The 56,653-nt window shown below is 71.7% G+C and carries 51 protein-coding genes and 3 tRNA genes (2 of these 54 cut by a window edge); 43 read left to right on the top strand and 11 right to left on the bottom strand.

Going from position 1 to position 56,653, the window contains the following annotated elements; translation table 11 throughout:
* The 3 genes from IEZ03_RS09715 to IEZ03_RS09705 form a co-directional block, all read left to right on the top strand.
* Positions 1-489, top strand: the 3' portion of a protein-coding gene (locus IEZ03_RS09715; protein WP_184887188.1) for a protein kinase family protein. It extends 777 nt beyond the left edge of the window; 489 of the gene's 1,266 nt are visible here — the last part of the coding sequence; its start codon lies beyond the left edge, outside the window; the stop codon is at positions 487-489.
* Positions 490-765: 276 nt separating this feature from the next.
* Positions 766-1,545 carry an electron transfer flavoprotein subunit beta/FixA family protein gene (locus tag IEZ03_RS09710; RefSeq protein WP_131988845.1) on the top strand — a complete coding sequence of 260 codons (780 nt, stop codon included), beginning with the start codon at positions 766-768 and terminating at the stop codon, positions 1,543-1,545.
* A 23-nt stretch (positions 1,546-1,568) separates the two neighbouring features.
* Positions 1,569-2,519 (top strand): electron transfer flavoprotein subunit alpha/FixB family protein, encoded by a 951-nt coding sequence (locus IEZ03_RS09705; protein WP_184887187.1) that lies wholly within the window; start codon positions 1,569-1,571, stop codon positions 2,517-2,519.
* A gap of 66 nt (positions 2,520-2,585) precedes the next feature.
* Here IEZ03_RS09705 and IEZ03_RS09700 read toward each other — a convergent pair whose 3' ends face one another.
* Both IEZ03_RS09700 and IEZ03_RS09695 read right to left on the bottom strand, forming a co-directional pair.
* A complete protein-coding gene (locus tag IEZ03_RS09700; protein WP_184887185.1) occupies positions 2,586-3,815 on the bottom strand; it encodes an MFS transporter in 1,230 nt (409 codons plus the stop codon).
* A 140-nt stretch (positions 3,816-3,955) separates the two neighbouring features.
* The gene (locus tag IEZ03_RS09695; RefSeq protein ID WP_184887184.1) at positions 3,956-4,489 is read right to left on the bottom strand and encodes a TetR/AcrR family transcriptional regulator; all 534 of its coding nucleotides are present in this window, start codon (positions 4,487-4,489) and stop codon (positions 3,956-3,958) included.
* A 151-nt stretch (positions 4,490-4,640) separates the two neighbouring features.
* Here IEZ03_RS09695 and IEZ03_RS09690 point away from each other — a divergent pair, with 151 nt between their 5' ends.
* Positions 4,641-5,816: a cysteine desulfurase family protein gene (locus tag IEZ03_RS09690; RefSeq protein WP_184890819.1), complete on the top strand. Its 1,176-nt coding sequence runs from the start codon at positions 4,641-4,643 to the stop codon at positions 5,814-5,816.
* A 62-nt stretch (positions 5,817-5,878) separates the two neighbouring features.
* A complete protein-coding gene (locus tag IEZ03_RS09685) occupies positions 5,879-6,724 on the top strand; it encodes a DUF1206 domain-containing protein (RefSeq protein WP_184887182.1) in 846 nt (281 codons plus the stop codon).
* A gap of 34 nt (positions 6,725-6,758) precedes the next feature.
* Here the strand turns inward: IEZ03_RS09685 and IEZ03_RS09680 are convergent, their stop codons facing one another.
* Positions 6,759-7,799, bottom strand: a complete 1,041-nt coding sequence (locus IEZ03_RS09680) for a DUF695 domain-containing protein (protein ID WP_229808166.1) — start codon at positions 7,797-7,799, stop codon at positions 6,759-6,761.
* A gap of 103 nt (positions 7,800-7,902) precedes the next feature.
* On the opposite strand from IEZ03_RS09680, the gene mnmA reads away from it, so the two are divergent.
* The 5 genes from mnmA to IEZ03_RS09655 all read left to right on the top strand — a co-directional run bounded on the left by mnmA (position 7,903) and on the right by IEZ03_RS09655 (position 15,502).
* On the top strand, positions 7,903-8,991 hold the full coding sequence (mnmA, locus tag IEZ03_RS09675) for a tRNA 2-thiouridine(34) synthase MnmA (protein WP_184887178.1): 1,089 nt from the start codon (positions 7,903-7,905) through the stop codon (positions 8,989-8,991).
* Between the two features lie 70 nt (positions 8,992-9,061).
* Positions 9,062-9,880: an LLM class F420-dependent oxidoreductase gene (locus IEZ03_RS09670; protein WP_184887176.1), complete on the top strand. Its 819-nt coding sequence runs from the start codon at positions 9,062-9,064 to the stop codon at positions 9,878-9,880.
* A gap of 25 nt (positions 9,881-9,905) precedes the next feature.
* Entirely contained in the window at positions 9,906-10,922 is a 1,017-nt protein-coding gene (locus IEZ03_RS09665; protein ID WP_184887174.1) for a methionine synthase, read from the top strand.
* A 51-nt stretch (positions 10,923-10,973) separates the two neighbouring features.
* On the top strand, positions 10,974-13,142 hold the full coding sequence (gene ligA, locus IEZ03_RS09660; RefSeq protein ID WP_184887172.1) for an NAD-dependent DNA ligase LigA: 2,169 nt from the start codon (positions 10,974-10,976) through the stop codon (positions 13,140-13,142).
* 254 nt (positions 13,143-13,396) lie between these two features.
* The gene (locus IEZ03_RS09655; RefSeq protein ID WP_184887171.1) at positions 13,397-15,502 is read left to right on the top strand and encodes a putative bifunctional diguanylate cyclase/phosphodiesterase; all 2,106 of its coding nucleotides are present in this window, start codon (positions 13,397-13,399) and stop codon (positions 15,500-15,502) included.
* Positions 15,503-15,614: 112 nt separating this feature from the next.
* Here the strand turns inward: IEZ03_RS09655 and IEZ03_RS09650 are convergent, their stop codons facing one another.
* Positions 15,615-15,860: a DUF6458 family protein gene (locus tag IEZ03_RS09650; RefSeq protein ID WP_184887169.1), complete on the bottom strand. Its 246-nt coding sequence runs from the start codon at positions 15,858-15,860 to the stop codon at positions 15,615-15,617.
* Positions 15,861-16,006: 146 nt separating this feature from the next.
* On the opposite strand from IEZ03_RS09650, the gene IEZ03_RS09645 reads away from it, so the two are divergent.
* The 4 genes from IEZ03_RS09645 (at position 16,007) to gatB (ending at position 19,713) form a co-directional block, all read left to right on the top strand.
* Positions 16,007-16,327, top strand: coding sequence for a hypothetical protein (locus IEZ03_RS09645; RefSeq protein WP_184887167.1), 321 nt, complete (start codon positions 16,007-16,009; stop codon positions 16,325-16,327).
* A 91-nt stretch (positions 16,328-16,418) separates the two neighbouring features.
* Positions 16,419-16,718, top strand: coding sequence for an Asp-tRNA(Asn)/Glu-tRNA(Gln) amidotransferase subunit GatC (gene gatC, locus IEZ03_RS09640; RefSeq protein WP_184887164.1), 300 nt, complete (start codon positions 16,419-16,421; stop codon positions 16,716-16,718).
* Complete coding sequence (gatA, locus tag IEZ03_RS09635; protein WP_184887162.1) at positions 16,718-18,214, top strand: Asp-tRNA(Asn)/Glu-tRNA(Gln) amidotransferase subunit GatA; 1,497 nt, start codon at positions 16,718-16,720, stop codon at positions 18,212-18,214. Before gatC ends, gatA begins: the two co-directional genes overlap by 1 nt.
* 14 nt (positions 18,215-18,228) lie before the next feature.
* Positions 18,229-19,713, top strand: coding sequence for an Asp-tRNA(Asn)/Glu-tRNA(Gln) amidotransferase subunit GatB (gene gatB, locus IEZ03_RS09630; protein ID WP_184890818.1), 1,485 nt, complete (start codon positions 18,229-18,231; stop codon positions 19,711-19,713).
* A gap of 42 nt (positions 19,714-19,755) precedes the next feature.
* Here gatB and IEZ03_RS09625 read toward each other — a convergent pair whose 3' ends face one another.
* Positions 19,756-20,895, bottom strand: a complete 1,140-nt coding sequence (locus tag IEZ03_RS09625; RefSeq protein WP_229808165.1) for a PQQ-dependent sugar dehydrogenase — start codon at positions 20,893-20,895, stop codon at positions 19,756-19,758.
* Positions 20,896-21,362: 467 nt separating this feature from the next.
* Between IEZ03_RS09625 and IEZ03_RS09620 the strand changes: the two genes are divergently transcribed.
* The 4 genes from IEZ03_RS09620 (at position 21,363) to ilvC (ending at position 27,786) form a co-directional block, all read left to right on the top strand.
* Complete coding sequence (locus tag IEZ03_RS09620) at positions 21,363-24,206, top strand: putative bifunctional diguanylate cyclase/phosphodiesterase (protein ID WP_184887160.1); 2,844 nt, start codon at positions 21,363-21,365, stop codon at positions 24,204-24,206.
* Between the two features lie 114 nt (positions 24,207-24,320).
* Entirely contained in the window at positions 24,321-26,192 is a 1,872-nt protein-coding gene (locus tag IEZ03_RS09615; RefSeq protein ID WP_268248527.1) for an acetolactate synthase large subunit, read from the top strand.
* 5 nt (positions 26,193-26,197) lie between these two features.
* Entirely contained in the window at positions 26,198-26,722 is a 525-nt protein-coding gene (ilvN, locus tag IEZ03_RS09610) for an acetolactate synthase small subunit (RefSeq protein WP_184887156.1), read from the top strand.
* A gap of 80 nt (positions 26,723-26,802) precedes the next feature.
* Positions 26,803-27,786: a ketol-acid reductoisomerase gene (gene ilvC, locus IEZ03_RS09605; protein ID WP_184887153.1), complete on the top strand. Its 984-nt coding sequence runs from the start codon at positions 26,803-26,805 to the stop codon at positions 27,784-27,786.
* 92 nt (positions 27,787-27,878) lie between these two features.
* Here ilvC and IEZ03_RS09600 read toward each other — a convergent pair whose 3' ends face one another.
* On the bottom strand, positions 27,879-28,667 hold the full coding sequence (locus tag IEZ03_RS09600; RefSeq protein WP_184887151.1) for a hypothetical protein: 789 nt from the start codon (positions 28,665-28,667) through the stop codon (positions 27,879-27,881).
* 574 nt (positions 28,668-29,241) lie between these two features.
* Here IEZ03_RS09600 and IEZ03_RS09595 point away from each other — a divergent pair.
* The 7 genes from IEZ03_RS09595 (at position 29,242) to IEZ03_RS09565 (ending at position 37,496) form a co-directional block, all read left to right on the top strand.
* A complete protein-coding gene (locus IEZ03_RS09595; RefSeq protein WP_229808164.1) occupies positions 29,242-29,880 on the top strand; it encodes a thymidylate synthase family protein in 639 nt (212 codons plus the stop codon).
* Between the two features lie 161 nt (positions 29,881-30,041).
* Positions 30,042-31,631 (top strand): phosphoglycerate dehydrogenase, encoded by a 1,590-nt coding sequence (serA, locus tag IEZ03_RS09590; RefSeq protein ID WP_184887149.1) that lies wholly within the window; start codon positions 30,042-30,044, stop codon positions 31,629-31,631.
* Positions 31,632-32,315: 684 nt separating this feature from the next.
* Positions 32,316-32,987 (top strand): (2Fe-2S)-binding protein, encoded by a 672-nt coding sequence (locus tag IEZ03_RS09585; protein WP_184887147.1) that lies wholly within the window; start codon positions 32,316-32,318, stop codon positions 32,985-32,987.
* Positions 32,988-33,025: 38 nt separating this feature from the next.
* A complete protein-coding gene (locus IEZ03_RS09580) occupies positions 33,026-34,081 on the top strand; it encodes a 3-isopropylmalate dehydrogenase (protein ID WP_184887145.1) in 1,056 nt (351 codons plus the stop codon).
* 171 nt (positions 34,082-34,252) lie between these two features.
* Positions 34,253-35,356 carry a branched-chain amino acid aminotransferase gene (locus IEZ03_RS09575; protein ID WP_184887143.1) on the top strand — a complete coding sequence of 368 codons (1,104 nt, stop codon included), beginning with the start codon at positions 34,253-34,255 and terminating at the stop codon, positions 35,354-35,356.
* A 244-nt stretch (positions 35,357-35,600) separates the two neighbouring features.
* A complete protein-coding gene (gene cimA / locus IEZ03_RS09570) occupies positions 35,601-37,178 on the top strand; it encodes a citramalate synthase (RefSeq protein WP_132052941.1) in 1,578 nt (525 codons plus the stop codon).
* 36 nt (positions 37,179-37,214) lie between these two features.
* Complete coding sequence (locus IEZ03_RS09565) at positions 37,215-37,496, top strand: GNAT family N-acetyltransferase (RefSeq protein ID WP_184887141.1); 282 nt, start codon at positions 37,215-37,217, stop codon at positions 37,494-37,496.
* A 6-nt stretch (positions 37,497-37,502) separates the two neighbouring features.
* Here IEZ03_RS09565 and IEZ03_RS09560 read toward each other — a convergent pair whose 3' ends face one another.
* The gene (locus IEZ03_RS09560; RefSeq protein WP_184887140.1) at positions 37,503-38,834 is read right to left on the bottom strand and encodes a cyclic nucleotide-binding domain-containing protein; all 1,332 of its coding nucleotides are present in this window, start codon (positions 38,832-38,834) and stop codon (positions 37,503-37,505) included.
* A gap of 380 nt (positions 38,835-39,214) precedes the next feature.
* Between IEZ03_RS09560 and IEZ03_RS09555 the strand changes: the two genes are divergently transcribed.
* Complete coding sequence (locus IEZ03_RS09555) at positions 39,215-39,460, top strand: hypothetical protein (protein ID WP_184887137.1); 246 nt, start codon at positions 39,215-39,217, stop codon at positions 39,458-39,460.
* Here the strand turns inward: IEZ03_RS09555 and IEZ03_RS09550 are convergent.
* The gene (locus IEZ03_RS09550; RefSeq protein ID WP_184887135.1) at positions 39,438-40,103 is read right to left on the bottom strand and encodes a GNAT family N-acetyltransferase; all 666 of its coding nucleotides are present in this window, start codon (positions 40,101-40,103) and stop codon (positions 39,438-39,440) included. The two genes, IEZ03_RS09555 and IEZ03_RS09550, sit on opposite strands and share 23 nt — an antisense overlap.
* Positions 40,104-40,240: 137 nt before the next feature.
* A complete protein-coding gene (locus IEZ03_RS09545; protein ID WP_184887133.1) occupies positions 40,241-41,128 on the bottom strand; it encodes a GntR family transcriptional regulator in 888 nt (295 codons plus the stop codon).
* A gap of 247 nt (positions 41,129-41,375) precedes the next feature.
* Here IEZ03_RS09545 and IEZ03_RS09540 point away from each other — a divergent pair, with 247 nt between their 5' ends.
* The 10 genes from IEZ03_RS09540 (at position 41,376) to IEZ03_RS09495 (ending at position 46,639) form a co-directional block, all read left to right on the top strand.
* A complete protein-coding gene (locus tag IEZ03_RS09540) occupies positions 41,376-41,579 on the top strand; it encodes a hypothetical protein (RefSeq protein WP_184887132.1) in 204 nt (67 codons plus the stop codon).
* A gap of 46 nt (positions 41,580-41,625) precedes the next feature.
* On the top strand, positions 41,626-41,961 hold the full coding sequence (locus tag IEZ03_RS09535) for a hypothetical protein (RefSeq protein ID WP_184887130.1): 336 nt from the start codon (positions 41,626-41,628) through the stop codon (positions 41,959-41,961).
* Between the two features lie 198 nt (positions 41,962-42,159).
* Positions 42,160-42,585 carry a DUF6292 family protein gene (locus IEZ03_RS09530; protein WP_184887129.1) on the top strand — a complete coding sequence of 142 codons (426 nt, stop codon included), beginning with the start codon at positions 42,160-42,162 and terminating at the stop codon, positions 42,583-42,585.
* 164 nt (positions 42,586-42,749) lie between these two features.
* Positions 42,750-43,127, top strand: coding sequence for an SEL1-like repeat protein (locus tag IEZ03_RS09525; protein ID WP_184887127.1), 378 nt, complete (start codon positions 42,750-42,752; stop codon positions 43,125-43,127).
* Positions 43,128-43,205: 78 nt separating this feature from the next.
* Positions 43,206-44,552, top strand: coding sequence for a cellulose binding domain-containing protein (locus IEZ03_RS09520; RefSeq protein ID WP_184887125.1), 1,347 nt, complete (start codon positions 43,206-43,208; stop codon positions 44,550-44,552).
* Positions 44,553-44,574: 22 nt separating this feature from the next.
* Complete coding sequence (locus IEZ03_RS09515; protein WP_184887123.1) at positions 44,575-45,339, top strand: fumarylacetoacetate hydrolase family protein; 765 nt, start codon at positions 44,575-44,577, stop codon at positions 45,337-45,339.
* A gap of 9 nt (positions 45,340-45,348) precedes the next feature.
* Complete coding sequence (locus IEZ03_RS09510) at positions 45,349-45,984, top strand: DUF2461 domain-containing protein (RefSeq protein ID WP_184887121.1); 636 nt, start codon at positions 45,349-45,351, stop codon at positions 45,982-45,984.
* 123 nt (positions 45,985-46,107) lie between these two features.
* Positions 46,108-46,179 (top strand) — tRNA-Gln (locus tag IEZ03_RS09505).
* A gap of 24 nt (positions 46,180-46,203) precedes the next feature.
* Positions 46,204-46,276, top strand: a tRNA-Glu gene (locus IEZ03_RS09500).
* 290 nt (positions 46,277-46,566) lie between these two features.
* Positions 46,567-46,639, top strand: a tRNA-Glu gene (locus tag IEZ03_RS09495).
* A gap of 47 nt (positions 46,640-46,686) precedes the next feature.
* Here IEZ03_RS09495 and IEZ03_RS09490 read toward each other — a convergent pair.
* Entirely contained in the window at positions 46,687-47,490 is an 804-nt protein-coding gene (locus IEZ03_RS09490; RefSeq protein ID WP_221480846.1) for an SAM-dependent methyltransferase, read from the bottom strand.
* 186 nt (positions 47,491-47,676) lie between these two features.
* Here IEZ03_RS09490 and IEZ03_RS09485 point away from each other — a divergent pair, with 186 nt between their 5' ends.
* The 7 genes from IEZ03_RS09485 to IEZ03_RS09455 all read left to right on the top strand — a co-directional run bounded on the left by IEZ03_RS09485 (position 47,677) and on the right by IEZ03_RS09455 (position 55,546).
* Positions 47,677-48,708, top strand: a complete 1,032-nt coding sequence (locus tag IEZ03_RS09485) for an NAD(P)-dependent alcohol dehydrogenase (RefSeq protein ID WP_229808163.1) — start codon at positions 47,677-47,679, stop codon at positions 48,706-48,708.
* Between the two features lie 225 nt (positions 48,709-48,933).
* Positions 48,934-49,989 carry a LacI family DNA-binding transcriptional regulator gene (locus IEZ03_RS09480; RefSeq protein ID WP_221480845.1) on the top strand — a complete coding sequence of 352 codons (1,056 nt, stop codon included), beginning with the start codon at positions 48,934-48,936 and terminating at the stop codon, positions 49,987-49,989.
* Positions 49,990-50,083: 94 nt separating this feature from the next.
* Positions 50,084-51,058 carry an ABC transporter substrate-binding protein gene (locus IEZ03_RS09475; RefSeq protein WP_184887119.1) on the top strand — a complete coding sequence of 325 codons (975 nt, stop codon included), beginning with the start codon at positions 50,084-50,086 and terminating at the stop codon, positions 51,056-51,058.
* Between the two features lie 96 nt (positions 51,059-51,154).
* Positions 51,155-52,660: a sugar ABC transporter ATP-binding protein gene (locus tag IEZ03_RS09470; RefSeq protein ID WP_229808162.1), complete on the top strand. Its 1,506-nt coding sequence runs from the start codon at positions 51,155-51,157 to the stop codon at positions 52,658-52,660.
* Entirely contained in the window at positions 52,657-53,733 is a 1,077-nt protein-coding gene (locus IEZ03_RS09465) for an ABC transporter permease (RefSeq protein WP_184887117.1), read from the top strand. Before IEZ03_RS09470 ends, IEZ03_RS09465 begins: the two co-directional genes overlap by 4 nt.
* Positions 53,730-54,764 carry a galactofuranose ABC transporter, permease protein YjfF gene (gene yjfF, locus IEZ03_RS09460; protein ID WP_184887115.1) on the top strand — a complete coding sequence of 345 codons (1,035 nt, stop codon included), beginning with the start codon at positions 53,730-53,732 and terminating at the stop codon, positions 54,762-54,764. The genes IEZ03_RS09465 and yjfF overlap by 4 nt, the downstream gene beginning before the upstream one ends.
* Before the next feature lie 302 nt (positions 54,765-55,066).
* Complete coding sequence (locus tag IEZ03_RS09455; protein ID WP_184887113.1) at positions 55,067-55,546, top strand: YcxB family protein; 480 nt, start codon at positions 55,067-55,069, stop codon at positions 55,544-55,546.
* A 15-nt stretch (positions 55,547-55,561) separates the two neighbouring features.
* Here IEZ03_RS09455 and IEZ03_RS09450 read toward each other — a convergent pair whose 3' ends face one another.
* A protein-coding gene (locus tag IEZ03_RS09450; protein WP_184887111.1) for a hypothetical protein crosses the window boundary here: on the bottom strand, positions 55,562-56,653 show its 3' portion. Its footprint extends 135 nt past the window's final position; the window shows 1,092 of its 1,227 coding nt (coding positions 136-1,227); its start codon lies off the right edge, out of view; it ends in the stop codon at positions 55,562-55,564.

The raw sequence follows: 56,653 nt of genomic DNA, 5'->3' as shown, positions 1-56,653 counted from the left end.
GTGGTGATCGCGGTCGCGCTGGCCGTCATCGCGCCGATCGCGGGCCTCCTGCTGACGCTCGGAGCCGTGACCCTGCTGAGGGCGGCGTGGGAGCCGAGCCTGCCGCGGGCGCTCGGGCGGACGCTGCTGACCGTCCCGTACGCGGCGGCGGCCACGGTCGCCGTCCCGCTGGGGCTGGTCGCGGTGTCGGCGTTCGGCGGCGAGATCGACTCGCTCAGCGCCGCCGCGTTCGGGGCCGGGGCCGGTGCCGCGGTGCTGTGGACGGGGCCGGGCGTCAGCGCTCCCCGGCGGCAGCTGGAGCGGATGTTCCTGCCGGTCGTGCGGCGGCCCCGGCGCCTCGCGGCGGCGGTCGCCGTCCTCGGCGGGCTCGCCCTGCTCGCGGGGGTCGGCGCGCTGGCGCTGACGCCGAGCTTCTCCCCGCTGTACGGGCTGCAGGGCTCGGTGGAGGGCGCCATGGACCGGCTGCAGACCGCCGTCAACAGGTTCTGAGGCGTGAAGTGCGTCACGCCGGATCCGGAACGCCGCCGACCCGGCAAACCCGGCGGCCAGGTGGGTAAGGTCTCACAAGCTGGAATTTGCCAGTGTGCTACTGGCAAGTAACATAGTCCGTGCACGGCCGTATCAGGGACCCGGCTCCGAAGCACGTTCGGGTGTTTGGCAGGCTGTGACTTCGAAAACGCACGTCCGCGTCGACCCGCCCAGGGGCGGCGCCCCTCTGCCGCTCACCAAGCGGCCAACTGAGTGCAGGGAGGTCGGCCACCGGCCATGAACATCGTCGTCCTGGTGAAGCAGGTTCCCGATACGGAGAGCCCGCGCAAGCTGAAGTCCGATGACAGCACGCTCGACCGCGCCGCGGCTGACGGCGTCATCAACGAGCTCGATGAGTACGCGATCGAAGAGGCGCTGCGCATCAAGGAGGCCCAGGGCGGCGAGGTGACCGTTCTGACCATGGGCCCCGACAAGGCGACCGACTCGATCCGCAAGTCCCTGGCCATGGGCGCCGACAAGGCCGTGCACCTCGTCGACGACGGCCTCGCCGGCTCCGACGCGCTGCAGACGTCCTACGCCATCCAGCAGGCCCTCGGCCGCACCGGCTTCGACCTGGTGATCCTCGGCTCGGAGTCCACCGACGCGCGCACCGGCGTCCTCGCCGCGATGCTCGCCGAGCGGCTCGGCGTCCCGCAGGTCTCGCTCGCCAACAAGGTCGAGATCGAGGGCACGTCCATCAAGGCGCAGCGGCAGACCGACTACGGCTTCGACCGCGTCGAGGCGAGCCTGCCCGCGGTCGTCAGCGTCGTCGAGAAGATCAACGAGCCGCGCTACCCCTCGTTCAAGGGGATCATGGCGGCCAAGAAGAAGCCGGTCGAGACGCTCGGCCTGGGCGACGCCGGCATCGACGCCTCGCAGGTGGGCCTGGCGAACGCCGCCACCGAGGTGGTCGACTTCGCCGAGGCGCCCCCGCGCGCCAAGGGCGAGATCGTCACCGACGAGGGCGACGGCGGCGCGCGGATCGCCGAGTTCCTCGCGTCGAAGAAGTTCGTCTGACCGGGGAAGGGGATTAACGAACAATGGCGGAGATTCTCGTCCTCGTCGACCATGTCGACGGTGAGGTCAAGAAGGTCACGCTCGAACTGCTGACGCTGGCGAACCGGCTCGGCGAGGCCGCCGCGGTATGGGTCGGCCCGGGCTATGAGAACGCGAAGGACCGGCTCGCCGAGTACGGCGCCGGGAAGGTCTACGTGGCCGCCGACGAGGAGCTCACCTCCTACGTCGTCGCCCCGAAGGCCGCGCTGCTCGCGCAGCTCGTCGCGGACAAGTCCCCCGCCGCGGTGCTCGTCGCCGCGACCGGGGAGGGCAAGGAGGTCGCCGGCCGGCTCGCGGTCAAGACCGGCTCCGGTGTGCTCACCGACGTCGTGGACGTCACCGACGGCTTCGTCGCCGAGCACTCCATCTTCGGTGGCGCGATCATCGCGCACGCCAAGGTGCGCACCGGCACGCCGGTCATCGCGGTGCGGCCGAACTCGGTGGCCCCGGAGGCGTCCGCCGCCAGCCCGGTGGAGGAGCAGGTCTCGGTCGCCCTGTCGGACGCCGACAAGGGCGCCCGGATCGTGGAGAAGGTCGTCCAGGAGAAGGGCGAGCGCCCGGACCTGACCGAGGCCGCGATCGTGGTCTCCGGCGGCCGCGGCGTCGGCGGCGCCGACAACTTCTCGATCATCGAGGGGCTGGCCGACTCGCTCGGCGCGGCGGTCGGCGCGTCCCGCGCCGCGACCGACGCCGGGTGGTACCCGCACTCGTTCCAGGTCGGGCAGACCGGCAAGACGGTGTCGCCGCAGCTGTACATCGCGGTCGGCATCTCCGGCGCCATCCAGCACCGGGCCGGCATGCAGACCTCGAAGACCATCGTCGCCGTCAACAAGGACCCCGAGGCGCCGATCTTCGAGCTCGTCGACTACGGCGTCGTGGGCGACCTGTTCCAGGTCGCGCCGCAGCTCACCGAGGAGATCAACAAGCGCAAGTGATTCTCGCGTGAACGCGTGAGCCCCGGCGACCGGTGTCGCCGGGGCTCACGCGCGTCCGGAGGCGGATCAGGCCGGGACGGGCTCAGGCTGGGTGTCGTTCGGGTCCGCCGCCGCGGGGGCCTCGGCGGGCGTGGCCGGGGCGGTGGCGTCCGCGCCCGCGCCCAGCCGGACGAAGTGGGCCCCGGCGGCGATGACCAGCGCCAGGACGATGACCGACCCCACGCCGACCCGCAGCGACGTGGCCTCCGCCAGGAAGCCGACCACGACCGGGCCGAGCAGGAGCCCGCCGTAGCCCATCGCGCCGACCTGCGCGACGGCCGCGGCGGGACGGTCCGGGGCGGCGGTGCCGGCCAGCGAGATCGCCGTCGGGACGACCGTGCAGACCACCAGCCCGGTCAGGAAGAACCCGGCGATCGCGACGGCCGGGCCCGGGGACAGCACGACGACGGTCATGCCGATCGCGGTGCCGAGCCCCGCGCCGGTCAGCAGCCGCCGGGTGCCGACGCGCGTGCGGACCCGGTCGCCGACGAGCCGGCCGAGCAGCATCGCCAGCTCGAACACCGGGTACCCGGCCGCCGCGACCGCCTCGCCGGCGCCCATCTCCTCGTGCAGGAACAGGCCGCTCCAGTCGGCGATCGACCCCTCGGTCATGAACGCGAGGAAGCCGAGCACGCCGATCAGGTACACGGCGGCGGGCATGCGGCGCCCGCCGCGTCCCGTCCCGGCGGCCGCGGCGGCCGGGCGCGGCGGGTCGGGCAGGTAGGTGCGGCCGAGCGCGAGGCCGGCGGGCAGCGCCAGCAGCGCGGCGGCCAGCACGGTCGCGGTGAACCCGAGCCCGGCCGCCGCCGTGCCGACGCCGAACACGCCGCCGCTCATCGCGCCGACGCACCAGCCGGCGTGCATGCCGCTCATCACGGGCCGGCGGTAGGCCCGCTCGACGACGCTGCCCTGCGCGTTCATCGCGATGTCGGTGACGCCGAACGCCATCCCGAACAGCACGACGGCGCCGAGCAGCAGGCCGTAGCCGGGCGCGAGCGCCACGGCCGCGAACGACAGCGAGGTCAGCGGCAGCGCGGCCCACAGGACGGCGCGGCTGCCGGCGCGGGACATCAGCCCGCGCAGCGCCTGCATGGCCACGACCGCGCCGAGCCCCCAGGCGAGGACGACGATGCCGACCTCGCCCTCGCCGGCCCCGAACTTCGCGGCCAGCGCGGGCAGGCGCGCCACCCACACTCCGATCAGCAGGCCCGCCAGCGCGAAGGTCAGGAACGTCCCCGTACGGGCGCGGGACAGCATGGTTCACCTCTTTCTCGGCTCGGCGTCTCGGTTCGCGGGGCGCACCCCGCGCGGGACGATGTGACGAAGATCATGGAACGTTCCAGGCCCATCCGGCCCGGACATCCGGGTGGTTCTCCCGGCGCGGTGCGCGCCGGGCCTCATCGCTCCAGCAGGCCCAGCAGCCGCTGCCTCAGGGCTTCGAGCTGGTCCGCGTCGTACAGCGCGGGATCATGGCTGAGCACTTCCCAGAGCCCCTCGGCCGCCAGCCGGACCACCGCCGCGGTGCCCGGGTCGGGATCCTCCGCGGGATCGCGGCCGTGCCAGCGCCGCATCGCCTCGCTCAGCGGCTCGGCCTGCTCCGGGTCGGCCGCGGCGGCCGTGATGGCCGACCAGCGCCGGTAGGAGCGGGCCTCACCGGTCAGGATCTCGAACGTGGCCTCGACGTAGGCCCGGGTGTAGGCGCCCGGTACGCCGTCGCCGTAGGAGGCGAGGTAGGACGCGATCAGGTCGTCGAACTCCTCGATGACCCGCGCCACCATCGCCCGGACGAGCGCGTCCTTGGTGGGGAAGTGGTAGAGCAGCCCTCCCTTGCTGACGCCGGCGCGGTCGGCGACCGCGTTGAGCGTCAGCGCCTGCGTCCCCTGCTCGGAGAGGACGGCCTCGGCGGCGTCCAGGAGGGCGTTCTTCATCATGATCCTCGTACTGTACCGTCTGGACGGTATACAGCCCAACGCCGGCCCCGCCGCCGCCATTCCCCGGGCCGCGCGCCGGTCCGCGGAAACGCCCGCAACCCCCCGGGCAGCGGCGGGGAACACGAGTGCCGCGGATACTGTTGACCCCGTGGTGACCTACCTCGACCATGCGGCGACGACCCCGATGCTGCCCGAGGCGATCGAGTCGATGACCGCCCGGTTGCGCGAGCTCGGGAACCCGTCCTCGCTGCACGCGGTCGGCCGGCACGCCCGCCGGGTCGTCGAGGAGTCCCGCGAGATCATCGCCGAGGCGTTCGGCGCCCGCCCGAGCGAGGTCGTGTTCACCTCCGGCGGCACCGAGGCCGACAACCTCGCCGTCAAGGGCATCTTCTGGGCCCGGCGCGCCGCCGACCCCGCCCGGAACCGCGTGCTGGCCAGCGAGGTCGAGCACCATGCCGTGATGGACGCCGTGCACTGGCTCGAAGACCACGAGGGCGCGCGGGTCGACTGGATCCCGGTGGACGAGCGGGGGCGCGTCCGTCCCGAGGCGCTGCTGGAGGCGATGGGCTCCGGCGACGACGTGGCGCTCGCGACCGTGATGTGGGCCAACAACGAGGTCGGCACCGTCCAGCCCGTCGCCGAACTGGCCGCCGCGGCGCGCGAGCGGGGCGTTCCGCTGCACATCGACGCCGTCCAGGCGGCCGGGACGCTGCCCGTCCGGTTCGCCGCGAGCGGCGCGCAGGCGCTCACCCTCACCGGGCACAAGCTGGGCGGCCCGCTCGGCGTCGGCGCGCTGCTGCTGGCCAAGCCGAAAGAGCCCGTCTTCCTCGATCCGGTCCCGCTGCTGCACGGCGGCGGCCAGGAGCGCGACGTCCGGTCCGGGACGCTCGACGCGCCCGCGATCGCCGGGTTCGCCGCCGCCGTCCAGGCCACGGTCGCGCAGCGGGAGGCCGAGGCGCAGCGCCTCACCGAGCTGCGCGACCGCCTGATCGAGGCCGTCCGCGCCGCCGTGCCCGACGCGATCCTGAACGGCGACCCGGTCGACCGGCTGCCCGGCAACGCCCACTTCTCCTTCCCCGGCTGCGAGGGCGACGCCCTGCTCATGCTGCTGGACGCCCGCGGCATCGCCTGCTCCACGGGCTCGGCCTGCTCCGCGGGCGTCTCCCAGCCCAGCCACGTGCTCATGGCGATGGGCACCGGGGCGGACCGCGCCCGCGGCTCCCTCCGCTTCACCCTCGGCCACACCTCCACCGAGGCCGACGTCAAGGCCCTCGCCGACGCGATCGGCCCGGTCGTGGAGCGCGCCCGCCGCGCCGGCCTCGGCTGACCGGCGTTTGACCGATCCTTTAACGGGGACAGCCTTGCCGTCCGTGAGGGAAAGGGAGCGCGATGGCGACGGAAGGCGAAGTGAAGCAGGCGGGCCGCAGGGCGGCCGGACACCCGTGGTTCCACCACCTGTCCCGGGTCGGGCTCGTCGCCCGCGGGCTCCTCTACCTGCTCATCGGCTGGCTGGCGCTCCGGATCGGGTTCGGTGCCGGCGGCGGCAAGGAGGCCGAGCGCAAGGGCGCCCTCCAGATGGTCGCGGACGGGCCCGGCGGGATGGTCGTCCTGTGGCTCATGGCCGCCGGGTTCGCCGCGCTCGCCGCATGGCAGCTCGCCGAGGTCCTGTACGGGCGTCCCGTGCCGGACGGCCACAGGTTCCACGAGCGGCTGGGTTCGGCGGCCCGCAGCGCCGTCTACGCGGGCGGTGCCGCGGTGACGCTCGGCTTCCTGTTCGGATACCAGGGGACGTCGAGCGACAAGCAGTCCCAGACGTTCACCGCGCGGGCGATGGGCGAGCCGGGCGGCCGGTGGCTCGTCCTGGCCGTCGCGGCGGGGTTCCTGGTGTGGGGCGGCGTCGTGATCGTCAACGCCGTCCGCCGCGGGTTCCTGGAGGAGCTGGACACCGGCCGGATGAGCCGGGCCGCGCGCCGCTTCGTGCAGCCGTTCGGGATCGCGGGCAACACCGCGCGCGGCCTCATCGGGGCGGGTGTCGGCGTGTTCCTCGGCTACGCCGCCATCACGTTCCAGCCGGACAAGGCCAAGGGCCTGGACGGCACGCTCCGCGAGTTCGCCGGCAGCCCCGCCGGGACCTGGGGCCTGCTCGCCGTGGCCGCCGGCCTGCTCGTCTTCGGCCTCTACTCGTTCTGCGAGGCGCGCTGGCGCAAGGTCGACGCCTCAGGTCCGAGCTGGTAGAGCCGCCCGTCCGGGCCGGCGGGGCCCGGCGGGCTCAGGGCTGGTAGGGAGCCAGGGCGCGCCAGCCGGGGTCGCTGGTGGAGGCGACCTTGGCCTTGCCCTCCGGCCATGCGGCGGCGAGCTGGTCCAGCTCGGAGATGACCCCCGAGTCGGGATCGGCGTAGAGGTGGAAGACGCGGAGCCCGTCGCCGGTCTCGTGGACGGCGAGGACGGCGCGGTCGCCGAGCTTGGCGAGCTTCTTCTCGAAGGCGCGCAGCGCGCCCGACGACGGCTCGACGGGCAGCCGGTCGGGGTTGCTGTTCGCGTACGGGACGCTGATCGCCACGTGCAGGTCGCAGAGCGGGTAGTCCTGGCGGTGCAGCGGGAACCGGGCGCCGAGCCGGGCGGGGTGCCCGCGCGGCGTGCGGCCCTCGCCGGTGAGCCAGGCGGGCTCGGCGAACGGCTCGGCGACCTGCTCGACGACCGCGGCCAGCATCGACGGCGGCAGCGCGTCGATCGGCGCCTCCGTGGCGATGGTCACCTCGCCGATCCAGCGGGCGACGTCGTCCTCGCCGAGGGCCCAGTGCAGGACGTTCAGCGCGACCTGGAGCTGCTGCTCCTCCGACACGAACAGGAAGTCGGGATGGTAGGCGGTGATGTGCACGCGGGCCCGGTCGGTGTCGGCGCGCATGCCGAGCCGGACGTACTCCAGGTCGAACTCGTGGTCGCCGAGGGCGAGGTCCTGGGCGAGCATCTCCGGGTCGGGCTGGCGCGCCGGGTGGAAGCTCCATCCGCCGGCCGCCGCGCCGGACGGCGCGGACCGCGCCCAGCGCTCGGTCAGCCCGCGCAGCTCGGGGGCGCCGCCGCCGGTCACGGTGAGCGAGGGCGCGCGGTCCTCGGCGCCGCCGATCTCCCACTGCAGCGCGGAGTGGATCCGGTGGACGCGGCGGGACAGCTCCTCGATCGCCTCCGCGGACAGGCCCTCGCCGGGCGTCTCCGGCTCGGGCTGGTCCGGCCCGGCGGCCAGCGACGCCTCGATCGTCGGGCGCGCCTGTGCCCACCACTCCCAGAACTCGCTGATCGCGGGCGGTGTCACCGGTGACGCCTCGCGCGGACGACGGAAGATTCCCATAGCGGCCCCAATCGTACGCGTAAATGCAGTCAGGGGATCGGGCCACGCCGCGTACGCTCGAAGGACTATGACTTTGCGCGTACTCGCCGCCATGTCCGGCGGCGTCGACTCCGCCGTGGCCGCCGCCCGCGCCGCCGAGGCCGGGCACGACGTCACCGGCGTCCACATGGCCCTGTCCAGCAACCCCCAGTCCTACCGTACGGGGGCGCGCGGCTGCTGCACCCTGGAGGACTCCAGAGACGCGCGCCGCGCCGCCGACGTGATCGGCATCCCGTTCTACGTGTGGGATCTCGCCGAGCGCTTCCACCGGGACGTGGTGGAGGACTTCGTCAGCGAGTACGCGGCGGGCCGCACCCCGAACCCGTGCCTTCGCTGCAACGAGAAGATCAAGTTCGCGGCGCTGCTGGACCGCGCGATGGCGCTCGGCTTCGACGCGGTCTGCACGGGCCACTACGCGCGGCTGGACGCCGCGGGCCCGGCCCCCGTCCTGCGGCGCGGCGTCGACGCCGGCAAGGACCAGTCGTACGTGCTGGCCGTGTGCACCCCCGAGCAGCTCGCCCACGCCCTGTTCCCGCTCGGCGACACGTCCAAGGCCGACATCCGGCGCGAGGCGGAGCGGCGCGGCCTGCAGGTGGCCGACAAGCCCGACAGCCACGACATCTGCTTCATCGCCGACGGCGACACCCGGGGCTTCCTGGCCGAGCGGCTCGGCGCGGCGCCCGGCCCGATCGTCGACACCGACGGCAACGAGGTCGGCGAGCACGAGGGCGCCTACGCCTACACGATCGGCCAGCGCAAGGGCCTCCGCATCGGCACCCCGGCACCCGACGGGCGGCCCCGCTACGTCCTGGACATCTCCCCGGTCACCAACACCGTGACCGTCGGGCCGCGCGAGTCGCTGGACGTCACCGAGATCGTCGGCGAGCGCCCGGTGTGGCTGAGCGACGTCCGCGGCGGCCCGTTCGACTGCGAGGTGCAGCTCCGCGCGCACGGCGAGGTGTACCCCTGCACGGCCGAGGCGGACGGCGACCGCCTGCGCGTCCGGCTGGCCGCCCCGGCGCGCGGCGTGGCGCCGGGCCAGGCCGCCGTCCTGTACGACGGCGACCGCGTCCTGGCCTCCGCGACGATCACCGACACGGCCCGCGTGCCCGCTTAGCCGAGGGCCCGGGAATCAGGCCGGGCGCGCGGGGCTTATGGTCGCGTAGGCGATACATGGGAGGCGTGCCGTGGAGTTCGGTGTTTCGACGTTCGTGACCGATGACGGGATCGCGCCCGCCGCACTGGGGCGGGCACTGGAGGAGCGCGGGTTCGCGTCGCTGTATCTGGCCGAGCACACGCACATCCCCGTGAAGCGGGAGACGCCGTGGCCGGGCGGGGCGGAGCTGCCCCGGCACTACTACCGGACGCTCGACCCGCTCGTCGCGCTCACCGCCGCCGCGGCCGTGACGGAGCGGCTGCGCGTCGGCACCGGCATCGCGCTGGTGATCCAGCGCGACCCGATCGTGCTGGCGAAGGAGGTCGCCTCGCTCGACCTGGTCTCCGGCGGGCGGGCCGTGTTCGGGGTCGGCGCCGGCTGGAACCGCGAGGAGATGCGCAACCACGGCACCGAGCCGGCGACCCGGATGCGGCTGCTCCGCGAACGCGTGCTGGCGATCAAGGAGCTGTGGACGAAGGACGAGGCCGAGTTCCACGGCGAGTTCGTCGACTTCGACCCGGTGTTCTCCTACCCCAAGCCCGTCCAGGACCCGCACCCGCCCGTCATGATCGGCGGCTCGGGGCCGACGACGTTCGACCGGGTCGTGGAGTTCGGCGACGGCTGGATGCCGATCTACGGCCGCAACACCGACGCGCTGGCGGCGCAGATCACCGAGCTGCGGGAGCGGGCCGGCCGCCGCGTCCCGGTGACGCTCTTCGGCGTGCCGCGCGACCCCGGCACGGTCGAGGAGCTGCGGGGCGCCGGTGTGGACGAGGTCCTGTTCAACCTGAAGACCCTGCCCGAGGACGACACGCTCCGCTACCTGGACCGGCTCGCCGAACTGCTGTGATCGCCGCGCCGGTAGGGTTCGACGTGTGACGACGAGCTATCCGTGGCAGGCCGGGACGGCGACCGGGATCGGGTCGTATCCCGGTGACGATCCGGCGGAGGCACTGCGGACCGTCCTCGGCGAGCTGCCGGAGCTGCCGCACCTGCCGGAACTGCCCGCGCGGGGCCCTGGCGCCGACATGACGGGCCGGACGGCCGGGCTGCTGGTCGAGATGCCGGTGCACCTGGAGCCGTCCGGGTGGCGGTTCGCCGACCGCCCGGGGCGCGACACGCTCCGCTCCCGCGACCACCTCGCCCGGGATCTGGACGTCCTAGAGGAGCTCGCCGCGGCGCACGACGGGCCGTTCAAGATCCAGGTCTGCGGGCCGTGGACGCTGGCCGCCACGATCGAGCTGCGGCACGGCGACCGGGCGCTCAAGGACCCCGGCGCCGTCCGCGACCTCGCCGCCTCCCTCGCGGAGGGCGTGGCCGCGCACGTCGCCGACGTCCGGCGCCGGCTGCCCGCCGCGGAGATCGTCCTCCAGCTGGACGAGCCGGCGCTGCCCGCGGTCCTCGCCGGGACGGTCCCGACCGCCAGCGGCTTCTCCCGGCTGCGGGCGATCGAGGAGCCGGTCGCGGAGCACACGCTCCGGACGGTGATCGACACGGTCTGCGCGGACGGCGCCGCGTACCCGGTCGTGCACTGCTGCGCGCGGAACGTCCCGTTCGCCCTGCTGCGGGGCGCGGGCGCGCGGGCGATCTCGGTCGACCTGGCCCGCGTGGCGCGGCGCGACGACGACGCGGTGGGCGAGACGATCGACACCGGCACGGGCCTCCTGCTCGGCGCGGTCCCCGCCGCCGACACCGCTCTGCCGTCCCTCCGGGCGACCGCGGAACCGGTGCGGGAGCTGTGGCGGCGGCTCGGCTTCCCGCCCGCGCGGCTGGCCGAGCAGGTCGTGGTCACGCCCGCGTGCGGGATGGCCGGTGCGTCGCCGCGGTACGTCCGCGCGGCCCTCGCACGCTGCCGCGACGCCGCGAGAATGCTCTTCGAAGCGGCCGCCTAGGCGGGTGTGGCGGGCCTCGTATTGTCGGACGCGTTGACGACAATAGGGGTCATGACCATGAGCGACGGCGTTCCCACCGAGGCCCGGCAGCGGCATCTCGAGCTGAGCCAGGAGATCGACGAGGCCAACTACCGCTACTACGTCCTCGACCAGCCGTCGCTCACCGACGCCGAGTACGACCGGATGATGCGGGAGCTCCAGGAGCTGGAGGAGCGGCATCCGGAGCTGGTCACCCCCGACTCGCCGACGCAGCGGGTGGGCGCGCCGATCGTCACCGACTTCGCGACCGTCGAGCACCTGGAGCGGATGCAGAGCCTCGACAACGCGATGAGCGCCGACGAGCTGGTGGCGTGGGACGAGCGCGTCGTCAAGGAGGTCGGCAAGGTCGCCGGGTACCTGTGCGAGCTGAAGATCGACGGGCTGGCCATCGCGCTCACCTACGAGAACGGCCGGCTCGTGCGCGGGGTGACCCGCGGCGACGGGCGCACCGGCGAGGACGTCACCAACAACGTCCGCACGATCGCCGACATCCCGCACCGGCTGGCGGGGGAGGGCTGGCCGGACGTCCTGGAGGTCCGCGGCGAGGTCTTCCTCCCCGTCGAGGGGTTCGACCAGGTCAACGCCGCGCAGGTGGAGGCCGGCAAGGACCCGTTCGCCAACCCGCGCAACGCGGCCGCGGGGTCGCTCCGGCAGAAGGACCCGCGCGTCACCGCGCACCGGCCGCTCGGCATGCTCGTGCACGGCTTCGGCGCCTGGCGCGGCGGGACGCAGCCCGACAGCCAGTCAGAGGCCTACGAGCTGATGCGCGGCTGGGGGCTGCCGGTCAGCGACCGGTACCGGGTCCTCGACGGGATGGACGCCGTCCGCGCGTACGTCGCCGAGTACGGCGAGAACCGGCACGCCACCCCCTACGAGATCGACGGCGTGGTCGTCAAGGTCGACCAGTTCTCACTGCAGCGGCGGCTGGGCTCCACGAGCCGGGCGCCGCGGTGGGCGATCGCGTGGAAGTACCCGCCGGAGGAGGTCAACACCAAGCTCCTCGACATCAAGGTCGGCGTCGGCCGGACCGGGCGCGTCACCCCCTACGGCGTGATGGAGCCGGTCAAGGTCGCCGGGTCGACCGTCGAGCGCGCCACGCTGCACAACGAGGGCGAGGTGAAGCGCAAGGGCGTGCTGATCGGCGACACCGTCGTGCTGCGCAAGGCCGGCGACGTGATCCCCGAGATCGTCGCGCCGGTGACCGCGCTGCGGGACGGGTCCGAGCGCGAGTTCCAGATGCCGACGCACTGCCCCGAGTGCGGCACCGAGCTGGCCTACGAGAAGGAGGGCGCCGCCGACATCCGGTGCCCGAACGCCCGGTACTGCCCGGGGCAGCTGCGCGAGCGGGTGTTCTTCGTGGCCAGCCGCAACGCGCTGGACATCGAGGCGCTCGGCTACGTGGGGGCGACCGCGCTCACGCAGCCGCTCGAACCGGCCGAGCCGCCGGTCAAGAACGAGGGCGACCTGTTCCACCTGACCGTCGAGCAGCTCCTGCCGATCCGCAGCCTCGTGCTCGACCCGCGTACGGGCACGTCCAAGACCGACCCGAAGACCGGCGAGCCCAAGGTGGTGTCGTTCTTCGCCAACAAGGAGGGCGAGCCGAAGAAGACCGTCGAGATCCTCTTCGACGAGTTGGAGAAGGCGAAGAGGCAGCCGCTGTGGCGGGTGCTGGTGGCGCTGTCGATCCGGCACGTCGGGCCCTCGGCGGCGCGCGACCTGGCGCGGGAGATGCGCTCGATGGACGCGATCGCCAATGCCTCGGAGGAGGAGCTGGCGGCGGTCGACGGGGTCGGGCCGACGATCGCCGCGTCGATCAAGGCGTGGTTCGAGGTCGACTGGCACCGCGAGATCGTCGAGAAGTGGCGGGCCGCGGGCGTCCGGATGCAGGACGAGGGGGCGGCGGGCCCGCGCCCGCTGGAGGGCGTCACGGTGGTGATCACCGGATCCCTGGAGGGGTACAGCCGCGACTCGGCGACCGAGGCGGTGCAGCGGCTCGGCGGCAAGGTGTCGGGCTCGGTGTCGAAGAAGACGGGCTTCCTGGTCGCGGGCGACAGTCCCGGGTCCAAATACGACAAGGCCGTCAAACTGGGCGTTCCGGTCTTGGCGGAGGAGGGCTTCCGCGTCCTGCTCGCCGAGGGGCCGGATGCGGCCAGAAATGTGACGGTGCGCGTCGACGGATGACGCGGTGTGTTCGGGGTACTTCCACCAGGTTTGCGTTACTCAGGGGTACACTTCAACTACCCAACGGTGAGGGGTGGGTGCGATATGGGCATAACGCAACGTACGCAATCGGTTTCGCGAAGTTGAGCGAAGGCCGTACTCTCCCTCTCATCACGACCTACACCTGAATCTCCGGACGTAACGCCCGGGAAGCGTCCCCCGAGACCGGGGACGCCCGGAGCCGGGGGCCGGCCCCCGAACCCCCCGAGGATGTGATGAAGGACCCGAACAACACACGGAACACGGCCCCGCGCCGCGGCTCCCCGTTGTGGATCTACTTCGTCGTCGTCATCCTGCTCGGCGTGGCCGCGTGCGCCACCGCGTTCTCCGGGCTGAGCGGCGCCGACCTGGACGCGCTCGCCGGCGCGCCGGTCTTCTGGATCCTCGGCTGCTTCATCGTCTACGGCGAGCTGCGCCCCATCATCACCCCGGGCTCCAGGGAGAACAACGGCGCGACCACCTCCACCACCTTCTCGTTCGCCGCGCTGCTGTACGCGGGCCTGCCGATCGCCGCCGCCCTCCAGGTCGTCGCCGTCATCACCTGCGGGATCCTGCGCGGCCGCAGCGCGCACCGCATCGCCTTCAACGCCGCCCAGTACACCCTCAGCCTCGCCGCCGCCCAGCTCGTCCTCGCGGTCTTCGGCGATCTCGCCACGCCGACGGCCCTGTGGGTGCCCGACGGAGGCGACCTGCCCGCGATAGCGCTCGCCGGGGCGGTCTACTTCGCCTGCAACCACACGCTCGTCGGCTCCGCCGTCGCCCTGCACGAGCGGATCTCGCTGGCCAAGGCGCTCCGCGTCGACCTCGGCTACCAGGTCCTCGTGCACCTCGCGCTGCTCGGGCTGGCCCCGCTGATGGTCGTGGCGATGGATCGCTCCGCCCTGTTCGTGCCCCTCATCGTCCTGCCGTTCATCGCCGTGTACCTGAACGCCTCCGTCTCGGTCCGGCGCGAGCACCAGGCCCTGCACGACGGGCTCACCGGCCTCCCGAACCGCAAGCTCCTCATCGTCCGGACCGAGGAGGCCCTCGCCGAAGCGCGCGGCGCCGGGAAGCGCGCCCCGCGCTCCGCGGTCGGCAGGCCGCGCCGCCGCAGGAGCGAGCCGCAGCACGACCGCGCCGGCCTGTTCCTGCTCGACCTCGACCGCTTCAAGGAGGTCAACGACACCCTCGGGCACCCCACCGGCGACCGCCTCCTCCAGCTCGTCGCGCACCGCCTCACCCACAGCGTCCGGCCCGGCGACCTCGTCGCGCGGCTCGGCGGCGACGAGTTCGCGGTGCTGCTGCCGTCCGTCCGCGACGAGGCCGCCGCCCGCGAGGTCGCCGCCCGGCTACGGGCCGCGCTCAGCGAACCCGTCCGGCTCGACGGCATGTCGTTCGAACTGGAGGGCAGCGTGGGCATCGCGCTGTTCCCCGACCACGCGCCCGACTTCGAGCTGCTCCTGCAGCGCGCCGACGTCGCCATGTACAACGCCAAGGAGGCCCGCACGGGCGTCGAGATCTACTCGCCCGCCAAGGACCGCAACTCCCCGGCCCGGCTGAGCATGCTCGGCGACCTGCGCCGCGCCATCGACCGCTCCGAGCTGGAGCTGTTCTACCAGCCGAAGGTCTCCCTCCGGGACGGCCAGCTCGTCGGCATGGAGGCCCTCCTGCGCTGGCGGCACCCCGACAAGGGCGTCCTCGAACCGGAGGCGTTCCTGTCCGTCGCCGAGCAGACCTACCTGATGCGCTCGATCACCCACCACGTCGTGCAGGCCGCCCTCGCCCAGGCCGCCGCGTGGTGGCGCGAGGACCTCACCGTCCAGGTCGCGGTCAACGCCTCCGGACGCGACCTCCTCGACACCGGCCTCACCGAGACCATCGAGGAGGGCCTGCTCGCCCGCGGCCTCCCCGCCGCGGCCCTCCAGCTGGAGATCACCGAGCGGATCCTGATGAACGAGCCCGCCTACGCCTCCGACACCGTCAGCGCCCTCGCCGACCTCGGCATCCCGCTCAGCCTCGACGACTTCGGCACCGGCTACTCCTCGCTCGTCCGGCTCAAGCGCCTCCCCGTCGAGGAGATCAAGATCGACGCCTCGTTCGTGGGACGCCTCACCGAGTCCACCGACGACGCCGTCATCGTCCGCTCCATCGTCGACCTCGTCCGCACGCTGGGCCTGCGTTCGGTCGCCGAAGGCGTCGAAGACCCCGCCACCGCCCAGATGCTCCGCGATATGGGCTGCGACGCCGCCCAGGGCTGGCACTTCGGCCGCCCCATGGACGCCGAGACCGCCACCGACTGGCTCCGCCGCCACATGCAGCGAGCCCCAGAACCCGCGGCGTAGCTTTTTGCATTGCCCTTGGCGGTCGGGCCTGACCTGCCGTCAACGGACATCGCGACCAAGCACAGCATTGGGCGCACGCATGGCCGTTGGGACGGCATGCTTCACACCGGGGTCAGTAGCCTCGGCGGTACTCGTCCTCGTAGTAGTGCTCTTCGCGGACGACGGGCGGGGGCGGGCGGCGGTCGACGGCGCGGCGGGCGGAGGCGATCCGCACGATGCCGACGACCAGGCCGACCAGGCCGCCGACCATCAGGATCACGCCGACCAGGCGGATGTCGATGCCGCTGATGTCGTAGTTGACCGCGTAGGCCAGGATCGCTCCGATGATGAGGAGCGCGATGCTGCCGCCGATGGTCACGGCGGTCTCCTCTCGCTCGTCCTGAGGGACGACCAGAGGGTTCCCGCACAGGGCGAACTAAACAATGTGGGTAGATTTCCGGAAAAGCATCGCAAGATCGTTGGACTCCGGTCCAACAGTCGGCGGGCGTCGCTACTGTTCCGCGCATGGGTAACAGTTCACGGGTGGCCGTCGCGCTCATGGCCATGGGCGGCGCGATCGCCTGCTTCATCTTCTCCATGATCGCGGTCACCGCCGACAGCAACCAGAAGTACGCGGTCCAGGTGGCCATCCTCGGCGGGTTCGGCGTCCTCGCGCTCGCCACCTTCGCCGGGAGCATCCTCTCGGGCGCCTCCGCGGTCGCGCAGCCGCAGTACCGGCCGCAGCCCGTGCCGCCCGGTGCCGCGGGCTACCCGCCGCCGTACCCCGGCCAGCCGCAGCCCGGGTACCAGGCTCATCCGGGCCAGGCGCCTCCCGGGCAGCAATAGCGGCGTGCCGGGTGGTGATCGGGTCGGGTAGGAGGGGTGCGGGCCATAGGATGGGCGGCGAATCCCATCGATCCGCAGGAACGGTTTTCTCATGTCCGCCATCACCCGTGAAGAGGTCTCGCACCTCGCCCGGCTGTCCCGGCTGGCGCTCGGCGACGATGAGCTCGACCATCTCGCCGCCCAGCTCGACCAGATCATCTCCGCGGTCGCGCGGGTGCAGGAGGTCGCCGCGGAGGACATCCCGCCGACCTCGCACGCGCTGCCGCTGACCAACGTCTACCGGGCCGACGAGGTGCGCGAGTCCCTCGCGCCCGAGCAGGCCCTCGCGGGCGCGCCCGCGGCCGAGGAGCAGCGCTTCCGCGTCCCGCGGATCCTGGACGAGGAGGCCTGATGGAGCTGGTCGGGAAGGGGGCGGCGGAGCTCGGCGAGCTGCTCGCCGCCGGTGAGGTCTCCGCGGTCGAGGTCGCCGAGGCGCACCTGGACCGCATCGCGGCCGTGGACGGCAAGGTGAAGGCGTTCCTCCACGTCGACCGCGAGGCGACGCTGGCGCAGGCCCGCAGGGTGGACGAGCGGCGCGCGGCGGGGGAGGAGCTCGGCCCGCTGGCCGGCGTCCCCATCGCGCACAAGGACGTGTTCACCACGACCGACATGCCGACCACGGCGGGATCCAAGATCCTCGAGGGGTGGCGGCCGCCGTACGACGCGACGATCACGGCCCGCCTCCGCCAGGCCGGGCTGGTGATCCTCGGCAAGACGAACATGGACGAGTTCGCGATGGGCTCGTCCACGGAGAACAGCGCCTACGGCACCTCGCGCAACCCCTGGGACCTGGACCGGATCCCGGGCGGGTCGTCGGGCGGCTCGTCCGCGGCGGTGGCCGCGTTCGAGGCGCCGCTGTCCACCGGCACCGACACGGGCGGCTCGATCCGGCAGCCCGCGGCGGTCACCGGCATCGTCGGCATGAAGCCCACCTACGGGGGGTCGTCCCGGTACGGCGTGATCGCGTTCGCGTCGTCGCTGGACACGCCCGGCCCCTTCGCCCGCAACGTGCTGGACGCGGCGCTGCTGCACGAGGCGTTCAGCGGCCACGACCCGATGGACGCGACGTCGGTGCCCGAGCCCGTCCCGCCGGTCGTGGAGGCCGCGCGCCGCGCCGACGTCGACGGGCTCCGCGTCGGCGTCGTCAAGGAGTTCGCGGGGGAGGGCTACGAACCGGGCGTGTCGGCGCGCTTCAACGAGGCGGTCGAGCTGCTGGAGTCGCTCGGCGCGAAGGTCGTCGAGGTGTCCTGCCCGAACTTCACCTACGCGCTGCCCGCGTACTACCTGATCGCCCCGTCGGAGTGCTCGTCCAACCTCGCCCGCTTCGACGCGATGCGGTACGGCCTGCGCGTCGGGGACGACGGCACCCGCAGCGCCGAGGAGGTCATGGCGCTGACCCGCGCCGAGGGCTTCGGGCCCGAGGTCAAGCGGCGCATCATGCTCGGCACCTACGCCCTGTCGTCGGGCTACTACGACGCCTACTACGGCAAGGCGCAGCAGGTCCGCACGCTGATCAAGCGCGACTTCGAGGCCGCGTTCGAGCAGGTCGACGTGCTGGTGTCGCCGACCACCCCGACGACCGCGTTCCCGATCGGCGAGCGCGCCGACGACCCGATCGCGATGTACCTGGCCGACCTGTGCACGATCCCGGCCAACCTCACCGGCAACGCCGCGATCTCCGTGCCGTGCGGCCTCGCCGACGGCCTGCCGGCCGGCCTGCAGATCATGGCGCCCGTCCTCGGCGACGACCGCGTGTACCGCGTCGGCGCCGCCGTCGAGCGGGCCCTCGAAGACCGCTGGGGCGGCCCGCTGCTGGCGCAGGCCCCCGCACTGGTGGAGGCGAAGTGACCACTCCGACGCTGATGGACTACGACGAGGCGCTCGCGAAGTACGAGCCGGTGCTCGGGATCGAGACGCACATCGAGCTCGGCACCGCCTCGAAGATGTTCTGCGGCTGCGCGACCGGGTTCGGCGCGGAGCCGAACACGCAGGTGTGCCCGGTGTGCCTGGGGCTGCCGGGGTCGCTGCCGGTCACCAACCGCGCCGCGATCGAGGGCATCATCAAGATCGGCCTGGCGCTGAACTGCGACATCGTCGAATGGTGCAGGTTCGCCCGGAAGAACTACTTCTATCCGGACATGCCGAAGAACTATCAGATCTCGCAGTACGACGAGCCGCTCTGCGTCGACGGGCACCTGGAGGTCGAGGTCGAGGGCGAGACGTACCGGATCGAGATCGAGCGCGTCCACATGGAGGAGGACACCGGCAAGTCGCTGCACGTCGGCGGCTCGACCGGCCGCATCCACGGCGCCGAGTTCTCGCTGGTCGACTACAACCGGGCCGGGATCCCGCTGGTCGAGATCGTCACGAAGCCGATCGTCGCGACCGGTGAGAAGGCGCCGCTCGTCGCCCGCGCCTACGCGACCGAACTGCGCGAGCTGGTCCGCTCCCTCGGCGTCTCGGACGTGCGCATGGAGCAGGGCTCGATGCGCTGCGACGTCAACGTCTCGCTCATGCCGCGGGGCGCGGCCGAGTGGGGCACCCGGAGCGAGACCAAGAACGTCAACTCGCTCCGCTCGGTGGAGCGGGCCGTCCGGTCGGAGATCGAGCGGCAGGCCGGCGTGCTCTCCGACGGCGGCCGCGTGATCCAGGAGACCCGCCACTTCCACGAGGACACGGGCCGCACCACCAGCGGCCGGAGCAAGGAGGAGGCGCAGGACTACCGCTACTTCCCCGAGCCCGACCTGGTGCCGATGGCGCCGTCCCGGGAGTGGGTCGCGGAGATCCGTGCGTCGCTGCCCGAGCTCCCGGCCGCGCGGCGGCGCCGCATCCAGCAGGAGTGGAACCTCTCCGACCTGGAGCTGCGGGACGTCGTCAACGCCGGCGCCGTCGACCTCATCGAGGCGACGATCGCGCACGGCTCGGACGCCGCGGCCGCCCGCAAGTGGTGGATGAACGAGCTGTCCCGCCGCGCCACCGAGCAGGGCGTGGAGCTCGCCGACCTGCCGATCACGCCCGAGCAGGTCGCCCGCGTCCAGGCGATGATCGCCGCCGGCGAGCTGAACGACAAGCTGGCCCGCAAGGTGTTCGAGGGCGTCCTCGCGGGCGAGGGCGGCCCGGACGAGGTCGTCGCCGCCCGCGGGCTCAAGGTCGTCAGCGACGACGGCGAGCTGTCCGCAGTGATCGACCAGGTCATCGCCGACAACGCCGACGTGGCCGACAAGATCCGCGCCGGGAAGGTCGCCGCCGCCGGCGCCCTCGTCGGCGCCGTCATGAAGGCCACCCGGGGGCAGGCCGACGCCGGCCGCGCCCGCGAGCTCATCCTGGAGAAGCTCGGCGCCTCCTGACGCAGCGCCGTTCCCCTCGGCCGGCCCCGGTGGGCAGGACGGCTAGCCGAGGGGAACGTTCATGATGCGGTCGTCGTCGGGTCCCGGGTCGCCGCGGCCGTCCTTGTTGCTGGTGGCGAACCAGAGGGAGCCGCCCGGCGCCTCCGCGACGGCGCGGATCCGGCCGAAGCCGGAGTCGAAGCGCGCGACCGGGCGGCCCGCCTTGCCGTCGTCGACGGGCACCTGCCAGAGGCGTTCGCCGCGCAGGGCGGCGGCCCAGAGGGAGCCGTCGGCGTAGGCGAGACCGGACGGGGACGCCTCGTCGGTCGTCCAGGTCAGGAGGGGGTTCGTGAACCCCTCGCGGTCGCCCTCGCCCTCGACCTCGGGCCAGCCGTAGTTGTTGCCGCGCTCGATGAGGTTGATCTCGTCGAAGCGGTTCTGGCCGAACTCGGTGGCGTACATGCGGTCCTCGTCGTCCCAGGCGAGTCCCTGCACGTTGCGGTGGCCGTACGTCCAGGTGCGGTTGCCGAAGGGGTTGTCCGGGGCGGGCTTCCCGTCCGGGGTCACGCGGAGGATCTTGCCGCCGAGGGAGTCCCTGTCCTGGGACAGGTCGCTGTCGCCGGCGTCCCCGGTGGCGATGTAGAGCATCTTGTCCGGGCCGAACGCGATGCGGCCGCCGTTGTGGTTGCCGGCCTTCGGAATGCCGGTGACGACGGGCTCGGGCGAGCCGAGTTCGCCGCCGTCGTAGGAGGCGCGGACGACGCGGTTGTCCGACGCCGCCGTGAAGTACAGGTAGACGAGCTTGTCATCGGAGTACCCGGGGGAGACGGCCACGCCCATCAGGCCGCCCTCGCCGCCGGGTTCCACGCCGGGCACCTCCCCGACGGCCTTCTTCTCCCCGGACCGGGTGACGCGCATCAGGCGGGCGCTGTCGCGTTCGGTCACCAGGGCGTCGCCGCCCGGCAGGAACGCCACCGCCCACGGGACCTCCAGGCCGGTGGCGACGGCGCGCGGCTCGCCGGGCTCGGCGGTGCCGCCCGTGCCGCCCGTGCCGCCGCCCGTCCCGGCCGTGCCGCTCGCGGTCGCCGGCGGCGGCGTGCGGACCCCGCCGTCCTCATCCGAGGACGGCGACCCGCAGGCCGCGAGCACCAGCACGGCCGAGACCACGACGGCCGGGACCGGGACGATCATGTGCCTTCGCATGAGCACCTCCCGTAGTTAGTACGGATCCGCACGGCCGGCCGTTCCAATCCGGGCGAGGTCATTTCCCTGCACGGCGCGATATTCGTACCCGGACACGGCCCCCGAATAATGCTCACTCTGCGTGACGCAGGGCAGGACACCGCATCCGTGACGATCGGCTTTCGGGTGTCCCAAATCGGTTTTCGACGAGGTCGTTTGTCTCCGGGAGGACGCTCAGCCTCAATCGCTCCGTGACCTATGGAACGTACATTGAGCGCGACGGTGATCCCGTAGGGCAGCGACGTCGCTGATCTCCGGCAGGCGAGGCCGACCCGCTCGCCACCGGCTCGCGCCGACCCCCGCGCGGGCACGATCCATGATCTTCCGTCCGTTATATGGCGAAGGTCGGGACCCGAAATCTCCCCCTGGCGCGGTGCGGCGTCTGCAGGGACCGAACGCTCCACCGGGGCAGGAAGGGACACGGCGAGATGAGCGGCGATTACGCCAGGCGGGTGCCGCCGCGTGCGCTGCCGGTCGCCATGGCCGCCGTCGTCGGCGTCCTGTACGCCACCGGTTCGCTTCTCGGCTGGGGCGGCAACACTTTCATCACCTGGGCCGAGGCGGGTGCCGCGGGCGCCGCCGCGGTCTCCCTGCTGCTGTCGGCCCGGCGGCCGAGCGGCGGACAGCCGGACACCGCGCCCGGCGGCGTCTGGACCACCTCCTGGCGCTGGTACGGGATCGCCTCCGCGTCGTGGTTCGCGGGCGCCGTGGGCGCCGCCCTGATCGACGGATACCGCCGCAGCGCCCTGTCCCTGTCGGTGCCCGACCTCTTCTACCTGCTCGCCCTGGTGGCGCTCGTCATCGGCCTCGTCGCGCCGATCAGGCTGCCCCGGGACGCCGGGACGTGGCTGCGCTACGCCGCCGACACCTACGTCTGCGCCTGCGCCCTCTTCGTGCTCGGCTGGGTCGCCCTGTTCGGCGCGCTCTACCACCGGACGGGGGAGTCGCCGCCGGAGTTCCTGCTGGAGCTGCTGTACCCGCTGATCGGCATCGTGTTCGTCTGCGGCGCGCTGCCCTTCGTGCTGGGAGCCGCGCGCGGGCACCGGCGGCTCGCCTGGATGGGGTACGGCGCGCTGGCCGCCATCGCGGCCGCCGACATCGTGACGACGTTCGTCCGGCTGGACGGCGGCGGACCGGCGGACGACCCGTCCGACATCCTGCGCCTGGCCGGGCTGCTGCTCCTGCTGCTGGTGCCGTGGACGGGCCCGGCCGCCGAGCCCGCGCCGCCGGTCGACGACATCCCCGACGACGTGGCCGAGCCGGACGCGGTCGCCCGCACCGGCGGGAAGCAGGGCCGCATGATCGGGCCGGGCATCGCCCCCGCGGCGATCGCCGCCGCGGCCGCCATGTTCATCGCCGGCCACTCGCTCACCGGGCACAACGGCCTCGAACCGGGCATCTCGATCGTGGCGGGCACCGCGGCGCTGGTGCTGATCGCGCGGCTGGCGGGCCTGCTCCGCGAGAACGACGCGCTCCGCCGCGCCGTGGAGACCGGCGAGGAGCACTTCCGGGCGCTGTCGGAGAGCATCAACGACGCCGTGCTCATCTGCGACGTGGACGCCACCGTCCAGTACGCCAGCGCCGGCGCCCTGCGGACGTACCACTACGAGCCCGACGAGCTGCTCGGGCGCCCGCTGCACGAGATCGTCCACCCGGAGGACCTGCCGCGCGTCGAGGACGTGTTCCGCGAGGTCCTGGACGAGGAGTCCGTCGACGAGGCGCTGCGCGTGTCGTGCCGGGTGCGCGCGGCGGACGGGACGTGGCTGCCGACCGAGTCCACGATCTCCCGCTACAGCGGGTCCGACGGCGCGCCCACGCGGCTGCTCGTCACCACCCGGGACCTCAGCGAGCAGGCGGCGCTGCAGCGCCAGGTGGCGCACCTGACGTTCCACGACGGCCTGACGGGCCTGCCCAACCGGTCCTACTTCGAGGAGCGCACCCGGGAGGTGCTGTCGCGGCACGAGCCGTCCGGCGGCGAGGTCGCGGTCGTGTTCGTCGACCTGGACGGCTTCACGGCGGTGAACGACTCCGACGGGCACGCGGCCGGCGACCAGGTGCTGGCGCAGGCCGCCCGGAGGCTGCGCGCGACCGTCCACGCCGACGACACGGTGGCCCGCTGGGGCGGTGACGAGTTCGCCGTCCTCGTCCAGCTGCCGCCGGACGACGGTGAGACGCGCGCCACTGTCGAGCTCGCGGGACGGCTCCTGCGCGCACTTTCGGTCGACCCTTATCAGGTGGGCAACAAGCACATCGTGCTGACGGCGAGTGTCGGCATCGCCTTCGCCGGGGACGAGGAGCAGCCCGCTGGCGCGGCCGCCGGGAACGCCGCCGAGGCGGGCCGCCGGCTCCGCCGCACCGCGGCCGATCTGCTCCGCAACGGCGACCTGGCGATGGCCCGTGCGAAAGAGGCCGGCGGCGGGCGCGTCGAGGTGTACGCGCCGCACATGCACGCGGACGTCGTCCGGCGCCTGGAGCTCGGCAGCGACCTCCAGCAGGCGCTGGCCGAGGAGGAGTTCGCGATCGAGTTCCAGCCGATGGTGGACCTCGCGACGTCCCGGGTGACCGGTGTGGAGGCGCTGCTGCGCTGGTGGCGGGGCAGCGAGGCCGTCCCGCCGGAGGAGTTCATCGGCCCGGCGGAGGAGTCCGGCCTGATGGTCCCGCTCGGCGACTGGGTGCTGCGGGAGGCGTGCCGCGAGGTCGCGCGGTGGCGCGGGGACGCGTGGGACGTCGGCCTGTCGGTCAACTTCACCGCCCGGCAGATCGCCGCGCCCCGGTTCGTGGAGTCGGTCGCGGCGGCGCTGGAGGAGACCGGGCTGCCGCCGCAGGCCCTCACGCTGGAGGTGCGCGAGGAGGTCCTCGTCGAGGACGCGGGCCAGAACGTGGAGCGCCTGTCCGAGCTGCGGAACCTCGGGGTGCGCCTCGCGATCGACGACTTCGGCACCGGCTACGCCTCGCTCGCCTACCTCGGGCAGCTCCCCGTCGACGTCATCAAGATCGACCCGTCTTTCGTGGCGGGCCTCGGGTCGGACGAGACCCGCACCCTGCTCACCCGGACGATCGTGCGGCTCGGCAGCGACCTCGGGCTGACCGTGGTCGCGGAGGGCATCGAGCGGCCCGAGCAGCTGGAGGCGCTGCGCGAGATGGGCTGCCCGCGCGGCCAGGGCTTCCTGGTGGCGCGCCCGATGGCGGCCGGGCGGGTCGAGTCGCTGGTGCGCACCAACCTGGAAGGGCACGCCCCGTCCGGCGACGTCGCGCTGCCGCTGCCGGGCTGAGCGGCGGCGGAAAATCGTCTCGGCATCTGAGACAAAGCGTCCACGGATTTGACCGGGGGCCGGACATCGGCGAAAGTGGGCACGTGCAGAGCACCATCACCATCCTCGTAGTACTTGGTCGGCGCGCAGGCTGACCAAGCTCCTCGTCCTGCGCGCCTCCCCTCGACCGCCTCACGGCGGCGGGGGTTTTTTGTTGCCCGGCGAGCCTCCAACCACTCCCCAAGGAAAACGCAGATCATGACGACCGAACAGATGACGGGAGCCCAGGCGCTGGTCCGCGCCCTGGAGAACGTCGGCGTCGACACGGTGTTCGGCATCCCGGGCGGCGCGATCCTCCCGGCCTACGACCCGCTCTTCGACTCCGCGAAGCTGCGCCACATCCTCGTCCGGCACGAGCAGGGCGCCGGCCACGCGGCCCAGGGCTACGCGATGGTGACCGGCCGGGTGGGCGTGTGCATGGCCACCAGCGGGCCGGGCGCGACGAACCTCGTCACCGCGATCTCCGACGCCTACATGGACTCGGTCCCCATGGTGGCCATCACCGGGCAGGTGGCGTCGTCCCTCATCGGGACGGACGGCTTCCAGGAGGCCGACATCGCCGGCATCACGATGCCGATCACCAAGCACAACTTCCTGGTCACCAAGGCCGCCGACATCGGCCGCACGATCGCCGAGGCGTTCCACATCGCCTCCACCGGCCGGCCCGGCCCCGTCCTCGTCGACATCGCCAAGGACGCACTGCAGGCCACGGTCGACTTCGAGTGGCCCGTCCCGCTGCAGCTCCCCGGGTACCGGCCCGTCACCCGGCCGCACAGCAAGCAGGTCCGCGAGGCGGCGCGGCTGATCGTCTCGTCCGAGCGCCCGGTGCTGTACGTCGGCGGCGGCGTCCTGAAGGCCGGCGCGTCCGCCGAGCTGAAGGTGCTCGCCGAGCTGACCGGCGCGCCGGTCGTCACCACGCTGATGGCCAAGGGGACGCTGCCCGACAGCCACCCGCTGCACATGGGCATGCCGGGCATGCACGGCGCCGTCGGCGCGGTCGGCGCGCTGCAGCGGGCCGACCTGCTGGTCACCCTCGGCGCCCGGTTCGACGACCGCGTCACCGGCAAGCTCGACGGGTTCGCGCCCGGAGCCAAGGTCGTGCACGCCGACATCGACCCCGCGGAGATCTCCAAGAACCGGCACGCCGACGTCCCGATCGTCGGGGACGCCCGGGAGGTCATCGCCGACCTCATCGTCGCCGTGCAGAACGAGCACGAGGCCGGCCGCAAGGGCGACTACACCGACTGGTGGCGGCAACTCGACGCCTGGCGCGACACGTACCCGCTGGGCTACGACACGCCGGACGACGGCTCCCTGTCCCCGCAGTACGTGATCGAGCGCATCGGGAAGGCCGCCGGGCCGGACGCGTACTACGTCGCGGGCGTCGGCCAGCACCAGATGTGGGCCGCGCAGTTCATCAAGTACGAGCGGCCGGGCGCGTTCCTGAACTCCGGCGGCGCCGGGACGATGGGCTACGCCGTCCCCGCGGCGATGGGCGCCAAGGTCGCCGCGCCGGACGCGACGGTCTGGGCGATCGACGGCGACGGCTGCTTCCAGATGACCAACCAGGAGCTCGCGACCTGCGCGATCGAGGGCATCCCCGTCAAGATCGCCGTGATCAACAACGGGAACCTCGGCATGGTCCGGCAGTGGCAGACGCTCTTCTACAACGAGCGCTACTCCAACACGAATCTGCACGCCGCCAAGCGCATCCCCGACTTCGTCAAGCTCGCCGAGGCGTACGGTTGTGTCGGCCTCCGCTGCGAGAAGGCCGAGGACGTCGACGAGGTCATCGCCAAGGCCATGGAGATCAACGACGCCCCGGTCGTGATCGACTTCATCGTGCACAAGGACGCCATGGTGTGGCCGATGGTCGCGGCCGGCACCACCAACGACGACATCAAGATCGCGCGGGACTTGGCTCCCGAGTGGGAGAACGGAGACTGACCCCGATGAGCCTGCACACCCTGTCGGTGCTCGTGGAGAACAAGCCCGGCATCCTGGCCCGGGTCGCGTCGCTGTTCTCCCGGCGCGGCTTCAACATCGAGTCGCTCGCGGTCGGCGTCACCGAGCACCCGGAGATCTCCCGGATGACGATCGTGGTGAACGTCGCCGACCTGCCCCTGGAGCAGGTCACCAAGCAGCTCAACAAGCTGGTGAACGTCCTGAAGATCGTCGAGCTGGACTCCTCGGCGTCCGTCCAGCGCGAGCTCGTGCTGGTCAAGGTGCGCGCCGACGCCGAGACGCGCTCGCAGGTCCTGGAGACCGTCCAGCTCTTCCGTGCCAAGGTGGTGGACGTCGCGCCGGACGCCGTCACCATCGAGGCGACCGGCAACCGCGACAAGCTGGACGCGTTCATCCGGATCATGGAACCGTTCGGCATCAAGGAACTGGTGCAGTCGGGCATGGTGGCCATCGGCCGCGGCACCCGCTCCATCACCGACCGCTCGCTGCGCGCCATGGAGCGCAGCGCCTGACGGCACCCGGCAGCTGAACCGCACGCCATCGGGCGCGTGACACAACCACCACAACGAAAGGCAACAGCACTGTGGCTGAGATGTTCTACGACGACGCCGCCGACCTGGGCGTGATCCAGGGCCGGCACGTCGCGATCATCGGATACGGCAGCCAGGGGCACGCGCACGCGCTCTCCCTGCGCGACTCCGGCGTCGACGTGCGGGTCGGGCTCCGCGAGGGGTCGGCGAGCCGCGCGAAGGCGGAGGCCGAGGGCCTGCGCGTCGTCACCCCGGCGGAGGCGGCCGAGGAGGCCGACCTGATCATGCTGCTGGCCCCGGACCACCACCACCGGGAGATCTTCGAGAAGGACATCAAGCCCGCGCTCGTCGAGGGCGACGCGCTGTTCTTCGGGCACGGCTTCAGCATCCGCTACGACCTCGTCCAGCCGCCGGAGGGCGTGGACGTGGCGATGGTCGCGCCGAAGGGCCCGGGCCACCTCGTCCGCCGCCAGTACGTCGCCGGGCGCGGCGTCCCGGTCATCGTGGCCGTGGAGAAGGACCCGACCGGCAACGCGTGGCCGCTGGCCCTCTCCTACGCCAAGGCCATCGGCGGCCTCCGCGCGGGCGGCATCAAGACCACCTTCACCGAGGAGACCGAGACCGACCTGTTCGGCGAGCAGACGGTGCTGTGCGGCGGCGTCTCCGAGCTGATCAAGACCGGGTTCGAGGTGCTGACCGAGGCCGGCTACCAGCCGGAGGTCGCCTACTTCGAGGTCCTGCACGAGATGAAGCTGATCGTCGACCTCATGTACGAGGGCGGCATCCACAAGATGTACTGGTCGGTGTCCGACAACGCCGAGTACGGCGGCTACAGCCGCGGGCCGCGCGTGATCACGCCGGAGACCAAGGCCGCGATGAAGAAGATCCTCGGCGAGATCCAGTCCGGGCAGTACGCCAAGGAGCTGGTGGACGAGTTCGAGGGCGGCCAGAAGCAGTTCCAGCAGTACCGCGACGAGCTGGCCGCGCACCCCATCGAGAAGACGGGCGGCGAGCTGCGCCCGATGATGAGCTGGCTGAACGACTAGTCGCCTCCGCGACCTGCGGTGCGCCGTCACGGGCACCCGTCACCGGGCGACCGTCACCCGGCGGGCGCCGTGCGGCGAGGGCGCGCCGCAGGTCAGCGTTTGAAGCGGCGGAGGAGCCTCGCCCGCAGCGAGGTGTCGCCGGGGAGCTCGTGCACGATGAGCGCGAGGTGGCCGCCCCGGGTGAAGTAGAACCCGGCGTCCCGCGCGCCCGCGGTGCGGCCCTGCGGCGAGGTCTTCAGCTCCTCGGCGCGCACGGACCCGAAGCGGGCCTCGCGCGTCACGCCCAGCGCCGTCGCCGCGACGTGGGCGTCCCAGCGCCCCGGGTGCACGACGACCGGGTCGATGTGGACCTCGAACCCGCCGGGCCGGTCGTGCCGGGGGTCGGCGGGGAAGCCGTGCTCCTTGCCCGACGTGCGCTCCCGCAGGATGACGTCCACGACCGTCCGGTTCGTCTCGACGCGCTGCAGCGCCGCGAACCCCCGGATGCGGATCCTCTTGCCCTGCCAGGAGACCGAGTCGAGCCGGTGGTCGACGCCGACCTCGGTGGTGATGTCGGCGTCCTGGCGGGGGACGCCGCGCAGGTACGGGTACATCGCGTAGATCCGGCCGCCGACGACGACGGCGCCCCCGGGCCCGCCCTCGACCTCGTCGCGGATCAGCCGCTCCAGTTCCTCGCGCAGGCCGTGCTGGATGCAGAACGCCCTGAGCCGGGCGGACGCGGGCATCGCGGCGCGCACTGCCTCGCTCAGCCCCTCTTCGCCGATGACATGCCGGGTGCCGTCCACGAGCCGCTCCCGCTGGAGCCGGTCGAGGCCCAGGTAGCGGTGGTCGTACACGCGCAGGACGTCGCGCAGGACACTGATGGTGCAGTCCGAGGTCACGTTCACTCCTGATCGGCCGGGAACATCGGTCACGTTAAGGCTCCGGGTCGTTGCACACAGTGAAACCTCGTGGCGTGTCTCCGTCGCCGCCTGTTCGATGTAGCCGTCCGGCCATGGCGACCTGCCTGGCCCGCGACATCGGTCCGCGCGGACGCGCCGGGCGGCGCGTCGCCGGAGCGCTCGCGGCCGGAGGGCCGCCCGACTCACCGTGCCGATAAACTCGGTTTTTGGACAGATTGTCCAAGTGACTGGTGATCCTGTCACGGGTCAGAATGCCGGTGAAGGCACCTGCCGGATAAATTACCCTATCGTTTCGGCGCTCTTTGCCTGATACTTGAAGAAAGCCGTGACGGCCGCGGCCGGTGCGGGGCGAACCTGCGCGAACGTTCATGTGACCGCCGCCGGAGCGGTGTTGGGGCGGAGCGCATGAGTGGTGTGATGCTGTTCAAGAACGACGGAGTGTCACGAGCCGGAGGCGGGACGGAATTCGTCTTCCACCGGTCAATGTCACAGGCAGGTAATTCCCGGTTCCGCGCCGCGGGCCATCGGGCGAATTGCGGCGGGGAGTCGTGACGTGCCGGCGCGAGACGACAGGGCCGTCCGGCGCTGGGAGACCTGCGGGCAGGCGTGGATCGGCGTCCTGCGGCACGTATGGGCGGCCGGCGAGGCCGGCATGGAGGACGCCGGGCCCATCATCGAGGGCCCGCCGGCGCTGTTCGAGATCTCCTCGCTGAGCTGGGAGGACCCGATCCTCCACGAGCACGGCGACCGCACCCGGCTCGTGCGGCGAGCGCAGGAGCGCACCCGCCGCAACGTCCCGGGACGCTACTGGCCGAGGCTGCACGACCTTCAGGGCAACGACCAGATCCGCTGGGTGGTGGACCTGCTGCGCGCCCGGCCGTGGACGACCAGCGCGTGGATCTCCCTGACGATCCCCGGCGAGCCGGCGGACGGGCTGCCGTGCCTCACCGCGCTGTCGTTCCGCATCCGCGGCTACCGGCTGATCATGACGGCGATGTTCCGGTCGCAGAACGTGCACCGGGCCTACCTGACCTACATCCCGCTCCGCGAGGTCCAGCTCCGGGTCTCCGAAGAGCTGGGCCTTCCGGAGGGGCCGCTGCGGGTCTTCGTGGACGTGCCGCACGTCCACGTCGCCGACGCCGAGCGCGTCGCGTCCGTCCTGGCCGCGGTGCCCGAGCCGAACGCGGCCTGAGCCGGCAGGGGACGAACCGGAGTTATCGGTGGGTGTCTCCCTGCCGGGAATCCAGCTCCGCACCGGGAGATAGACTCGCGTGGGGGCGAGGGCACGACGAGGTGACCCGCGACTTCACCTGCACACACCATACGAACATCCACTTCCGAAGGAACGTTTCCTTGAGCAAGCCCGTCGTCCTCGTCGCAGAAGAACTCTCACCGGCCGGGATCGCCGTGCTGGAGGCCGACTACGAGGTCCGCCACGTCGACGGCAGTGACCGGGAGCAGCTGCTGCCCGCCGTCGCCGACGTCGACGCGATGATCGTGCGCAGCGCCACCAAGGTCACCGCCGAGGTGTTCCAGCACGCTAAGAAGCTGCGGGTCGTCGCCCGCGCCGGGGTCGGACTCGACAACGTCGACGTCGAGGCCGCCACCAAGGCCGGTGTCATGGTCGTCAACGCGCCGACGTCCAACATCGTCACCGCCGCCGAGCACGCCGTCGCGCTGCTGCTCGCGACCGCGCGGAACGTCCCCCAGGGCCACGCCGCCCTCAAGCAGGGGGAATGGAAGCGGTCCAAGTACACCGGCGTGGAGCTGCAGGGCAAGACCGTCGGCGTCCTCGGCCTCGGCCGCATCGGCGTCCTCGTCGCCCAGCGCCTCGCCGCCTTCGACATGAACGTGCTCGCGTACGACCCGTACGTCCAGGCCGCCCGCGCCGCCCAGCTCGGCGTGAAACTCGTCACGATCGACGAGCTGCTCCGCGAGAGCGACTTCATCACCGTCCACCTGCCGAAGACGCCCGAGACCCTCGGCCTCATCGGCGACCGCGAGCTGCAGAAGGTCAAGCCGACCGTGCGGATCGTCAACGCCGCCCGCGGCGGGATCGTGGACGAGGCGGCGCTGGAGGTCGCGCTCAAGGACGGCCGGGTCGCCGGGGCGGGCATCGACGTGTTCAGCACCGAGCCCTGCACCGACAGCCCGCTGTTCCAGCACGACAACGTCGTCGTCACCCCGCACCTCGGCGCCAGCACCCACGAGGCGCAGGAGAAGGCGGGCACGCAGGTCGCCCGCTCGGTGAAGCTCGCGCTGTCCGGCGAGTTCGTGCCGGACGCGGTGAACGTGCAGGGCGGCGCGGTCGCCGAGGACGTCAAGCCCGGCCTGCCGCTCGCCGAGAAGCTCGGCCGCATCTTCACCGCCCTCGCCGGCGGCGTCCCGGTCCGGCTGGACGTGGTGGTCCGCGGCGAGATCGCCGAGCACGACGTCAAGGTGCTGGAGCTCGCCGCGCTCAAGGGCGTGTTCGTGGACGTGATCGAGGAGACGGTGACGTTCGTCAACGCGCCGCTGCTCGCCCGCGACCGCGGCGTCGAGGTCACCCTCACCACCAGCGAGGACAGCCCCGACTGGCGCAACGTCGTGCAGGTGCGCGGCACGATGTCGGACGGCTCGGTCGTGTCGGTCTCCGGCACGCTCACCGGCCCGAAGCACGCCGAGCGGATCATCGAGATCAACGGCTACGACATGGAGCTCGTCCCGACCGAGCACATGGCGTTCTTCTCCTACGTCGACCGCCCCGGGATCGTCGGCACCGTCGGCAGGCTGCTCGGCGACGAGCAGGTCAACATCGCGAGCATGCAGGTCGGCCGGGACGTCAAGGGCGGCAGGGCGCTGATCGCGCTGACCGTCGACTCCGCCATCGGCCCGCAGCTCATCGACGCCATCAGCCGCGAGGTCGGCGCCGACATGGGCCGCCGCGTGGACCTGGACGGCTGACCGCCACCAGCGGCGAAACGGCACGGGCGGACGCTCTCCGGCGTCCGCCCGTGCCGTTTCTCACACCCCGCACGGTCTCGAATGGTGAGATTCTTGGCCACGGGTCGGGACAACCCTCGAGATGGCGGGTAATCTCGCAGGTAGTCATGCGGCGCTTCGTGGTAATCCTTCGCTGCCGCAGCGGGGCCTGAACATCGGCAGGCCGGCACCCGCTGCGGAGGCTCTGCCTGGCCGTCAGCCCGATGTCCGCGCCGGACCGTGCGAACCACGGCGTCCCGGCGGCCCTCCGGCACCAGCCCAGCAATCGGAGCGAACCATCATGAACGACACCTGGACCAACACGCCCGAAGACGACGCCCAGGAAGAGGCGGCCCGCGCCCTCCAGACCGCCTTGGACCGCAGAGCTGACTAGTTTGCTTTGCATTGCCTTCGGCGGTCGGGCCCTGGGGGCCCTCCCTTCAACGGGCAATGCGGTGCGATCGCTGCATCGCTTCGGCTCGTCTAGCGGCTCGCTGCGCGATCAGGTTTCTTGCTTCGCTCGAAACCTGCCTTCGGACGCGATCGCGGACCTTTAGGTCGCTGCGGGTTGCGGCGGTGGTTGATGTCGCTGCGTCCGTGGGGTCCGCATAGCGCTTAGACGGCTCTCACCGTCACCTCGGAATCTGGTTTGTGCAGACTGGGGGTGTGGTGGGTGAGGGTGTCGCGGATCTGCTCGGTGAGGTCGCCGGGCTTGGGCCTTACTTCGAGATCGTTACCGGGGCGGCCGTCGGGGCGGGGTGGCGGCCGTTTCCGGATGACGAATGGGTGCTCGGGGCGACCGTCGAGTACGGCGAGCGGCTCGGTACGGGGGAGCGGCGTGTTGCCGCGTCCATCCTGTTCCAGGGACTTGCTTCGCGGTTGTGGTCGCCTGTCGTGGCGGCGGCTGCGCGTGGGATCGTTCCTGATCTAGCGGATCTGCGGTGGCGCTGGGCGCCTGGCGAAGCCGTTGCTCTGGGGCTTGCCGAGCCGCGGGGATGGCGGGTCGAGGGGGTCGGGGAGGCCGCCGACCTTGTTCATCCCATGGTCGTGGACGGGCATCTCAGGGCGTTGCGCGAGACGATGCTGTCGTTCGTCTCGCTTGCGGACGGGCTGGTGTGGGGCAACGCGGTGTCTGCGCTTGCGGGGAGCCTCAACGTCGGGCCGTCTGGAGGGTTCCGGGCGGCGCTCGTGCGGGAGTTGCTCGGGCGTGAACCGCTGGCGGGTGCGGGAGCCTTCGAGGCGGACGGCTTCGTCCGGCGCAACTGCTGCCTCTACTACCGCGTCCCAGGTGGCGGCATGTGCGGGGATTGCGGGCTCTTGTCCCGGAATCTGAGATGAAGGCCCAAGCAGTGAGACGTTTGCAGTAGAGTGCGCCCATGGCTTCCCGCAGCATTCGCCTGGCCGTCATCCCGGGTGACGGCATCGGTCCCGAGGTCGTCGCCGAGGGGCTCAAGGTGCTTGAGGCCGTCGCTCCGACCAGCGGCCTGGCGTTCGAGCAGACCTCCTACGACCTGGGCGCCGCCCGCTGGCACCGGACGGGCGAGACGCTGCCCGACACGGTCCTCGACGAGCTGCGCGAGCAGGAGGTCATCCTGCTGGGCGCCGTCGGCGACCCGAGCGTGCCGAGCGGTGTCCTGGAGCGCGGGCTGCTGCTGCGGACCCGGTTCGAGCTGGACCACTACGTCAACCTGCGCCCGGTGAAGCTCTTCCCGGGCGTCACCACGCCGCTGTCGGGCGTGAAGACGGACGACATCGACATGGTCGTCGTCCGGGAGGGCACCGAGGGCCCCTACACCGGTGTCGGCGGCGTGCTGCGCAAGGGGACCCCGCACGAGGTCGCCACGCAGGAGAGCGTGAACACCGCCTTCGGCGTGGAGCGGGTCGTCCGGTACGCGTTCGAGGTGGCCGCGTCCCGGCCGCGGAAGAAGCTGACCCTCGTCCACAAGGACAACGTCCTCACGTTCGCGGGCGACCTCTACCAGCGCGTCCTCAAGCGGGTGGGCGAGGAGTACCCGCAGGTCTCCACCGACTACGTGCACGTGGACGCCGCGACGATGTTCTTCGTGAACCAGCCGCAGCGGTTCGACACGGTCGTCACCGACAACCTGTTCGGCGACATCATCACCGACATCGGCGCCGCGATCGCCGGCGGCATCGGGCTCGCCGCGTCCGGCAACGTGAACCCCGACCGCACCGCTCCGTCGATGTTCGAGCCGGTGCACGGCAGCGCGCCCGACATCGCCGGGCAGGGCAAGGCCGACCCGACCGCCACGATCCTGTCCGTCGCCATGCTGCTCGACCACGTCGGCGCGGCCGGCGCGGCCCGCCGCGTCGAGCAGGCGGTGTCCGACGACCTGGCCGAGCGCGCCGGGCTCGGCGCCCGCTCGACCGCGCAGATCGGCGACGCGATCGCCAAGCGAGTAACCGGCTAGGGGCACGCCTCCGCCGGAACCGAGCACTCCGGGCGTGCCACGCGGCGCGCCCGGTTTTTCGTGCGCGCGGCGCAGATGAGGAGTGGGACTAGACGAAGTACGACAATAGGGACTAAGGAAGCCGAAGCGGCAAAGGGGCCGCCCCGGCGATCCGCGAGAGGACGAACCGCGATGAGCAGCACCCTGGACTTCGAGATCACGCGCAACGAGCGCCCGGCGAGCGCCGCCGAACGCGAGCGCGTCCTGGCCGATCCCGGCTTCGGACGGCACTTCACCGACCACATGGTCACCATCCGGTACTCGGCGGACCGGGGCTGGCACGACGCGCGGCTGGAACCCTACGGCCCGATCCCCATGGACCCGGCCAGCCAGGTGTTCCACTACGCGCAGGAGCTCTTCGAGGGCCTCAAGGCGTACAAGCAGCCGGACGGGTCGGTCGTCACCTTCCGGCCGTACATGAACGCGGCCCGGATGAACCGCTCGGCCCACCGGATGGCGATGCCCGAGATCCCCGAGCAGCTGTTCGTGGACGCGATCGAGCTCCTCGTCCGCACCGACAAGGACTGGGTCCCCGACACCGAGGGCCACAGCCTCTACCTGCGGCCGTTCATGTTCGCGACCACCCGCGCGCTCGGCGTCAACAGCCCCGCGGACGAGTTCCTGTTCGCGGTCATCGCGTCCCCGTCCGGGCTGTACTACCCGCGCGGGATCAAGCCCGTCTCGGTGTGGCTGTCGCAGAACTACACCCGCGCGGCGCAGGGCGGCACCGGGGAGGCGAAGTTCGGCGGCAACTACGCGGCCTCGTTCGCCGGGCAGGCCGAGGCCGTCGAGCAGGGCTGCGACCAGGTCGTCTGGCTCGACGCGGTGGAGCACCGCTGGGTCGAGGAGGTCGGCTCGATGAACCTCATGTTCGTCTACGGGTCGGGCGCGCAGGCCCGCATCCTCACCCCCGCGCTCACCGGGACGCTCCTCGCCGGCGTCACCCGCGACTCCATGCTCAAGCTGGCCCCCGACCTCGGCATCCCCGCCGAGGAGGGCAAGATCAGCATCGAGGAGTGGCAGTCCGGCTGCGCGTCCGGCGAGATCACCGAGGTGTTCGGCTGCGGCACCGCCGCGATCATCAGCCCGGTCGGCCGGGTGAAGGGCGCCGACCGCGAGTGGACGATCGGGGACGGCGAGCCCGGCGAGGTGTCGATGCGGCTCCGCGGGGAACTGGTCGGCATCCAGTACGGCACCCGCCCCGACCCCTACGGCTGGGTCCACAGAATCGTCTGATCCCGGCGTTCGCGCAGCCCCGGCGCCATGCGCGCCGGGGAATCGCCGTCTCAGCATCCGGACACGCGGCACGAGCATCGCGACCCGTGTGGCAGACTGGACGACATCATGCGCCACAGCCTCGTGATTATCGGCTGGCGCGCCGGCAGCAGCTAACTGGACGACGCCGGCGCGCAGACCTCTCACGTCCGTGAGGGGTCTTTTTTGTGCCCTGGCGCTGATCACTCCCTTGGGGGTTCCGACCATGCAAGGCGACGCGTTCCATGTCTACGACACCACCCTGCGCGACGGCGCACAGCAGGAGGGGCTCAACCTCTCCGTGCCCGACAAGCTCGCCATCGCGCGGCACCTGGACGACCTGGGCGTCGGCTTCATCGAGGGCGGCTGGCCCGGCGCCAACCCCAGGGACACCGAGTTCTTCAGGCGTGCTCGGACCGAGCTGGACCTGAAGCACGCGCAGCTCACCGCGTTCGGCGCGACCCGCCGGGCCGGTGTGAAGGCCGCCGACGACCCGCAGGTGGCCGCGCTGCGCGAATCCGGCGCGCCCGTCGTGACCCTGGTCGCCAAGAGTCACGACAGGCACGTCGAGCTGGCCCTCCGCACGACGCTGGCGGAGAACCTCGCGATGATCCGCGACACGGTCTCCCACCTGCGTGCGGAGGGCCAACGGGTCTTCCTGGACGCCGAGCACTTCTTCGACGGCTACAAGGCCAACCGCGCCTACGCGCTGGAGGCCGTCCGCACCGCCGCCGAGGCGGGCGCCGACGTCGTCGCGCTCTGCGACACCAACGGCGGCATGCTGCCGGACGAGCTGGCCGAGGTCGTCCACGACGTCGTGTCCGCCGGCGTCCGCGTCGGGATCCACTGCCACGACGACTCGGGCTGCGCGGTGGCCAACTCCCTCGCCGCCGTCAAGGCCGGCGCGACCCACGTCCAGGGCTGCGCGAACGGGTACGGCGAGCGCAGCGGCAACGCCAACCTGTTCACGGTCGTCGGGAACCTGCAGCTCAAGCGGGGCATGAATCTCGTCACCGACGCGCAGCTCGGCGAGATGACCCGCATCGCGCACGCCGTCTCCGAGGTCACCAACATCGCGCCCGCCTCGCAGCAGCCGTACGTGGGGCTGTCGGCGTTCGCCCACAAGGCCGGGCTGCACGCCTCCGCCGTGAAGGTCGACCCGGACCTGTACCAGCACATCGACCCGGCCGCCGTCGGCAACGACATGCGGATGCTGGTCTCCAGCATGGCCGGGCGGGCGTCGGTCGAGCTGAAGGGCCGCGAGCTGGGCTACGACCTGTCCGGCGAGAAGGCCAAGGCCGTCGTCGACAAGGTCAAGGACCTGGAGAACACCGGCTACACGTTCGAGGCCGCGGACGCCTCCTTCGAGCTGCTGCTGCGCGAGGAGCTGACCGGCGTCCGGCAGCGGCACTTCGAGGTCGAGTCGTGGCGGTCGATCGTGGAGCGCCGGCCCGACGGGTCCATGGTCAGCGAGGCCACCGTCAAGCTGCACGCCAAGGGCGAGCGGATCATCGCGACCGGCGAGGGCAACGGCCCCGTCAACGCCCTCGACAACGCGCTGCGGATCGCGCTCGGCCGCCTCTACCCGGAGCTGGCGCGGCTGGAGCTCGTCGACTACAAGGTCCGCATCCTGGAGGGCGCGCACGGCACCGACGCCCGCACCAGGGTGCTCATCGAGTCCGGCGACGGTGAGCGCGAGTGGGGCACGGTCGGCGTGGAGGACAACGTCATCGCCGCGTCCTGGCAGGCCCTGGAGGAGGCCGTGACCTACTGCCTGCTCCGCGCGGGATACGACGCGGGCTGAGGGAATCAAACGGGCACCGAACGCATTATCGGGACCATGAGCACCGAGATCAGCGACAACGCCGGGCAGAGCCGCTACGAGATCAGGCTGGACGGGGAACTCGCCGGGTTCGTCACGTACCGGAAGCGCGCCGGCAGGGTCTCCCTCGACCACACCGAGGTCGACCCGGCGTTCAAGGGCAAGGGCGTGGGCGGTTCGCTCGCCCGCGGCGTCCTGGACGACATCAGGGAGAAGAACCTCTCCGTCGTCCCGCTGTGCCCGTTCATCAAGGGGTGGATCGACAAGCACCCCGACTACCAGGACCTGGTGGCCGCCTGACCGGCTTCAGACGGCTCTGAGCTGCGACTCTCCGCCTTCGAGCGTGAGCCAGGCCGACAGCGACGTCTCCTTCAGCCGGACGCGCACGCGCGCGTAGCGGCCGGGGTCGACGAACCCCGGGGCCGACGTGATCACGTTCTCGAACACGAAGTCGGAGGCGACGAACGCGAGGTCGGCGCCCGTCTCGGCGACGCGCTTCTTCACCGCGGGCGCGTCCACCATCCGGCGGGCGGTGATGATCGAGATGCCGGAGACGCCCTTCGGGCCGCGCTGCACGGGACCCACGTGCAGCGCGGCCCGCAGCTGCATCCGGGCGGCCTCGGCGGCCCGCCGGTTGTGCCGGCGCAGCGCCGCGGCCAGGTGCGCGAGCATCGGGTCGACGACCGCCTCGGTCGGCGTGGTCGGCGGGACGACGATGAGGGCGCCGTCGCCGCGGTCCTCCTGGTGGAAGTCCGCGAGGGCGAGGCCCGAGGCGGTGAACGCCTCGTCCAGGAGCCGGTACATGGTCTCCAGCACGTCCCTGCGGTCGGCGTCGGTGCGCACCGGTGAGCTGAACCCGGTGATGTCGGTGATCAGGACCGTGCAGTTGCCCCCCGACCAGTCCGGCAGGACGCCTGTGTCCTGCGCGGGCCGCTCGGTCTGCCGCCGGTAGACCTGCTGCTCCAGGACGCCGCGGACGCGCGGGTTCCCGTCCAGGAAGGACGCGAATTCCCTGGCGCCGACACGGAGCGCCTGGACGTCGCCTTCGGCGGTGACCGTGGCGGACCGGTCCTTGACCATCAGCGCGGCCCGCTCGCCGACGAGCTCGCCCGCGCCCCGGAACGCGATGATCCGCTGGTCGGGGCCCTCCTCGACCGACACCCGCGTCCAGCCGGCCAGGATCACGATGACCTCGCTCGCGGGCCCGCCCTCGCGGCAGAGCACGTCCTCCTTGCCGTACGTGTGGGGGCGCGCCACGGCGTACAGCGCATGCCGCTCGTCGGGGCTCAGCGCTCCCCAGAACGTCGTCCCGTCATAGGAGCGGTCGGGCAGGGGGAGGCGCTCGGCCACCCGGAGGCGGCCGGCGAGCGAGGGCGGGGGAGCGGGCGGCGGCCCGCTCGTCTCCTGCAGCGACCCGGCCCGCATGTACTGGACGAACGCGTTCGTCATGGTCACCGCGGGAAGCGACAGGAACGTCAGGCCGCCGACGACCATCGCTCCCGGCGAGCCGTCCAGTGCGTATCCGAGCAGGACGGCGAGGAGCGTCACGGGGGTCGTGACCTTCGCGTTCAGCAGGCCGGTGCCGCCGTGGGAGGTCGCCTGCCTCCACAGCCGCGCCGCGGAACGGTCGGTGCTCACGAATCATTCCTTCCCCCGGGAAGGTGCGGCGTAGTGTACGCCGTCCTCCCGGCGTTCGTCGTGTCCCCACTTCTCCCAACCAAGAGGCTACAGTGGGAGTCATACGAAGACCATACATTTGATGTATGAAGTCAGGTGACTATGAGCTATCTTGATGGCGACAATCAAGCGAAGACGGGTCAGTGGAGGTTTCCGGGGCAAATGACCGGGGAACCACTAACGTGCACCCTGTACCAGGGGCATGGGTTTGCTGACGGAAGGCTGTATCCTCGCCTCACCCGGCGGCGGCCCCGGCGCCTCCGCCGGACCGGCCCCGCCCCCGATTGGAGTACGCGCTCATGACGAACTCTCGAGCAGCCTCCGACAACTCGGGTGGAACCATGGACGCCGACGACCCCCACCGCGCCGAGGCGGTCCCGCAGGGCGAGCGCGTGACGGTCAACCTGACCGGCAAGGCCGTCCAGTCCCTCCAGCGCCTCCAGGAACTGACCGGTTACAACAAGACCGACTGCATCAACCGGGCGCTGATCATCGCCAACGAGGTCGAGAACATGTCCCGCGAATCCGGCGCGGTCTACTGGCGCGAGACCCCCGACAGCGACCTCATGCTCGTCCGCTTCGTGTGAGCTCCGCACGCCGGCCGGGCATCGCCTGCGGCCGGCGTCGTTCGGTGATCCGGGTGACCGCGCTCGGCGGGCCCGTGCGCAGCGGTTTCTCGAAGAGCGCGCCTGAGGGCGTGTTGTCGCTGGTGGTGCGGATGGCGACGTCCTGGAAGCCCTGGCGGCGGTAGTAGTCGTGGAGTTCGGTGTTGTCGGTCCAGACGTCGATCCGGATCAGCTCGGCATTCCGCTGCCGAGCGGCTCCTTTGCGGCCGGCCCACTCGATCAGCTCGGCGCCCAGGCCGAGGCCGGTGTAGTCGCGGTGGACGACGAGGCGGTGCAGGTAGACGGCCTCGGTCTCGCGCTCTCGCGCGGTCCAGAGCTCCTCGTGGCCGATCAGCCTGATGCTGACGGTGCCGATCAGGCGCTCCCTGTCGAACAGCAGCCACGTCTCGCGGTTCAGCAGGGCCTCGTAGACGCGTTTCCGGCGGTCGTCGATGCTGGGCCAGGGATTGGCCCACTGCGTCGTGTTCTTCTTCTCTCGCAGCCACGCGGCCGCGTGGTCGATGAGCCCGAGGACGTCATCGAGTTCGTCCGGCCGGGCTAGGCGGATGCGGTAGCCGATTCGGGCGGCCCGGCTGCGTTGGCGGGCCCCTGTCTCTGTGTCCACGTGCTCCTGACTCCGGGAAAAGCCGAGCCCCCGCCTCCCGGCCGGTCATGAGAGTGCCTCGGGCTCCCACACGCGGTCGGGAAGGGGGGCGTATTCGAATGGTTGCGAGACCTCCGCCGCGGTCGGGCGGCGGGGGTCTATCCGCTTCCGGCGTCGTCGGCCGGCGGGGATTCGCGCGGAGCGTGGTCGGAGGGGCCCAGGCCGGGCGTCCGGAGGACGTCGTCCGGGACCTTCCCGTTGTTGTAGTGCAGCCGTGTGCGGTCGGCGGGCCATACCGTCACGGTGAGCCGGAACGCCTTGCCGTCGGGGGAGTACGCCGTCCGGACGGTCTCGAAGACGACGTCGGCCGCGGAGTCGCCGAGGTTGAAGAACCGCTTCTCGTTCTCGTCGGGGATCCGGGCCCTGATCTCGTCGTGGAAGCCGACCTCGCTGTAGCCGAGCGTCTCGCCGAGGTAGGCGACCGCGCCCTCGGGGATGTCGCGGGGGTAGAGCAGCCGGGACGCGCCTTCGGTGGCGAAGCTGAGCGGATAGAACGATGTCTGCAGGGCCCAAGGCCGCTCGTCGAGGAACAGCTCTTGGTGGCGGGAGACGAACTCCGAACCGGGGTTCGTCTGGAGGTACCGGGCGATGACCTTCGTGCCCTCCTGGACCTCGACCTTCACCGGGGAGACCGTCACCTCGCGGCTCGCGGGGATGAAGGCGTCCCGGTTGTACCACTGACCCGACCTGTTGCCCGGCGCCAGCCCCAGCTCGGCCGCCGACAGCGTCACGTGGACGATGTTGGGCCGGTGGACGACGAAGGTCCCCTTGCCCTGCTCGGAGACGACGAAGCCCTGCTGCTGCAGCCAGGACAGCGCGTCCCGGACGGTGTTGCGGGACGCGCCGTAGTAGGACTCCAGATCCTTCTCGGGCGGGAGGCGGCGCCGGCCGGACGAGCCGTCCCCGGGCGAGAGGTCCCCGGCCTCGATGCGCTGGAGCAGGTCAGTAGCGATGTCGCGCCAGCGGCGAGGCGTCGTACGGGCCATGGGTCCGCTCCCTTCCCGGCCTGCTCACGTTCGTGCCCCCGCCCCCGACGAGGGATGTACATCGAACCGGACTACATGATCTAAACAAGTAGTTCCCGGCCAACGTGTTTGCAACCTCGAAAAAGGGTAACACCTTTGGTGAGACACTTGTTGGTACAAGTCAACCAGCTAAGAACCCGGACAACACTAGCAGTAGGAACTTTCGGATGTAAGAGATATCCCGAACCAGTCGGAGGAGGGTTCAACCATGCTGGTCGCCCTGTGGGTTCTCGTTCCCACCGCACTGTTCCTCGTCTTCGTCCTCAACGTCCTGCTCATGGGCGTGCGCACGAAGAACCTGCGATTCGCCAGCCGGGAGGCCAGGCCCCGGCCGTCGCTCGGCCGCATCGCGCCACTGGTCAACGTGGTGGTACCGGTCGGCGAAGCACGGTCGGGCCCCCGCACCACATGATCTCCGGTCGCCGCGGGGCGGGCCGCTGACCTAAGGAGAGTTCGAGGTGGAAGAGAGTCGGACAGAGCCGGCGCCGGGTGCGCCGGGCGTGTGGGAGGAGCCCAGCGAGTGCGCGGACGCGCTGCTGGTGCTGACGCCGGTTCCCGCGCCTCGCGTGCGGGAGCCGTGGCCCGGAGGCGTGCACGTCGTGGTCACCGGGATCGCGGTCCTGGTGATCACGGCCGAGCTGGGACGGCGCGCGGGCGTGCCGGCGCGGCTGGCGGCGGCCTGCTCGGCGGCGGGGTTCGCCGCGGTCCTCGTGCCCCGGCTGGCCTACGCGGCGCCTCCTCGCCCCCGTATGCGGCCGCGGCATCGCCAGGCAGTCGCCCTGGCGGCGCGCTGACGGCCCCGCGGGGGCGACGGGGCCCCCGCGCACGGCACCGTCCGGTCTCCCCGCCCGATGACGAGGGGTAACGAAGGGAGGAATGGGGTGAAGGGGGCTGTTCGTGCTGCCTTCAGGAAGATTTCTACCCCAGGAAACGGGACATAACGGATCTTTTCCCTCATACTTCTAGGAGACGGAAGAGAGAGGGATGATCCAGTGATCGGCCGTATTCGCCCCCTGCCTCACCCGGACCCCTTCGTCGAAGCCACCCGCGGATACATCACCCGTGTCGGTGACGCGCTTCAGGAACGGGGAACGCCGCTGTCGAAGGTGTGGCTCGACCCCTCGCACCCCCGGGACGCGACCTTCGTCCTCGGGCTCCAGGCCCTCGTGTGGAACGAGTCCGAAGGATTCGTCCTCGGCGAGTACATCTCCGGTGAACCCGGCGTCCGGACGGTCCTGCGCGACCCGGTCCGGCTCGGCGGAGGCGTCCTGCCCGACCCTCGCGCCGTCCCCGCGCTCCTGGAAGGCGGCGTCGCGGCCGGGCCGCCGGTCCCGCTGCGCCCCTTCACCGCGGGCCACGACGGGTTCGAGGACCGGCTCGCCCGCTACTCGTATGGCGAAAATCGGTCGTTCGACTGAACGGGGGTCTTTGCGCCGGTAACGGAATGCTTCCGGAGGAATTTCGCCAAACATGGCGAAAGCGGTGGCGGATTTCGGGCGGAGCGTCCACCATGGGTTCCGCACGGCGCGTGCGAGCCTTCCGCGCGCCGTCATCCACCGACCCGAACCACCGGAGTGATCGCATGCCTGTCCGACGCTGGAGCCCCGAGGATCTCGGGCGTCCGACGGACGGCACGTGGGCGGACGTGGCCTTCGGCCTGGGGGAGATGTACGAGCGCGAAGGCGATCTGAAGCAGGCCGCGGACTGGTACCGGCGCGCCGCCGAGTCCGGCCGCCCCGCCGCCGCGCTGCGGCTCGGCGCCGTCCTCGGGCGCAGGGCGGACGCGGGCGCCGCCGACGAATCGGTCTCGGCCGAGGACCTGCTGGCCGAGGCCACCCGCTGGCTCAGCGGCGCCCAGAACGCCACCACCCCGGACGCCATCGAGCTCATCACCGACACGCTCAACCGGCAGCTGCGCCAGGCGGCCCGCCGCGGCCTGGAGCCGACCCCCGCCGGCTGACCGGTTTGCGGTACCTCTGAACCGAATCGCCGTGCCCGTCGTCGGACTCCATGAGATCGACGAGTGGAGGGTGACGAGTTGAGCGGCGAGGAGCCCGGGTACGTTCCCCCGGACCACAAGACGACCGCCGAGTTCCGCGTCCGCGGCCGGGCCGCCGAGTCCGAGACCGCCGCGGCGGGCCCGGAGGCGACCTTCGTCGACCGGCCCGTGGACGACCTCGTCGGATCCGGAGCGACCCTCCAGGACGTCCCGCAGGACGATTCCGAGGACGACCTGGACGTGACCTTCCAGGACTCGCTGATCCCCGGCCTGGACGACGAGGCCCCCGCGACCCCCACCGACGGCCCGGGGACCTTGGACACCGTCACCGACGGCCCGGAATCCTCGAACACCGTCACCGACGTGCCGCTCCCGTCCGTGCGGTCCGCGCCGGAGGCGGCCGTGTTCGCGATGCCCGCCCCGGCGTACGCGCAGGCCCCGCCCCCGCCCGAGCCCGCTCCTGAGCCCGCCGTTGAGGAGGAACCGGCGGCGCTGGAGGAGCAGGCGCCGGCCGGTGCGGAACCCGCCGCCCCTCCGGACGGCGCAGGGGGGCCCGTGCCGGAAGAGGGGCCGTGGACGGGGCAGTTCGCCGCCGAATCGGAGATGCCGGCCCCCGCCGCGCCCAGCCCTGCCCCACCGAGTCCCGCCCCATCAAGCCCTGCCCCGCCGAATCCCGCCGAGCCGAGTCCGGCGTTCGCGTACGCGATGCCCGGGGCGCCGCCGCAGGAGACGATGCCGCCCGCCGCGTCGCCGTCCGGCGCGGTGCCGCCGTCCGGCACGCCGCGGTCGAAGGGCCCGCTGCTGCTCGTCGCGCTGGCCGGCGGCCTGGTGGTGCTCCTCGCCGTCGCCGGGGTCGCGGTGCTGCTGCTGACCGGCGGGTCCGGCAAGGACGACAAGGCCGGGGCGGGCACCTCCCCGGCGGCGTCCGCCCCGCCGGCCGAGGGCGGCGGACCGGCACCGGCGACGCCCGGCGGCCCGTCGCCGAGCGGGGCTCCCGCCACGCCCCCGGTCGGCGGGGCGCCCGGTGAGCAGCCCGCGTCGCCGGTGGTGCCCACCGCGCCGATCGGCCCGGTGCTCCGGGGCACCGGCATCACCTACCAGCTCGTCCAGCAGGACGAGGGGTACTTCGAAGGCCGGATGGTCATCACCAACCGCACCGACGAGCCGATGAAGACCTGGAAGCTGACGTTCCGCACCCCCGGCGCGGACGTGAAGAACATCTGGGGCGCGAAGCTCGCCAAGGGCGGCGAGAAGGTCGAGATCAAGAACCTGGACGACGCCCCCGCGATCCCGCCCGGCGGCACGTGGGAGGTCCAGTTCGGCGCGGCCGGCGCCACGACGACCCCCAAGGGCTGCAAGCTCAACGGCAGGGCATGCGGCTTCTGACCGACGCACTAGGCTTTCGAGCATGCGTATCGCCAGGTTCTCCACCGACGACGGCATGGCCTTCGGCGTGGTGGAGGAGGACACCGTCGCCGCCATCGCGGCCCATCCGTTCGGTGAGCTGACGTTCACCGGGCAGCGTTTCCCGCTCGCCGACGTCCGGCTGCTCGCGCCGATACTGCCGAGCAAGGTCATCGCGATCGGCAAGAACTACGCCGCCCACGCGGCGGAGATGGGCGGCGAGGCCCCGGCCGAGCCGATGCTGTTCGCCAAGCCGTCCACCGCCGTGATCGGCCCCGGCGAGGCGATCATGTACCCGCAGAAGCTGTCGGAGCGGGTCGACTACGAGGGCGAGCTGGCCGTCGTCATCGGCCGGATGTGCCGCGAGGTGCCGGCGTCCCGCGCCGCCGACGTCGTCCTCGGCTACACCTGCGCCAACGACGTCACCGCCCGGGACCTCCAGGCCAGGGACGGGCAGTGGACGCGCGCCAAGGGGTTCGACACGTTCTGCCCGCTCGGCCCGTGGATCGAGACCGAGGCCGACCCCGCCGACCTCGCGATCTCCACCACCGTGAACGGCGAGGTCCGGCAGGACTCCAGCACGTCCCACCTGCTGCACGACGTCCCGGCCCTCGTCGAGTACGTGAGCCAGGTCATGACCCTGCTGCCCGGCGACGTCATCCTCACCGGCACCCCGGAGGGGGTCGGCCCGCTGGACATCGGGGACGAGGTGACGGTCACCATCGACGGCGTCGGCAGCCTCACCAACCGGGTCATCGCCCGCGACTGAGGGGGAGCCGTGGCGTTCAAGGGATTCACCCGCGAGACGTTCGAGTTCTACGAGGGCCTGCAGGCCGACAACAGCAAGTCCTACTGGTCGGCCCACAAGGACACGTACGAACGCCACGTACGCGAACCGATGACCGAGCTGTGCGCCGAACTGGAGGACGAGTTCGGCGCGGTCAAGCTCTTCCGCCCGTACCGCGACCTCCGGTTCAGCAAGGACAAGACGCCCTACAAGACCCACCAGGGCGGCCATACGAGCGAGGGCTTCTACCTCCAGGTCGACGCGGACGGGCTGCTCGCCGCCGGCGGGATGTACGCCCCGACTCCCGAGCAGCTCCGCCGCTACCGGGACGCGGTCGGCTCCGAGACGTCCGGCGGCGAGCTCCAGGCCGTCGTGGAGGAGCTGCGCGCCGCCGGGATGGAGATCGCCGGCGACCGGCTCAAGACCCGCCCCCGCGGTGCGCCCGCCGACCACCCCCGCCTGGAACTCCTCCGCCACCGCTCGCTCTACGCGCACGAGGGCTGGCCCGCCGACCCGTGGATGCGGACGCCGGAGGTCGTGCCGAGGATCAGGGAGGCGTGGCGCCGCCTGCGCCCGCTCGTCGACTGGGGACGGCGCCACCTCGGCGCGCCCGGCGACACCCCCTGAACACGCCCCGGCGCGACGCGCCCCGCCCGCCGCGCCAATCGTTTTGGTCGCGGTCGCAACCTCCTGTATTCTCATCGGGACGCGAGCGACCGGCCGGAAACGGAACGGGCGCTCGTACCTCACTGGGGTATGGTGTAATCGGCAGCACGAGTGATTCTGGTTCACTTAGTCTAGGTTCGAGTCCTGGTACCCCAGCTGCGTCCGTTTCCGCGGACATGCGCCCCCGTCGTCTAGTGGCCTAGGACGCCGCCCTCTCAAGGCGGTAACGGCGGTTCGAATCCGCTCGGGGGTACTGGCCTCGTCTTACTCGACGGCCTTTGGCCGTCTTCGCTTTCCTGGTGTCTTCCAGGGGGCGACCCCCTGGAACCCCCGGGTGTTCGGGCTTCGCCCTCACGGTGGTTGCCGTTCGCGCCCAATTTCCACATCTGCGACGTCCAAGTCCCTGTCCGGGGAGAACGCTCCATCGTCTTCGACTTGTCGTCGAATCTTTGGGGGCGGGGTGGAAATCGGTTCGAGGTGGTGGGGTGAGTCCGGTAAGGTGGGGCAGGCCCGAGCGGGAGATCGCCCGGGTGCAGTAGTCCGGCCCCCGTCGTCTAGTGGCCTAGGACGCCGCCCTCTCAAGGCGGTAACGGCGGTTCGAATCCGCTCGGGGGTACCGTGGAGCCGCAGATCGGATGATCTGCGGTTTTTCTTTTGCCCTCCCTACGGCTTCCTGCCCACGGCGCCGAACGCGTCGACGGGCTCGGGGGTCTCCAGGGTCGTCGACTCCGGGCGCCACAGCGGGCACGAGACCAGGCCCGGCTCCACCAGCTCCAGGCCCTCGAAGAAGCGGCGGATCTCCTCCGGCGAACGCAGCTGGTACGGGACCGCGCCGCCCTCGTTGTAGTCCTCCTGCGCGTCCTCGATCGCGTCCCCGGCGAAGACGCTCGTGCCGTCGTTCAGCGAGAGGTAGCTGCCGGACGGCAGCGGCTCCAGCAGCGCCCGGACGATCGAGCGGGCCTCGTCGCCGTCCGGGACGTGCCCCATGATCCCGCTCAGGATCAGGGCGACCGGACGGCCGGGATCGAGCGTCCGCTCGGCGACCTTGAGGATGTGCGCGGGGTCGTGGAGATCGGCCTCGACGTAGTCGGTGACGCCCTCCCGCGTGCTGGTGAGCAGTGCCCGCGCGTGGACGAGCACCAGCGGGTCGTTGTCGACGTAGACGACCCGGGCGTCGGGAGCGACGCGCTGGGCGACCTCGTGGGTGTTGTCCACGGTGGGCAGCCCCGTCCCCACGTCGAGGAACTGGCGGATGCCCGCCTCGGCGGCGAGGTACCGGACGGAGCGCGTCAGGAACAGCCGGGACGCGCGGGCGACGTCCACCACCCCCGGGAACGTCTCCCGGTACTGGTCGCCCGCCGCGCGGTCGACCGGGTAGTTGTCCTTGCCGCCCAGCCAGTAGTTCCAGATGCGCGCCGAGTGCGGAACGCTCGTGTCGATCCGGTCCATCGCCGCGTCGTCCGTCATCAAGCCTCCTTGAACGTTGGGATGAGGAGTCCCATCCTGGGCCCCCGGCGCCGCCCCGTGGAACCGGAACGGCCCGATGAGGCCAACAAGATCGCGCGCGCCGCCCGCTCCGATGGTCGGGCCCGGCCGCCTCGGGTATGCACGCCGCGGAAAGCGGTGCACGCCAGCCACACCGAGGAGTGCTTGATGAGTGCGATGCGGGCCGTCCAGGTCGTCGGCTACCACGAGAACCTGCGCATGGCGGAGGTCCCCGTCCCCGAACCCGCGGAGCCCCTCGACGTCGTCGTGAGGATCGGCGGTGCCGGGGTGTGCCGCACCGACCTGCACATCCTCGAGGGCCAGTGGGCCGAGAAGTCCGGGGTGGAGCTGCCCTACACGATCGGCCACGAGAACGCCGGATGGGTGCACGCCGTGGGCTCCGCCGTGACCGGCGTCGCCGAGGGCGACAAGGTCATCCTCCACCCCCTGGTCACCTGCGGGCTGTGCCGCGCCTGCCGCTCAGGGGACGACGTGCACTGCGAGAACAGCCGGTTCCCCGGCATCGACAGCGACGGCGGCTACGCCGACTACATCAGGACGACCGCGCGCAGCGTGGTGAAGCTGGACGAGTCGCTCGAACCCGCCGACGTCGCGGCCTACGCCGACGCCGGCCTCACCGCGTACCACGCGGCCGCCAAGGCCGCGCGCCGGCTGACGCCGCGGGACCGCTGCGCGGTCATCGGATCCGGCGGCCTCGGGCACATCGGCGTCCAGGTGCTGAAGGCCCTCAGCCCCGCCGAGCTCATCGTGGTCGACCGCGACCCGGGCGCCGTCGACCTCGCCACCTCGATCGGCGCCGACCACGGCGTCGTCGCGGACGGCGACCACGTCGAGAAGGTCCTCGACCTCACCCGCGGCGGAGCCGAGGTCGTCGTCGACTTCGTCGGCGAGGGCGGCACCACCGCCGAGGGCCTGCGCATGCTGCGGCAGGCCGGGGACTACCACGTGGTCGGGTACGGGGAGAACATCGACGTCCCCACGATCGACGTCATCTCCGCCGAGATCAACATCATCGGCGACCTCGTCGGTTCCTACAACGACCTGTGCGACCTGATGGCACTCGCCGCCCGCGGCGCGGTCACCCTGCACACGGAGAAGTACGCGCTGGACGACTTCCAGTCCGCGATCGAGGCGCTCGACGCCGGCCGCGTCCGCGGCCGCGCCATCCTCACGCCCTGACGCGCTGGCCGCCCGGTCTCGCGCGGCCGTCCCGGCAGGCCTTGTTAGCGCTATCGGTTTCCGGCGTCAATGGGTCGATCCCGCTGGGGTCGGCCGGTCGGCGGAGCGGGCCATATTTCCCTGTTCCAGGGACGATCCGCCGCATCTTCCGGGCTCCGGGGTATTGACACGGCAGAGCGTTATCGCAAACATTCTCGCCAAGCGTGTTGGGAGCATGGAGGCACGATGGGCGAGTCGACGGGGCGGCGTCCGGCCGATCGGGGCCCTGCCGAGGGGCGCCGCGCCCTCATGGAGGACGTGGCCGCGCTGGCCGGCGTCTCGGCCATGACGGTCTCCCGCGTCCTCAACTCGCCCGAGAAGGTCCGCGCCTCGACCCGCGCCCGGGTGCTCGCCGCCGTCCGCGCCCTGGACTACCGGCCGAATGTGGCCGCGCGGGTCCTGGTGACGGGACGGTCGGGAGTCCTCGGCGTCGTCAGCTTCGACACCACGCTCTACGGGCCGGCCTCCACCGTGTACGGCATCGAGCGGGCGGCGCGCGAGCACGACTACGTGATCAGCATCGTCAGCCTGAGCGCGCTGACCCGCCGGTCGATCGGGGAGGCCGTCGACCGGCTGCGCGGCCAGGCGGTCGACGGCATCATCATCGTGGCGCCGCACGTGTCGGCGGCCGAGGGGCTGCGCGGCCTCCCCCCGGAACTGCCGATCGTCGTGGTCGGCGCCGCGGAGGAGCTGCCGTTCCCGCTGGCGGCGGTCGACCAGCACGTCGGGGCGGTGCGGGCCACCCGGCACCTCCTCGACATGGGGCACGAGACGGTCTGGCACCTGTCCGGGCCGGCCGACTGGGTCGACGCGGACGGCCGGGTGGCCGGCTGGCGCGCGGCGCTGGCGGCCGGGCGGTGCCGGGAACCCGCCTCGCTGGTGGGGGACTGGTCGGCGCAGTCCGGCTACGACCTCGGCAGGATGATCGCCCGTGACCCGTCCGTCACCGCGGTGTTCGCCGCGAACGACGCCATGGCCCTCGGCCTGCTGCGCGCACTGCGCGAGGCGGGCCGCCGGATCCCGCAGGACGTCAGCGTCGTCGGCTTCGACAACGTCCCCGAGTCCCCGTACTTCTCACCGCCCCTGACCACCGTCCGGCAGAACTTCGGCGAGATCGGGCGGCACGCCTTCAGCCTGCTGATGGACCGCATCGGCCGTCCCGCCGCGGACGGCGCCCCCGGCCGGCGCCTCGTCGGCCCCGAACTCATCGTCCGCGAGAGCACCGCGGCCGTCCGCGCCTGATCAGCCGTCCGCCCCGTCCGCGTCCACCGCCGTCATGTTAGCGCTAACAAAGACTTGACCGCCCCACGTCCCACCCCTCGAAGGAGAACCCCCGATGAAGCGAAGAATCCTTGCCGCCGCCGCCGGCGCGGCGCTGGCCCTGACGGCCGTGACGGCCTGCGGCGACTCCGGCTCCGGCAGCGGCTCCGGTTCCGGCTCGATCACCCTGGGGTTCTCCCAGGTCGGCGCCGAGAGCGGCTGGCGGACGGCGAACACCAAGTCGATCAAGGAGGAGGCCGCGGCGGCCGGCATCGACCTCAAGTTCGCCGACGCGCAGCAGAAGCAGGAGAACCAGATCGCGGCGATCCGGTCCTTCATCAAGCAGAAGGTCGACGTCATCGCCTTCTCCCCGGTCGTCGTCACCGGCTGGGACGCGGTCCTCAAGGAGGCGAAGGCGGCCGGCATCCCGGTCGTGCTCACCGACCGCGCGGTGGACTCCGACGCGTCCATGTACGTGACGTTCCTCGGCTCGGACTTCGTCGAGGAGGGCAAGAAGTCCGGCCAGTGGCTGGTGGACCAGTACAAGGACTCCTCCGAGCCGGTGAACATCGTCCAGCTGGAGGGGACGGTCGGCGCGGCGCCGGCGATCGACCGGAAGAAGGGCTTCGAGGAGGTCATCAAGAGCAAGCCGAACCTCAAGGTGATCGCCTCGCAGTCCGGCGAGTTCACCCGCGCCAAGGGCAAGGAGGTCATGCAGGCCCTGCTGAAGGCGCACAAGGACATCGACGTCCTGTACGCGCACAACGACGACATGGGTCTCGGCGCGATCCAGGCGATCGAGGAGGCCGGGAAGAAGCCCGGCGAGGACATCAAGATCATCACGGTGGACGCCGTCCGGGACGGGATGCAGGCCCTGGCCGACGGCAAGATCAACTTCATCGTGGAGTGCAACCCGCTGCTGGGCGGGCAGCTGATGGAGATCGTCAAGAAGGTGCACGAGGACCAGCCCGTCGAGCGGCGCATCGTCACCGAGGAGACGGTCTTCGACCAGGAGGCCGCCAAGAAGGCGCTCCCCAGCCGCAAGTACTGACCCCGGGCTCCGCCGCGCCCGCCGGCCGCCGCGCGCGGCCCGCGGGCCCGGCGGGATCCGTCATGACGAGACCAGGAAGACAGGGGAGGGGGCATCGTGACCGAGCCCGTCCTGGAGGTCACCGGCATCTCCAAGCAGTTCCCCGGGGTCCGCGCGCTCGACGGCGTGGCCTTCCGGCTGTTCCCGGGAGAGATCCACGCGCTGATGGGCGAGAACGGCGCCGGGAAGTCCACGCTGATCAAGGTCCTCACCGGCGTGTACCAGGCCGACGAGGGCCGCATGACGCTGGACGGCGCAGAGCGGCGGGTCCACGACCCGCCGCACGCCCAGCGGCTCGGCATCAGCACCGTCTACCAGGAGGTCAACCTCTGCCCCAACCTGTCGGTGGCGGAGAACATCTTCATCGGCCGGGAGCCCCGCAAATTCGGCCGGATCGACTGGGCGCGGATCCGGCGCCGGTCCGCAGAGCTGCTGGCCCGGCTCGACCTGGACCTGGACGTGACCGCCCCCCTCGGCGCGCAGTCCCTCGCCGTCCAGCAGCTCATCGCGATCGTGCGGGCCATCGACCTGGACGCGAAGGTCCTCATCCTGGACGAGCCGACGTCCAGCCTCGACCGGGGCGAGGTGGAGCGGCTGTTCGGGGTCATGCGGCGGCTGCGCGACGACGGCGTCGCCATCCTGTTCGTCTCGCACTTCCTGGAGCAGATCTACGAAGTCTGCGACCGGGTCACCGTGCTGCGCAACGGCAGGCTGGTCGGCGAGTACCCGATCGGCGAACTCGGCCGGTTCGACCTGGTCTCCCGGATGACCGGGCAGGAGCTGCACGACCTGGAGCAGCTCGAAGAGGCCGCCCCCGCCATCACGCGCGGGAGGCGGCTGCTCGCCTTGGAGGGCGCCGGGCGGACCGGGGCGATCACGCCGGTCGACCTGGAGATCCACGAGGGCGAGGTCGTGGGACTGGCCGGGCTGCTCGGCTCGGGGCGCTCGGAGCTGGCCCGGCTCGTGTTCGGCGCCGAGGCCGCCGACACCGGCCGCGTCCGGGTCGGCGAGGAGACCGTCGCGCTGCGGACGCCGCGCGCCGCGATCGACCGCGGCATCGCGTTCTGCCCCGAGGACCGCAAGGCCGACGGCCTGGTCATGGACCTGACGGTCGCGGAGAACATCGTCCTCGCGCTGCAGGCCGCCCGCGGCTGGACGAGGCCGCTGCCTCCGCGGCGCCGGGACGAGCTCGTCGGCGAGTACATCCGGAAGCTGCGGATCCAGCCGCCGTCCCCCGGCACACCGGTCCGCAACCTCAGCGGCGGCAACCAGCAGAAGGTGCTGCTCGCGCGCTGGCTCATCACCCGGCCTCGGCTGCTGATCCTGGACGAGCCGACCCGCGGCATCGACGTCGGCGCCAAGACCGAGATCCAGAAGCTCGTCGTGGCGCTCGCCGGGGACGGCATCGGGGTGCTGTTCATCTCCGCCGAGCTGGAGGAGGTCCTGCGGCTCTCGCACAAGGTCGAGGTGCTGCGGGACCGCACGCTCGTCGCGGAGCTCGCCAACGACGGATCCCTCACCCCCGAGCGGCTCCTCGGGACGATCGCGAACGGAGCGTCATGAACCCCGTGAACGCCGTCAGCCGGGCGAACCTCGCGCGGCTGACCAGGCACCGGCTCTTCTGGCCGGTGGCGGTGCTCGTGCTGCTGCTCGTCGTCAACGCGGTCGTCACGCCGGGTTTCCTGGCCATCCGGGTCCGGGACGGCCACCTCTACGGCAGCCTGATCGACATCCTCCGGTTCGGCGCCCCGCTGATCATGGTCTCGCTCGGCATGACCATGGTCATCGCCACCGGCGGGATCGACCTGTCGGTGGGCTCGGTCGTCGCGATCAGCGGCGCGATGGCCTGCTACCTGATCAGCGAGGGCCAGGGCCTGGCCGTCGCGCTCGCGCTGAGCTTCGGCCTGTGCCTGGTGCTCGGGCTCTGGAACGGGCTGCTCGTCACCCGGCTCAGCATCCAGCCGATCATCGCGACGCTCATCCTCATGGTCGGCGGGCGCGGCATCGCCCAGCTGATCACCGGCGGGCAGATCATCACGATCGACCGGGACTCGGGGTACCGGGAGATCGGCGGCGGGCACCTGGCGGGGCTGCCCGTCGCGGTGCTGATCGTGCTGGCGTCGGTGGCCGCCGCGGCCGTGCTCGCCCGCCGGACCGCGCTCGGGCTGCTGCTGGAGTCGGTCGGCGGCAACGCGGAGGCGTCCCGGCTCGTCGGCATCCGCGCGTCCGGGCTGATCGTCCTCGGCTACGTGTTCTGCGCCGTGTGCGCGGGCGTCGCCGGGTGGATGATCTCCTCGGACGTGTCCGCGGCCGACGGCAACAACGCCGGGCTGTGGATCGAGCTCGACGCGATCCTCGCGGTGGTCCTCGGCGGCACCGCGCTCACCGGGGGGCGGTTCTCCATCGCGGGCACCGTCGTCGGCGCGCTCATCATCCAGACGCTCAACACGACGATCTACACGGCCGGGATCCCGCCGCGCACGACGCTGGTGTTCGAGGCCGCCGTCGTCACTTTCGTGTGCCTGCTGCAGTCCCCGGCCTTCCGCGCCAAGGTCGGCCGCCGCCGTCCCGGCGGCCCCGTCCCGCCGCCCACGGACCCGCCGTCCGCGGACAAGAAAGTGGAGGTCCCCGCATGACCACCGCACTCGCCCTGCCGGCGGTGCACCGCCGGCACGTCCCGGTCCTCGTGACGTTCGGGCTGTTCGTCCTGGCGTTCGCCACCGGGGCGCTGCGCTATGAGAACTTCGGCACCGCCCAGGTCTTCGCCGACCTGTTCATCGACAACGCGTTCCTGCTGGTCGTCGCCATCGGCATGACGTTCGTCATCCTCAGCGGCGGGATCGACCTGTCGGTCGGGTCGGTCGTGGCCCTCTCGGGCATGCTGTGCGCGGTCGGGACGTCCCGGCTCGGCCTGCCCGGCCCACTGGTGATCTTGGTCGTCCTGCTCGTCGGAACGCTGTTCGGCGCCGCGATGGGCTACGTGATCCACGTCTTCGAGATCCAGCCCTTCATCGCCACCCTCGCCGGGATGTTCCTCGCCCGCGGCCTGTGCTTCACCATCAGCGAGAAGCAGATCTCCATCGAGAACGGCTTCTTCGACACCGTCGCGCTGAACCGGGTCGCCCTGCCCGGCGGCGTCCGCGTCTCCGCGGGGGCAATCATCGCGCTGGTCACCTTCGCCGCGGCCGTGTACGTGCTGCACTGGACGCGGACCGGGCGCAACGTCTACGCGATCGGCGGCGGTGAGCAGTCCGCGCTGTTCATGGGGCTGCCCGTCGCCCGGACCAAGATCCAGGTGTACGCCATCAGCGGGTTCTGCTCCGCCCTCGGCGGCGTCCTGTTCGCCTTCTACACGCTGTCCGGTGACGGGCTGCACGCCGTCGGCATGGAACTCGACGCCATCGCCGCCGTCGTCATCGGCGGCACCATGCTGACCGGCGGTTCCGGCTACGTGGTCGGCACCCTCCTCGGCGTGCTCGTCCTGGGCGTCATCAAGACCATGCTCACCTTCGAGGGCACGCTCAGCTCGTGGTGGACGCGCATCGCCATCAGCGTCCTGCTGTTCGCCTTCATCGCCCTGCAACGCCTGGTCGGCATCCGGAGGAGGGCGCGCTCGTCCCCGTCCGCCTCCTCTCCGGCCCCCGCGTCCCCGTCCCCTACGTCTTAGGTGGGCGTGGCCGTCGTGCGGTCGCTCGGGAGCGGCCGCACGACCGCCGGGGAAGGCGGCCCCGGCGTCGCGGAACGCCGTCCGACTGCGTCCTTCGTAACCGCCGAATCGTCGTTGTCATTATCGATCCCTCCCGCGGGCGTTGTTGTGGTTGCGCTAACACACTCATTGACCCACCGCAGACTTCTCCAATGTCAACATCTCCATTCGCCCTTTCTCCGGCCGCGCGCCGCGCGGACGCGGGTTGCCGTGGTCGGCGGGTCTGGCGAGAATGACCGGCCTATCGGATCAAGGCGGCGAAGATGGACATCACCCTGCAGTACGAGGCCACTCCCGAAGAAGTGGCGCGAGCGCTTCACCTCGGGCTGAGGCGGCAGCTCAGAGGCGTCTACATCGTCCTGCCGGCCGTGCTGGTCGTGGCGGCGGCCGGGTGCTTCCTGGGCGGCTCCGCCATCATGGGCGCCGGAATGCTCATCGCGGCGGTCGCGGCTCCGATGGCGGCGACCCGGGCGGTCCGCCGGCTCGCGATGAAGCAGCTCACCTACCTCTGCGTGCCCACGACGGTGCACGTGACGGACGACGGGTACGAGACGCGGACCGACCAGTCCACCACCGCGATGAAGTGGTCCATGTTCAGCCGGGTCGAGGCGACGCCGGAGTTCTGGCTGCTCTACATCAACCGGCAGATCGCCGGCTTCCTCCCCAAGAACGCCTTCGACGCCGCGCAGCGGGCCGCACTCGACGCGTTCTTCGCCGCGCGGGAGGACGCGAAGGCCGCCTGACCCCGGCCTCGCCGCTCACTTCACGAAGATCGGCAGGGACCGGCGCGGCTCGAACCGGAACGCGGCACCCTTGCTGATCTTGGTGACCGCGACCTCTCCGGACTCCGGGGCGGCGGTGTCGGTCAGCACGACCCGCGCCGTCCAGTCGGTCGCGGTGCCGCTCATCTCCACGTCCAGGTAGGGGTTCACCGCGCGGACGATCGCCCGCAGGGCGTCGGGGCTCTCGGGCGTGCAGAGCGGAAGCCACCCGCCGTCCTGATGCGCCGGCGACTGCGACACCGTGACCGAGGCTTCGTCCCGGCTGAACCGGACGTACGGCATCGGGTTCATCAGCGGATGCAGCTCGACGACCCGGGCCGCGTCCTCCGGGGTATCGGACAGCCCGAGCGCCCGGTGCAGGCGCTCGGCGGCCACACCGGCGTGCCCGATGAGCTGCTTCAGCGCGATCCGCCGGAAGACGTCCTCGTCACCCGCCGCGCGCTCCCGCACCGCCAGCTGGAACGAGAGGTTGAGCAGGTGCTGCTGCAGCACGACCTCGTCCGCCATCCGGACCAGCGCCGAGTGCGAGAAGGCCGCGAAATCCAGATCGTCGACGAGCGGCCCGCTGTAGTCGGCGAGACCGTCCTCGGCGGGATCGATGTCATCGAGGGCGACCGTGGCCGCATGCGACCGCTGGTTGACGGCGAGCGCCGGAATCGCCTCGACGCCGGGGAAGGAGGGGTCGATCTCCACCGTCCATGAGCAGTGCGGGTGACGGTCGGCCGGCTCCCGCGGCGGACGGTGGACCGGCCGCACCTGCGCCCTGGGATTGGTCGCCACGGCCGTGGCGTCGAACGTGGGGTCCTCGATGTCATGGCACATGAACTTGACCATGGAGGGGCCCATCGGCTCGACGTCCAGCAGCGCCCCGCAGTGGTCGAGGTGGAACGCCCCGTGCCACGGGTCGGTCACGCTGTAGCGGAAGTCCATGAACTGCGGCGGCGCGCCGATGTCCAGCTGCATGCCCTTGAAGATCGTGGGCACGTCGTCGCCCTCGAAGCCGAGCGCCTTCTGCATGCGCCGCGTGTAGATCGGACTGGCGGCCGCCCACTCCTCGATGGCGACCTG

Origin of the sequence: Actinomadura livida, assembly GCF_014648675.1 — a bacterium.
Lineage (GTDB): Bacteria > Actinomycetota > Actinomycetes > Streptosporangiales > Streptosporangiaceae > Spirillospora > Spirillospora livida.
This window is presented reverse-complemented; position numbering and strand designations above follow the sequence as displayed.

Coding starts and splice junctions, on each gene's coding strand:
- IEZ03_RS09700 (WP_184887185.1), bottom strand. CDS start 3,815: ATGCTGTCCCGCGCCCGTACGGGGACGTTCCTGACCTTCGCGCTGGCG.
- IEZ03_RS09655 (WP_184887171.1), top strand. CDS start 13,397: ATGAAGGACCCGAACAACACACGGAACACGGCCCCGCGCCGCGGCTCC.
- IEZ03_RS09565 (WP_184887141.1), top strand. CDS start 37,215: ATGAGCACCGAGATCAGCGACAACGCCGGGCAGAGCCGCTACGAGATC.
- IEZ03_RS09490 (WP_221480846.1), bottom strand. CDS start 47,490: ATGACGGACGACGCGGCGATGGACCGGATCGACACGAGCGTTCCGCAC.
- IEZ03_RS09555 (WP_184887137.1), top strand. CDS start 39,215: ATGGACGCCGACGACCCCCACCGCGCCGAGGCGGTCCCGCAGGGCGAG.
- IEZ03_RS09620 (WP_184887160.1), top strand. CDS start 21,363: ATGAGCGGCGATTACGCCAGGCGGGTGCCGCCGCGTGCGCTGCCGGTC.
- ligA (WP_184887172.1), top strand. CDS start 10,974: ATGACCATGAGCGACGGCGTTCCCACCGAGGCCCGGCAGCGGCATCTC.
- IEZ03_RS09485 (WP_229808163.1), top strand. CDS start 47,677: ATGAGTGCGATGCGGGCCGTCCAGGTCGTCGGCTACCACGAGAACCTG.
- IEZ03_RS09545 (WP_184887133.1), bottom strand. CDS start 41,128: ATGGCCCGTACGACGCCTCGCCGCTGGCGCGACATCGCTACTGACCTG.
- IEZ03_RS09540 (WP_184887132.1), top strand. CDS start 41,376: ATGCTGGTCGCCCTGTGGGTTCTCGTTCCCACCGCACTGTTCCTCGTC.
- IEZ03_RS09710 (WP_131988845.1), top strand. CDS start 766: ATGAACATCGTCGTCCTGGTGAAGCAGGTTCCCGATACGGAGAGCCCG.
- IEZ03_RS09455 (WP_184887113.1), top strand. CDS start 55,067: ATGGACATCACCCTGCAGTACGAGGCCACTCCCGAAGAAGTGGCGCGA.
- IEZ03_RS09465 (WP_184887117.1), top strand. CDS start 52,657: ATGAACCCCGTGAACGCCGTCAGCCGGGCGAACCTCGCGCGGCTGACC.
- ilvC (WP_184887153.1), top strand. CDS start 26,803: ATGTTCTACGACGACGCCGCCGACCTGGGCGTGATCCAGGGCCGGCAC.
- IEZ03_RS09705 (WP_184887187.1), top strand. CDS start 1,569: ATGGCGGAGATTCTCGTCCTCGTCGACCATGTCGACGGTGAGGTCAAG.
- mnmA (WP_184887178.1), top strand. CDS start 7,903: ATGACTTTGCGCGTACTCGCCGCCATGTCCGGCGGCGTCGACTCCGCC.
- IEZ03_RS09580 (WP_184887145.1), top strand. CDS start 33,026: ATGGCTTCCCGCAGCATTCGCCTGGCCGTCATCCCGGGTGACGGCATC.
- ilvN (WP_184887156.1), top strand. CDS start 26,198: ATGAGCCTGCACACCCTGTCGGTGCTCGTGGAGAACAAGCCCGGCATC.
- IEZ03_RS09685 (WP_184887182.1), top strand. CDS start 5,879: ATGGCGACGGAAGGCGAAGTGAAGCAGGCGGGCCGCAGGGCGGCCGGA.
- IEZ03_RS09695 (WP_184887184.1), bottom strand. CDS start 4,489: ATGATGAAGAACGCCCTCCTGGACGCCGCCGAGGCCGTCCTCTCCGAG.
- gatC (WP_184887164.1), top strand. CDS start 16,419: ATGTCCGCCATCACCCGTGAAGAGGTCTCGCACCTCGCCCGGCTGTCC.
- yjfF (WP_184887115.1), top strand. CDS start 53,730: ATGACCACCGCACTCGCCCTGCCGGCGGTGCACCGCCGGCACGTCCCG.
- IEZ03_RS09525 (WP_184887127.1), top strand. CDS start 42,750: ATGCCTGTCCGACGCTGGAGCCCCGAGGATCTCGGGCGTCCGACGGAC.
- IEZ03_RS09575 (WP_184887143.1), top strand. CDS start 34,253: ATGAGCAGCACCCTGGACTTCGAGATCACGCGCAACGAGCGCCCGGCG.
- IEZ03_RS09515 (WP_184887123.1), top strand. CDS start 44,575: ATGCGTATCGCCAGGTTCTCCACCGACGACGGCATGGCCTTCGGCGTG.
- IEZ03_RS09645 (WP_184887167.1), top strand. CDS start 16,007: ATGGGTAACAGTTCACGGGTGGCCGTCGCGCTCATGGCCATGGGCGGC.
- IEZ03_RS09480 (WP_221480845.1), top strand. CDS start 48,934: ATGGGCGAGTCGACGGGGCGGCGTCCGGCCGATCGGGGCCCTGCCGAG.
- IEZ03_RS09475 (WP_184887119.1), top strand. CDS start 50,084: ATGAAGCGAAGAATCCTTGCCGCCGCCGCCGGCGCGGCGCTGGCCCTG.
- gatA (WP_184887162.1), top strand. CDS start 16,718: ATGGAGCTGGTCGGGAAGGGGGCGGCGGAGCTCGGCGAGCTGCTCGCC.
- IEZ03_RS09625 (WP_229808165.1), bottom strand. CDS start 20,895: ATGCGAAGGCACATGATCGTCCCGGTCCCGGCCGTCGTGGTCTCGGCC.
- gatB (WP_184890818.1), top strand. CDS start 18,229: ATGGACTACGACGAGGCGCTCGCGAAGTACGAGCCGGTGCTCGGGATC.
- cimA (WP_132052941.1), top strand. CDS start 35,601: ATGCAAGGCGACGCGTTCCATGTCTACGACACCACCCTGCGCGACGGC.